Origin of the sequence: Streptomyces sp. NPDC016562, assembly GCF_043076955.1 — a bacterium.
Classification (GTDB): domain Bacteria; phylum Actinomycetota; class Actinomycetes; order Streptomycetales; family Streptomycetaceae; genus Streptomyces.
On record NZ_JBIBRZ010000001.1, the window covers coordinates 114,155 to 171,037 of the forward strand.

Below are 56,883 nucleotides of genomic sequence, written 5' to 3' on the forward strand. Positions count from 1 at the left end.
TTGCCGCCGTCGGGCAGCGGTCGTTTGGTCTTCAGTTCGCCCTGGATGGCGTCGCCCTTGGAGTAGATCTTCGAGACGTTGCCGTCGGCGACCTGCTTGCTGAACTCCGTGTAGGAGACCGTCGGCTCGTCCCCTTCGTTGAAGAAGGACAGCACGAGGTTGGTCACCAGATACACGATCAGGGCGGTGAGGATCAGCCCCCGCCAGCCGCCCGGCATCCGTTTCTTGGGCGGCGGGGCGGGCGGTGCGCCTTCCGAGCGCCAGGGCGTGTCGGCTCGCTCGCGAGGCGGTACGGGGGTGGGGCTGGGCACGGGGCGCCTCCTTCTGCCATCCTCCCGGCCGACCATAAGGGATATACCGGACCATCGCCCCAGCAGAAACCACTGCCCCTGCGCACAGGGGAGGGCCCCGGCCGTGTGATCACGACCGGGGCCCTCCCCTCGCACTGCGCGCGTGCTACTTCATGAACTTCTTGAACTCGTCCGGAAGGTCGAAGTCCTGACCCGCCTGGCCGCCCGCGGGAAGGCCGAAGGGGCTGCCGGCGGCCGCGGGCTCGATCGCCTGCGGGCCCTGCTCCCGGCGGGCCGCTGCTGCGGCCTCCTCTTCCTTGCGCTTCATCGGGTTGCCGCTCTTGCGCTTGCCCTTGGCCTGCTTGACCTGCTTCTTCTGCCGGCCGGGGCCGCCGCCCATCCCCGGGATGCCGGGCATCCCGGGCATGCCGCCGCCCTGGGCCATGCGGGACATCATCTTGCGCGCGTCGAAGAACCGCTCGACGAGCGCCTTGACGGCGCTGACCTCGGTGCCGGAGCCCTTGGCGATGCGGGCACGGCGCGAGCCGTTGATGATCGTCGGGTCCTGGCGCTCGGCCGGGGTCATCGACTTGATGATCGCGGCGGTGCGGTCCACGTCGCGCTCGTCGATGTTGTTGATCTGGTCCTTGATCTGACCCATGCCGGGGAGCATGCCGAGCAGCTTGGAGATGGAGCCCATCTTGCGGACCTGCTCCATCTGGGCCAGGAAGTCGTCGAGCGTGAACTCCTTGGGGCCCTTGGCGAGCTTGGCCGCCATCTTCTCGGCCTCGGCCTGCGAGAAGGTCTTCTCGGCCTGCTCGATGAGGGTGAGCATGTCACCCATGTCGAGGATCCGGCCCGCCATGCGGTCGGGGTGGAACGCGTCGAACTCGTCGAGCTTCTCGCCGTTCGAGGCGAACATGATCTGCTTGCCGGTGACGTGCGCGATGGAGAGCGCGGCACCACCGCGGGCGTCGCCGTCGAGCTTGGAGAGAACGACGCCGTCGAAGCCGACGCCGTCGCGGAAGGCCTCGGCGGTGTTGACCGCGTCCTGGCCGATCATGGCGTCGACGACGAAGAGGATCTCGTCGGGGCTGACGGCGTCGCGGATGTCCGCGGCCTGCTGCATCAGCTCGGCGTCGATGCCGAGGCGGCCGGCGGTGTCGACGATGACGATGTCGTACTGCTTGGTCCGCGCGTACTCGACGGAGTCCTTCGCCACCTGGACCGGGTCGCCGACGCCGTTGCCGGGCTGGGGCGCGTAGACCGCGACGCCGGCGCGCTCGGCGACGACGCTCAGCTGGTTGACGGCGTTGGGGCGCTGGAGGTCGCACGCGACCAGGAGCGGGGCGTGGCCCTGCCCCTTCAGCCACAGGCCGAGCTTGCCGGCGAGGGTGGTCTTACCGGCACCCTGGAGACCGGCCAGCATGATCACGGTGGGCGCGGTCTTGGCGAAGCGCAGCCGCCGGGTCTCGCCGCCCAGGATGGTGACGAGCTCGTCGTTGACGATCTTCAGGACCTGCTGGCCCGGATTCAGGGCCTTGCTGACCTCTTCGCCGCGCGCGCGTTCCTTGACGTTCGCGATGAAGGAGCGCACGACCGGGAGGGCGACGTCGGCCTCGAGGAGGGCGATACGGATTTCCCGGGCCGCTGCGTCGATGTCAGCCTCGGACAGCCGGCCTTTGCCGCGCAGGCCCTTGAAGGTATTCGCCAAGCGGTCGGAGAGCGTATCGAACACGGTGGTCGCGATTCCTCGGGTCGGGGGGCGTGTGGTCGTCCCCCAGGGTATCGGGCCGGGCCGCGTGGTGGACCCTGCGGTCCACCACGGGCTCCTCTGGATCCGCGGGGCGCTCCTTACGTCAGGGCGTCCTGCACCGCGCCGGCCAGGGCCGCGGCCTCCCGGGCGGGCAGGGGTTTGCCGTCGCCGTCGACCACGTACAGCGAGTCCACCGCGTTGGCGCCGAGCGTCGAGACGTGCGCGCTGCGGACGCGGGCGCCCGCGGCCTCCAGGGCGCGGCCGATCCGGTGCAGCAGGCCCACCGCGTCGGGTGCCCGCACCTCCAGGACCGTGGCCAGCGAGGAGACGTCGGGGACCACCGTGACGCGGGGCGGCGGCGGGATCACCCCGCGCCGGCGCGGGTAGGAGGACTCGCGGTCCGCCAGTTTCGCCGGGACGTCCAGCGACCCGTCCAGCGCGCGCACGAGGTCGGTGCGCAGCCGCGCGGCCTCCGGCAGCGCGCCGTACTCCGCCGCCACCCGCCACCGCAGCACCAGGACCTCGCCGAGCCGGTCCGGGAGCTCCATGGTGCGCAGGTCCGCCGCGCGGACGGTGAGCCGGTGCAGGGCCAGCACCCCGGCCACCGCCGGGAGCACCCCGGGCTGGTCGGGGACCGCCACGACCAGTTCCACGCCGACCGCGTCCTCCTCCTGGCGGGCGTGCAGCGCCAGCACCGGCTCCCGGGTGCGCAGGGCCTCCACCGCCAGGCGTTCGTGCTCCGTGGTGGGGATCTCCGGTTCCCGCACCGCAGGGGCCGTGCCGCGCAGGACCGCGGCCACCCGGGCGACGAGGTCCGCGACCAGCGATCCCCGCCAGGCGCTCCAGGCCGCCGGGCCGGTGGCCAGGGCGTCCGCCTCCGTCAGGGCGTGCAGGACCTCCAGCGTGGTCACCGACCCCACGGCCTCGGCGACCGCACGGACGGTGGCCGGGTCGTCCAGGTCGCGCCGCGTCGCGGTGTCGATCAGCAGCAGGTGGTGGCGTACGAGCGTGCCGAGCACGTCGACGTCCTGCGCGTCGAAACCGACGCGGGCGGCGACGTCGCGGGCGATCGTCTCCCCGGCCACCGAGTGGTCGCCGGGCCAGCCCTTGCCGATGTCGTGCAGCAGGGCGGCCATCAGCAGCAGGTCGGGGCGCCCGACCCGGCGGGTGAGGGCCGCGGCGCGGACCGCCGTCTCGATGAGGTGGCGGTCCACCGTCCAGGTGTGCACGGGATTGCGCTGCGGGCGGCACCGCACCCGCTCCCAGTCGGGGAGCAGCCGCGTGATCAGGCCTTCCGCCTCCAGCGCCTCCCACACGGCCACCGTCGGCTCCCCCGCGCCCAGCAGCGTCAGCAGCTGCTCGCGCGCCTCGGCCGGCCAGGGCACCGGCAGCGGTTTCCCCTGGGCCGCGAGCCTGCGTACGGCGTGCAGCGATACGGGAAGACCCGCCTGCGCTGCGGCCGCGGCGAACCGCAGCGGCAGTACGGGATCACGGTCCGGCCGGGCGGCCAGGGCCAGTACGGCCTCGCCGTCGGACTCCACGACGCCCTCGGCCAGGGGGGCCCGCGGGGCGGCCGGGGCGCCCCGGGTCCCCAGCAGCCCGCGCAGCCGGGGCCGGGTGCTGCGCGCCCGCAGCACGCGCCCGACCTCCCGCCAGGTGACGTCACCGGCGTACGCGACCACGCGCGCGGCCTCGTACACCTCGCGCAGCAGCGCGTCGGCGTCGAGCAGCCCGAGCCGGGCGGCGACCTGGTCCTGCTCCTGGAGCGAGAGCCGGTCGGTGGCCCGGCCGGTCACCAGGTGCAGGGCGTCGCGCGCGTCCAGGAGCCGGCGCCGGGCCTCGGCGAGGCCCTCGCGCGGCGCGTCGGCGAGCCAGGACGCGGCGACGGCCCGCAGCGCGGTGGCGTCCCGGAGCCCGCCGCGGGCCTCCTTGAGGTCGGGTTCGAGCAGGAAGCGCAGCTCACCGGCCCGCTCGGCCCGCTCGCGGCACAGGGCGTGCAGCTGCGGGAGCCGCTTGGCGGCCTGGTTGCGCCAGTCGGCCAGCACGGAGGTGCGCAGGCCGGCGAGGAGCCCGGCGTCTCCGGCGACCGTGCGGGCGTCCAGCAGGCCCAGGTGCACCTTCAGGTCCTCGGCGGCGGTCTTGCGGGCCTCGCCGGGGGTCCGCACCGAGTGGTCGAGGGCGAGGCCGAGGTCCCACACCGGGTACCAGAGCCGGTCGGCGAGCGCGCTCAGCTCGCGCGGCTGCGACTTGCCGTCGTGTAGCAGCACCAGGTCGAGGTCGCTGCGCGGGGAGAGTTCGGCCCGCCCGTAGCCGCCGACGGCGACCAGCGTGGCGCCGCGCACGCCCGTCTCCCGTACGGCGGTCGTGAACAGGGTGTTCAGCCATGCGTCGGTCAGCCCGGCCAGGGCGGAACGCCGCGAGGGCCCGGACCGCGACTCCTCCTGGAGGAGTCGCAGCCGGGCCGCGGCGTATCCGCTGGGTCCCGAGTCGGCCGTGTGGTCCGTGGATTCTTCGACGCTCGTCACCCGGGAGCTCCCGTCACCTAGAGCGCGTCAGCGCCGCGCTCGCCGGTGCGGACCCGTACGACCGAGTCCACGGGGACGCTCCACACCTTGCCGTCACCGATCTTGCCGGTGGCCGCCGCGCTCACGATGACGTCGATCAGCTGCTCGGCGTCGTCGTCCGCGACCAGCACCTCGATGCGGATCTTGGGGACGAGGTCGACCTGGTACTCGGCGCCGCGGTAGACCTCGGTGTGACCGCGCTGGCGGCCGTAGCCGCTGGCCTCGGTGACGGTGAGTCCCTGGACCCCGAAGGCCTGGAGGGCTTCCTTGATCTCGTCCAGCTTGTGCGGCTTGACGATCGCGGTGATCAGCTTCATGCGTCAACCTTCTTGCTCGCGGCGGAGGGGACGGGGGCGGCGGTGTTCCGCGAGGCGGCTCCGCCGCCGGCACCGCTGAAGTCGTAGGCGGTCTCGGCGTGCTCGGTCTGGTCGATGCCGGCGACCTCGTCGTCCTCGGAGACCCGCATCCCGATCGTCTTGTCGAGGAGGAAGGCGAGCACCGCGGACGCCACCAGAGAGTAGGCGAGGACGGAGAAGACTCCGACGGCCTGCTTGCCGAGCTGCTCCAGACCGCCGCCGTAGAAGAGGCCGGCCACGTCGGACTGGACGCCGCCGGTGGCGAAGAGGCCGACGAGCAGGGAGCCCGCGACACCGCCGACGAGGTGGACGCCGACCACGTCGAGGGAGTCGTCGTAGCCGAACTTGTACTTCAGGCCCACGGCCATGGCGCACAGCACACCGGCGATGGCGCCGACGGCGATCGCGCCGAGCGGGCTGACGGCGCCGCCCGCGGGGGTGATGGCGACGAGGCCGGCGACGGCGCCGGAGGCGGCGCCGAGGGTGGTGAAGGAGCCGTGGCGCAGCTTCTCGTAGCCGAGCCAGGCGAGCATGGCGGCGGCCGTGGCGACCTGGGTGTTGACGAACATGACCGCGCCGACGCCGTCGTCGTTGCCGAGCCAGGAGCCCGCGTTGAAGCCGAACCAGCCGAACCACAGCAGACCGGCGCCGAGCATCACGAGCGGCAGGCTGTGCGGGCGCATCGGGTCCTTCTTGAAGCCGACGCGCTTGCCGATGACCAGGATCACGCCGAGGGCGGCGGCGCCGGCGTTGATGTGGACGGCGGTGCCGCCCGCGAAGTCGATGACGCCGAGCTCGAAGAGCCAGCCGCCGGCGCCCCAGACCCAGTGGGCGACGGGGAAGTAAACGACGGTGACCCACAGGGCGGTGAACAGAACCCAGGCGCTGAACTTCACGCGGTCGGCGAGGGCGCCGCTGATCAGGGCCGGGGTGATCACGGCGAACATCAGCTGGAAGACGGCGAAGACGTAGACCGGGATGGTGTAGCCGTCCCACAGCTCGGTGATCCCGATGCCGCTGAGTCCGACGTAGTCGGAGTTCCAGCCGATGAGGGAGCCGGAGTCGGTGCCGAAGGCGAGGCTGAAGCCGTAGAGCACCCACAGGATCGTGACGATCCCCAGGCTGACGAAGCTCATCATCAGCATGTTGAGGCTGCTCTTGACCCGGACCATGCCGCCGTAGAAGAAGGCGAGTCCCGGGGTCATCAGCATGACCAGGGCGGAGCAGATGAGCATGAACCCGGTGTTCGCGGCAGACAGCGTCGGGGCGTCTGCCGCGAGGGTCGTGATGGCTGATGCCATCGGCGTCTCCTCGTCGTCGGTACGTTCGCGTGCGGGCGATCGTGAAAACCTGAGCGGCGTTAAGGGGTCCGGCCTCGTGGGGGCTGGCCTGGACTGGCCGGTTAATGACCCTGAGATTCGCGCAGGCCGGTTTCCGGCGGCGCCGCTGGGTGTTTCGCGCCGATGACGAAGGGGTCGTGGGTGTTACGACGTGATGAACGCCGCGACCACGGGTCGAGGGGCCCGGGCGCGGAGCCGCCGCCCCCGTGAGGGAGGCGGCGGCTCCGCCGTGGAGAGCGAAGCCGGCCGCGGCAGTACCCGGAGTGTCCTGGCTGGGGGAGCCTGATCGGGCTTCACGGGGTTGACTGCCGCGGCCGGCGCCTGGGGGCGGCCGCGCGGGCCGTCAGACGGCCTCCGCGGCCTCGGGGAGCCGGGAGGCGAGGTGGTCGGTGAGCCGGACCACGTCGGCGACGTCGCCGTACTCACGGGCCGCGGCGTCGACGGTCTTGCGCAGGCGGGTGTTGACCCGCTCGGACCGCACCTTTCCCGCCACGTCCAGGGCCCGGTCGACGAGGACGGCGGCCTGCTCGGGCTCGCGCTGGAGCAGGTGCACGGTGGCCATGCCGATGAGGTTGAGGGCGTAGGAGCGCTGGTGCTCCTCGTCCTTCTCGAAGAGCTCGACGGCCCGCTGCATGACGGGCTCGGCGAGGGAGGCGTAGGTGGGGCTGCGGCCGGCCACGTAGGCCAGGTCCCGGTAGGAGTGGGAGTTCTCGCCGTTCAGCTCGGCCTCGGAGAAGAAGCGGATCCAGTCGGGCTCGGGCTCGCCGCCGAAGCCGGCGTCGGAGAAGGTGTCCTCGGCCATCCGCACGGCCCGCTTGCAGCGGCTGGGCTGGCCCATGTTGGCGTACGCGCGGGCCTCCATCGCATACAGCATGGCCTGGGTGCGCGGGCCGGCGCAGTCGCGGCTGCCGTACTGCGCGAGGTGGATCAGCTCCAGCGCGTCCTCGGGGCGGCCCAGGTGGATCATCTGGCGGCTCATGCTGGAGAGGATGTACGAGCCGAGCGGCTTGTCCCCGCCCTCCTTGGCGGCGTGCAGCGCGAGGACGAAGTACTTCTGCGCGGTGGGGTGCAGCCCGATGTCGTAGCTCATCCACCCGGCCAGCTCGGCCAGCTCGGCGGCGACCTTGAAGAGCCGCTTCATCACCGGGGCCGGGTGGTCCTCCTGGAGCAGGTCGGTGACCTCGTGGAGCTGGCCCACGACGGCCTTGCGCCGCAGCCCGCCCCCGCACTGGGCGTCCCACTGGCGGAACATGACGGTGGTGTCGTCGAGGAGGTCGAGCTCCGGCGCGGAGAGCCGGGGCGGGCGGTGGCCGCCGAGGGCGCCCCTCGGCTCCGGCTCCCGCGGTCCCGGGTCGGCGGCCGGGACCGGGACGAGCCAGCGCTGCATGGGCTCGATGAGGGCGGGGCCGGCGGACAGGGCGAGCGAGGTCCCGAGGAAGCCGCGGCGGGCCAGCATCAGGTCGCTGCGGGAGAACTCGCCGAGCAGTTCGACGGTCTGCGGGCCGGCCCAGGGCAGGTCGACGCCGGACACGGAGGGCGTCTGGTGGGCGGTGCGCAGGCCGAGCTGCTCGATCGCGACGACGGTGCCGAAGCGCTCGGAGAAGAGCTCGGAGAGGATGCGCGGGACGGGCTCGCGGGGCTGTTCGCCGTCGAGCCAGCGGCGCACCCGGGAGGTGTCCGTGCTGATGTGGTGGGCGCCCATCTGGCGCGCCCGGCGGTTGACCTGGCGGGCGAGTTCGCCCTTGGACCAACCGCTGCGGACGAACCAGGAGGTCAGCTGGTCATTGCGCGCAGCAGCGTCCTCGATCGTTCCGCTTGCGCCGTTGCCGCTCACTGGAACGCCCCCATCCGCTCAGCCTCTTCCTCACGAAACCCTGGCGCGTACGCCGGGCGCCGCCACGGACCTTCACAGGTCCTTCACGCATTGCCTCCGGCATACCCACCGTTGAGTTTGCCTTCGGGCTTCGTGTACCGAAAGTAATCCTACGATCACCCCTGCGGCGAGGTCGATTCCACAAACGCCACCATTCGCCACCCCTTCGAATGAACTCGCCACCGGCCAGGCGCGATTCACTTGACACCGAGGTGAAACGGATCGGATGGACTGGAGTGCGCTCGGGGCGCGCGCGGCGAGGAGTGCGCCGGGCAGCCGTACGGGCGCACACCGCGGCGGACCGCCGCCGGGCCGGGAGCACGCGCGGGCCGGCGGCGGGGAGAGTCCGGCCGATCTCGTAACCACCGGCACGTCCGACCCGTTGGAGGGGGCATGGGCATGGGCTTCACGATCGGCGGCAGCCGCAGCACCAAGGAGTTCCGTTCCGGCGTCCGGCGCCGCGGCCGGAGCTGCGACTGCACGGCGGTGGCGGAGTACACCGGGCTGTGGGGCTGGGACGTGGTGCCCGGCGCCCGCGCCGCGGCGCCCGCCCGCGACTGCTCCTGCGGGGACGCGCGGTGCCCGGCGCCCGGCGCCCATCCGCTGCCCTTCGCCCCCACGGTCAAGGCCGGGGCCACCCTCGACGAGGTCACCGAGGCCTGGAACGAGTACCCGGGCGCGGCCGTGCTGCTGCCCGTGGGCGCCGCCTTCGACGTCATCGAGGTCGCCGAGGAGGCCGGGCGCCGCGCGCTGGTACGGCTGGAGCGGATGGGCCTGCCGCTGGGCCCGGTCATCGGGACCGCGGACGGCCGGGCGCAGTTCTTCGTGGCCCCGGGCGCGGCGGCCGAACTGCCCCAGCTGCTGTACCGGATGGGCTGGGACGACGCGGACCTGGACCTGCGGGCCCTGGGCCCGGGGTCCTACGTCACGGCCCCGCCCTCCGACCGTGCGGGACTCGGCCGGGTGGCCTGGCTGCGGCCGCCCGCGCTCGACGCGGCCGGCGGTCCGCCGCACGCCCGGCTGCTGCTGGGCACCCTCGCCTACCTGTGCCACCGCTTCCGCCGGTAGTCCCCCGCGCATGACGGTGCCCCCGCGTTCCGGCCGGAAGACCGGACGGAAGACGGGGGCACGGGTGTCGGCTGTCGGCTCGGACCGCGCTCAGTCGCCGATCAGGGCGTCGACGAACGCCTCCGGCTCGAACGGGGCCAGGTCGTCCGGGCCCTCGCCCAGGCCGATGAGCTTGACCGGGACGCCCAGCTCGCGCTGGACGGCGACGACGATGCCGCCCTTGGCCGTGCCGTCGAGCTTGGTCAGCACGATGCCGGTGATGTCCACGACCTCGGCGAAGACGCGGGCCTGCGTCAGGCCGTTCTGTCCGGTGGTGGCGTCCAGGACCAGCAGGATCTCGTCCAGCGGGCCGTGCTTCTCCACGACGCGCTTGACCTTGCCGAGCTCGTCCATGAGGCCGGTCTTGGTGTGCAGGCGGCCGGCGGTGTCGATGAGCACCACGTCGGCGCCCTCGGCGATGCCCTCCTTGACCGCGTCGTAGGCGATCGAGGCCGGGTCGCCGCCCTCGGGGCCGCGCACGGTGCGGGCGCCGACGCGCTCGCCCCAGGTCTGGAGCTGGTCGGCGGCGGCGGCGCGGAAGGTGTCGGCCGCGCCGAGGACCACGCTGCGGCCGTCGGCGACGAGCACGCGGGCGAGCTTGCCGGTGGTGGTGGTCTTGCCGGTGCCGTTGACTCCGACGACCATGATCACGCCGGGCGTGTCCTGGCCGCTCTCCGTCTTCACGGCGCGGTCGAAGTCGGTGCCGACCAGCGTAAGCAGTTCCTCCTTGAGCAGGGTGCGCAGCTCCGCCGGGGTGCGGGTGCCGAGCACCTTGACCCGCTCGCGGAGCCGGTCGACGAGCTCCTGGGTCGGCACCACGCCGACGTCGGCGATGAGGAGGGTCTCCTCAATCTCCTCCCAGGTGTCCTCGTCGAGGTGCTCGCGCGACAGCAGCGTGAGCAGCCCCTTGCCGAGGGAGTTCTGCGACCGGGCGAGCCGGGCGCGCAGCCGGACCAGGCGGCCCGCGGTGGGCTCGGGCACCTCGATCGCGGGCGCGGCCGGGGCGGTGTCGGCGGGCGCCGGCGCGACCGGCGCCTCCGCGGGGGCCGCGGCCTCCGGGAGCGCGACCTCCTCGATCGTGCGGCGCGGCTCTTGCGCCGTCTCTACGGCGTCCTCCCCCACCTGCGGTTCGGCAGGCGGGGCAGTGATGGTCGGCGTGCTCGACGGTGCCGGGGGCAGCTGCTTCTTCTTGCGGCTGCTGACCACGAGCCCGCTGATCGCGCCGACCGCGACCAGGGCGATGACTACAGCAAGGATGAGGATGTCCATAACCCCCCCAGTATCGGCCACGGGCGGCCCGTACCCCGGACCTCGGGCGGTGAGATCGGGACGTACGGCTCTGTTTGTGGTTTTAGCGGGACATCTACGATGATGATCAGAATCCCCCGCCCCCTCCCCCACGGAGCCCCCGCATGCCTGCCCAGCCAGCCGGCCAGCTCCCCCGCGATGATGGTCGCGGGCATCGGGACCATCGCGGTACGACGGCCACGGGCGCGCCGGCCGTGGCCGGGGAGCACGCGCCCGCCGGAGCCCTGTCCAACTGACGCCGCGTCAGCTAACGTCCCCCTTCGCCCGCGCATCGCATCCGCATCCGCATCCGCATCCGGCGAAGGGGGACTCCTCCATGCCCATCACCGTGGCCCGGTTCAATCTCGTCGATCCGAACGGCACCCCCGAAACCCTCTCCGCCCGCTACAGGGCGGCCCTGGAGATGGCCCGGTACGCGGACGACCGCGGGATCGACACCGTCCAGACCGAGGAGCACCACGGCGCCGCCAACAACTGGCTGCCGTCCCCCTTCGCCTTCGCGGGCGCCGTCTTCGGGGCCACCCGCCGGATCGCCGTCACCGTCTCGGCGATCATCGGCCCGCTGTACGACCCGCTGAAGGTGGCCGAGGACATCGCCGTCCTCGACCTGCTGAGCGGCGGCCGCCTGGTCACCGTCGCCGGCATCGGCTACCGGCCCGAGGAGTACGAGCAGCACGGCGTGGAGTGGGGGCGGCGCGGGAAACTCCAGGACGAGCTGCTGGAGACCCTGCTGAAGGCGTGGACCGGCGAGCCCTTCACCTTCCGCGGCCGCACGGTACGGGTCACCCCGAGGCCCTTCACCCAGCCGCACCCGCTGCTCCTGGTCGGCGGCAGCTCCGAGGCGGCGGCCCGCCGCGCCGCCCGTCTCGGGCTGCCCTTCTTCCCCAGCGCGCACCTGCCCGAGCTGGAGGCGTACTACCAGGCGAGGCTGGCGGAGTACGGCACGGAGGGCTTCTGCATGATGCCGGCGGCCGAGACCCCGCTGCTGCACATCGCCGAGGACCCGGACCGGGTCTGGGCCGAGCACGGCGAGCACTTCCTGCACGAGGCGGCCACGTACGCCTCCTGGCAGTCCAAGGACATCCGCAGCGCCGTACGGTCGGCCGCGCGCTCGGTGGCGCAGCTGCGCGCGGAGGGCGTGTACAGGGTCCTCACCCCGGACGAGGCGGTCGCCTACGCCCGGGGCGCGGGCGAGGCGGGGAACCTGGTCCTGCACCCGCTGTGCGGCGGGATGCCCCTGGACGAGGGCTGGCGCAGCCTGCACCTGCTGTGCGAACAGGTACTGCCCCGGCTCAAGGACTGAGCCGGGGCAGTATCGAGGAGAAGGGGCGTTGGCGGGGGTGGTTACCCCATCTCCTCCAGCGCCTTGCCCTTGGTCTCCGGCACCCACTTGAGGATGAACGGGATCGAGAGCAGGGCGAAGACCGTGTAGATGACGTACGCGCCGGACAGGTTCCAGTCCGAGAGCGACGGGAACGAGACGGTGATGACCCAGTTGGCGACCCACTGGGCCGCGGCGGCGACGCCGAGCGCGGCGGCCCGGATCCGGTTGGGGAACATCTCGCCGAGCAGCACCCACACCACCACGCCCCAGGACAGGGCGAAGAAGAGCACGAACGAGTGCGCGGCGATCAGCGCGACCGTGCCCTGCGTGTCGGGCATGTGGATGGCGTCGCCCGTGCCCTCCTTGTACGAGAACGCCCACGCGGCGAGGCCGAGCGAGAGGGCCATGCCCGCGGAGCCGATGAGGGCGAGCGGCTTGCGGCCGATCCGGTCGACGAAGATCATCGCGATCACCGTGCCGACGATGTTGATGATCGACGTGGTGAAGGAGTACAGGAACGAGCTGGTCGGGTCGATGCCGACGGACTGCCACAGCGAGGAGCTGTAGTAGAAGATCACGTTGATGCCGACGAGCTGCTGGAAGACCGAGAGGCCGATGCCGATCCAGACGATGGGCAGCAGGCCGAAGCGGCCGCCGAGCAGGTCCTTGAAGGTGGACTTGTGCTCGGAGCGCATGGCCAGCTCGATCTCGGCGACGCGGCCGTCGAGGTCGGTGTGCGCGCCCTCGACCTCGCTGAGCACCTTCTTGGCGTCGTCGGTGCGGCCGACCGAGATCAGGAAGCGGGGGGACTCCGGGATGACGAAGGACATCAGCCCGTAGAGCACGGCCGGGACGACCATGACGCCGAGCATCCACTGCCAGGCCTCCAGGCCGGCGAGGGTGCCGCGCTGGTCGCCGTCGGCGAGGTTCAGGATGCCCCAGTTGACCAGCTGGGAGATGGCGATGCCGATGACGATGGCGGCCTGCTGGAAGGAGGCGAGCCGGCCGCGGTAGGCGGGCGGGGACACCTCGGCGATGTAGGCGGGGCCGATGACGGAGGCCATGCCGATGCCGAAGCCGCCGATCACCCGCCACAGGGCCAGGTCCCACAGGGCGAAGGGGAGGGCCGAGCCGACGGCGCTCGCCGTGAACAGCGCGGCGGCGATCTGCATGCAGCGGATGCGGCCGATCCGGTCGGCGAGGCGGCCCGCGGTCGCCGCGCCGAGGGCGCAGCCGATCAGCGCGGCGGCGATCACCTGGGCGAGTGCCTCGGAGCCCACGTCGAAACGGTCGCGGATCGCGACGACGGCGCCGTTGATGACGGAACTGTCGTAGCCGAAGAGGAAGCCGCCCATGGCCGCGGCCGCGGTGATGAAGATGACGTGCCCGAGGTGGTCGGGCTGCGACGCGGATCGGCCGCCGGGTGCCGGCGCCTGCGCTGTGCTGCTGGTCAAGGTGTGCTCCGTGGGGGTTTCGTCCGTTCTCCCAGTGGCGCACAGTTCAAGATCGGGCACCACTCGAAGACCGGAGACAGCGGAGCGAGCCTATTCGTTCATTTCCTGAAGTCAATACCTGACGTGAACTTCACGTAACGCCTCAGGGACGCCCCATGCCGAACCGCTGAATTCAATTCTTGAAGCTACCTGCGCGTTTACCCCGGGAGGCGCGCGGTATGCGGGGGGCCGTCACCGAAGCCGCTGGCTGATGACCTTCGAGACTCCGTCGCCCTGCATCGAGACGCCGTAGAGCGCGTCGGCGACCTCCATCGTCCGCTTCTGGTGCGTGATGACGATCAGCTGCGAGCTCTCCTGGAGCTCCTCCATGATCCGGATCAGCCGCTGGAGGTTGGTGTCGTCCAGCGCGGCCTCGACCTCGTCCATGACGTAGAACGGGCTCGGGCGCGCCTTGAAGATGGAGACCAGCAGGGCCACCGCGGTCAGCGAGCGCTCACCGCCGGACAGCAGCGACAGCCGCTTGACCTTCTTGCCCGGCGGGCGGGCCTCCACGTCGACGCCGGTGGTCAGCATGTGCTCGGGATCGGTCAGGACCAGCCGGCCCTCACCCCCGGGGAACAACCGCGAGAACACCCCCTCGAACTCGCGGGCCGTGTCCCGGTAGGCCTCGGTGAAGACCTGCTCGACGCGCTCGTCGACCTCCTTCACGACCTGAAGGAGGTCGGCCCGGGTCTTGCGGAGGTCCTCCAGTTGCTCGCTGAGGAACTGGTGGCGCTCCTCCAGCGCGGCGAACTCCTCCAGCGCGAGCGGGTTGACCTTGCCGAGCTGCTGGTAGGCGCGCTCGGCCGCCTTGAGCCGCTTCTCCTGCTGGGCGCGGACGAAGGGGCCGGGCCGGTTGCGGGGGTGCTCCGGGTCCTCGGGCAGCTCCTCGCCGTCGGCGGGCGGGGACGGGGGCACCGGCTGGTCGGGGCCGTATTCGGCGACGAGCCCGGCGGCCTCCATGCCGAACTCCTCCAGCGCCTTGGCCTCCAGCGCCTCGATGCGCAGCCGCTGCTCGGCGCCGAGCACCTCGCCGCGGTGGACGGAGTCGGTGAGCTTGTCGAGCTCCCCCTTCAGCTCGCGCCCGTGGTTGCGCGCCTCACCGAGCTCCCGCTCGCGCAGGCCCTTGGCGTGTTCGGCCCGGGCGCGCTCCTCCTCGGCCCTGCGGAGCGAGACCTCGACGTGAGCGAGGAGCTGCCGGGAGCCGTCGGCCACCGCCCGGGCCACCTCCGCCTCGTGGCGCAGCCGTGCGCGACGCCGCTCGGCGCGAGCCCGGGCCTCGCGCTCGGCCCTGGCCCCGCGGTCCAGGGAATCCGCCCGTCCGGCCAGCGCCTTGACCCGCTCCTCGTGCGTCCTGAGCTGGAGCCGGGCCTCCATCTCGGTCTGCCGGGCGTTGGCCCCGTCCGCCGCGAGCCGGTCCCGCCGGGAGCTGTCCGGCTCCTCCTCGGCCGGCATCTCCTCGGCGGTGGCGAGCCGCGCGGCGCATTCCTCTACGTCGGCCAGCGCCTGCTCCAGCGCGCCCTGCGCCTGGGCCGCGGCGGCGGCACTGCGCTCGGCTTCGCCGGCGGCCCCCTTCGCCTGCCCGGCGAGCCGCCCGAGCTGCTGGGCGACCCCGGCCCGGGCCTGTTCCGCGGCCCGGCGCCGCTCGCCGAGCTCCTCCACCCGGGTGGCCGCGTCCTGACGCCGCGCCTGGGCGGCCGCCTGGGCCTCGCCCAGCTCCTGGCAGCGCACGCCCAGCCGGGCGAGCTCCTGCGCCGCCTCGTCGACGGCGGCCTGCACCTCGATCAGGCTGGGCGCGCCCGCGGAGCCGCCCTGCGCGAGGTGCGCGCCGAGCACGTCCCCCTCCAGGGTCACGGCCACCACGTCGGACCGCCGCGAGACGAGCGCCTCGGCCGCATCCAGCGTGGGCACCACGACGTAGTCCCGCAGCACCCAGCCAACGGCGCGCAACACCTCGCCGTCGCCGCCGATCAGCGAGGCAACGGCCACGCCGGCCTCGTCGGCCGCGCCCACAAGGCTGGGGCTCCGCCCCACACCCCGCTCCTCGACCGCCGAAGCCGGTGCCTCCGCAACCACCACCGGCACGGGGCCCGGGACCTGGCCCGGCAGGGCGACCGGACCGGCGTGGTCCGGAGCCTCGCCCGGCAGGGCAGCCGACGCGCCGTGGTCCGCGGCCTGGCCTGGCAAGGCGGCCGGACGGGCAGGATGACCGGCCCCGCCCGTCACGGCGGCTGACCCGGCGGGGTCCGAAGCCTGGCCCGGCAGGGCAGCCGGACCGGCAGGATCACCGGCCCCGCCCGGCGCGGCAGCCGGCGCGGCGGCGTCCGAGGCCTCGCCCGGACGGGCATCCGGACCGGCGGGGTCCGGAGCCTGGCTCGGCACGGCGGGGGCTGGGGCCTGGGTCGGTAGGGCGGGGGAAGCCGGGCAGGGGGGTGGTGGGGTGATCAGGAGGGTGGCGCGGCCTGCGTCCGTGGTGCGGAGGTGGCGGATCGCCTCGGCCGCAGCGCCCGGGGAGGTCACCGCGAGCGCGTCCGCCGCCGAGCCCAGCGCCGCGGCCACGGCCGCTTCGTAGCCCGGGGTCACCGACAGCCGCTCCGCCGCCGGTCCCAGCAGCCCCGCCAGCCGCTCGCGCGCCGCGAGCAGCGCGCCCGTACCGTCCTTGCGGCGCAGCCCCATCGCCAGCGCGTCCCGCCGCGCCGACACCGCCGCCCGCGAGCGCTCGGCCGCGGACAGGGCGTCCCGCGCGGCCGACAGCCCCGCCTCCGCCGCCGTCAGCTCCGCCCGCGCCGCCTCGTGGTCGGTGTCCGCCGACGGGTCGTCGAGCCCGCCGACCTCCTCCGCCAGCGCCTCGTACTCCGCCTGCGCGGCGGCGGCCCGCACCTGCGCCTCGTCGCGCGCCGCGACCAGGCGGTCGATCTCCGCCTGCGCCGCCCCCGCCCGGGACCGGGCCGCGCCGAGCCGGCCCGTCAGCCGGGCCAGTCCCTCGCGCCGGTCCGCGATGGCCCGCGCGGCGTCCCGTAGCCGCCGCTCCTCCTCCGTGAGCGCCCGCTCCAGCTCGGCCCGGTGCGCGGAGGTGTCCTCCAGGGCGTGCGAGGCCGCCTCCAGGGCCGCGGTCAGCTCCGCCTCCTGCTCGCGGATCCGCTCGGCCTCCCGCTCCATGTCCTCGGGGTCACGGCCGCGCCGCTCCTCCTCCACCGGGGCCGTCGCGCTCTTGACCCGCGCGTCCGCCAGGGACGCGGTCCCCCGTACCCGTTCGGCCAGCTGGGACAGCTCGTACCAGGTCTGCTGCGCCCGCTGCAGCCGCGGCGCGAGCTCCCGTACCGCTTCCTCCAGCTCCGCCTCGCGCCGCAGCGCGCCCGCGAGCTGGGCCTCGGCGGCCTCCTTGCGCTCCTTCAGGGCCGCCTCGTCCGCGATCTCCGCGTCGAGCGCGCGCCGCAGCACGACCAGGTCGTCCGCGAGCAGCCGCAGCCGCGCGTCGCGCAGGTCCGCCTGGATCACCGCGGCGCGCCGGGCGACCGCCGCCTGCCGGCCCAGGGGCTTGAGCTGGCGCCGCAGCTCGTCGCCCAGGTCCTGCACGCGCGCCAGGTTGGCCTGCATCGCGTCCAGCTTCCGCAGCGCCTTCTCCTTGCGCTTGCGGTGCTTCAGGACGCCCGCCGCCTCCTCGATGAAGGCGCGGCGCCCCATCGGGTCGGCGTGCAGTACGGAGTCCAGCTGGCCCTGGCCGACGATGACGTGCATCTCGCGGCCGATGCCGGAGTCGGAGAGCAGGTCCTGGATGTCGAGCAGGCGGCAGGTGTCACCGTTGATCTGGTACTCGCTGCTGCCGCCGCGGAACATGATCCGGGTGATGGTGACTTCGGCGTAGTCGATGGGCAACGCGCCGTCGGAGTTGTCGATCGTCAGGGACACCTCGGCGCGCCCGAGCGGCGGCCGCCCGGTGGTCCCGGCGAAGATGACGTCCTCCATCTTCCCGCCGCGCAGGGATTTGGCGCCCTGCTCGCCCATGACCCAGGACAGCGCGTCCACCACGTTGGACTTGCCGGAGCCGTTCGGACCGACCACGCACGTGATGCCGGGTTCGAAGCGCAGGGTGGTGGCGGAGGCAAAGGATTTGAATCCGCGCAGGGTCAGGGACTTGAGGTGCACGCCGCCGGACTCTACCTTTCGCGTCCGGTTTCACCCATGAAGGTGCAGGGCACAAGTGACGCTGAAGGAGTCAGGCCCCTCACCCGGCCCTCTGGTACCAAGGAGGGCCCGCGGAAAGAAAGAAGGGACGCCGGAGCGTCCCTTGCAGATCAAGCGGGGCTGGATTCGAGCGACGATGAGCGCGGATCAGGTGAGCGCAGGCTCCGCCTGGGGTACGTCGATGTCGATGCTGTCCAGCAGCGAGTCTCCGTCGTGCTGAGCGGCGGCCGCGTTCAGCGCGTCATTTTCGGACTGAATCCGTACGAGCTCGGACTCAAGGTCCTGGACGCGCTGCTGAAGCCGTCGCATCTCGGCGAGGAGTCGCGGATCGGAACCGCCGACGTAACCGAGAAGCGCCTTTGCCATGATGGATGGTCCTCCACACTGAGTGACCGACCGAAGCGGTGTGGGTCGTGAGGGAATCGCACCCGCGGATGTCCGACAGCGACTGACAGTCACTGCGCTTACTACTGCCAACACTGTCAAACAGCTCAGGTGCGCGGGGCTTCCAGCGTCTCACCAAAAAGTTTGACGGTCAACACGATCACGCCCCGTATCGGCGGGCACCCCGACCCTCGCAGCGGGCGTGGAGATCATCCTTATCTCCGAGCCTTCCACGAATCCCCCGCGTCGGCAACGTGTCGGCGACGAATGCCCAGTTCCGACCAGGTGCGGGCGGGCGAGGGGTGTGATGAGTCCATGATCAGTCGATCCGTTACCGCATCCCGAAGCCGTCGTAGCCACCGCGCGGTGTGCCCCAGATCTCTGTCACCCCGTCCACCCGGCCGGGCGTGTCGGCGGACCGCAGCCAGTCGAGCAGCCGGTGGCAATTCTCACGTTGACCTTCGGCCACCACCTGTACTCGCCCGTCGTCGAGGTTGAGCGCGAAGCCCACGACTCCCCCGATCTCCAGAGCGTTCTCCCTGGTGAACCATCGGAAGCCCACTCCTTGTACACGGCCGCGCACCCAGGCGGTCAGGCGTACCTCTTCATTCATGCGTGAACGCTAACCGCGCGAACACTTCCGGCACACATCGCCCTCTGGCCCCATGGCGTACAGTCGCGCACCAACGAACTCACCCATTTGGGCGAGTAAGGGATGATCTTGACCCGGCAAGGAAGGCACGACACCGATGGGACGCCACCGACTCCCCGCCGCGCCGCGCCGCGGCGGCAAGCACGGCACCGCCCTGCGCACCGGCCTGCTGGGCGTCTCGGTGGCCGTGGCCCTCGGCACCGCGGCCGTCACCACCGGCATGGTGCCGGTGGGCGGCTCGTTCCCCTACGTGGGCGTCGACGCCCAGGACGCGGGCCGTGCGAACGAGGCCGCGGCGAAGCCCTCGCCCCGCCCCGACAGCACCCCTGAGCAGCAGGGCGGCCTCGCCAACCTGTCCGGCCGCGCCTCCGCGGGTACCGGCGCGGGCTCCGCCTCCGCGTCCCCTTCGGCCTCCCCGACGCCCTCCGCGTCCGCCTCGCCGAGCCCGAGCGCGAGCCCCTCCGCGTCCGCCTCGCCGAGCGCCCCGCCCTCGGCCAAGCCCGCCCCCACCACCAAGGCCCCGCAGAGGCCGGCCCCGGTCCCGGCCCCCTCGACGGCGGCCCCCGTGGTCCCGCCGGCCGGTGACGGCCACTCCGCGGAGGAAGCCGCCGTCGTCGCCCTGGTGAACCAGGAGCGCACCCAGGCCGGCTGCGGACCGGTCCGGGCCAACCCGCCGCTGGCCGCGCTGGCCGGAGCCTTCAGCAAGGACATGGCCGTCCGCGGCTTCTTCAGCCACACCGACCCCGACGGAAACAGCCCGTGGGACCGCGCCGCCAATGCCGGCCTCTCGGGCCTCGGCGGCGAGAACATAGCCCGCGGCCAGGGCGACGCCGAGGCCGTCATGAAGGCCTGGATGAACAGCCCGGGTCACAAGGCGAACATCCTCAACTGCGAGTTCCGCACCCTGGGCGTCGGCGCTCACTTCGCCGCCGGCGGCCCCTGGTGGACCCAGGACTTCGGCTTCTGAGTCCCCGCGCAGCGCCCGGACGACGGGCCCTGACGGGACCTACGCCGCCAGGGCCGCGCGCCCCGCGATGACGATGCGGGTCTGCTCGGCCACGCGGCGGCCCAGGTGCTCCGCGGTCGCGATGTCGGCCTTGTGGACGGCGTCCGCACCCTGGTCGGCGTTGGACTGCGCGGCCGCGCCGGAGAAGAAGCCGAGGCGGTTCAGGTCGTTCTCGGAGGCCGTGCTGGCGTTCCAGCCCGGCTTCAGACCCAGGTTGACCCAGCTCATGCCGTGCTGCGCGGCCAGCGTCTGGAAGTACTGCAGGGTGTGCAGCTTGTCGCCGCTCTTGGACGAGGAGTTCGTGAAGCCGGCGGCCACCTTGTCCTGCCAGGCGTCGGCGAACCAGCGCTTCGAGGTGGCCTCGGCGAAGACGTGGAAGGCGCCGGACGCGGTGCCCATGTAGGTCGGGGAGCCGAAGACGATCGCGTCGGAGGCGTCGAGGAGCTCCCACTGCGCGTCGTCGATCTCGTCGACCTTGATCAGGTGGACGATCGCTCCGGCGTCCAGGGCGCCGCCCCGCACCGCTTCGGCGATGACCGCGGTGTGGCCGTATCCGGAGTGGTAGGCGATCGAGACGACGGGGGTGTGCGTGATACCGGACAAGGCTGATCTCTCCCTCGGGTGAACTCTCGCCGCAGCCCGGAACGAGGTGCGACGGGAGAAAGAGAAGCACTAACTTTTAGAAAGCGCAAGCTACAGGTTAGCGCTGCCGGGGAGTACGCTTGAGGCATGGAGACCCCTGCCTGTACCGAAGAGGCCGCATCCGACCTGCCCTTCGACGTGTTCGCGCGCAGTTGCCCCTCAAGGGAGACGCTGGAGCACGTCACGGGACGCTGGGGCAGCCTGACCGTGGGCGCGCTGCGCGAGGGCTCGTGCCGCTTCAACGAGCTACGCCGCCGGGTGGAGGGCGTCAGCGAGAAGATGCTCTCCCAGACCCTGCACGCGCTGGAGCGCGACGGCATCGTCCACCGCGAGGCGCAGCCGACGAACCCGCCGCGCGTCGACTACGAACTGACCCCGCTCGGCCTGGAGGTCGCGGACCGGCTGCTCGCGCTCATCCACTGCCTGGAGGGGAACATGCCGGCGGTGCTCAGCGCCCGGGAGACCTACGACGAGGCGCGCGGCGGCCGCTGACAGCGCGGGCAGAAATAGCTCGACCTGTTCATCCACGGCCGGCGCCGCATCGGCGTACCGCAGCGCCGGCAGGGTTCGTCCTCGCGCCCGTAAGCGTCGAGCGAGCGGTCGAAGTAGCCGGACTCCCCGTTGACGTTCACGTACAGGCTGTCGAAGCTGGTGCCGCCGACGGCGAGCGCCGCGTTCATGACGTCCCGGACATGGCCGAGGAGTTCCGCGCTCCGGGGGCGCGTGAGCGTGGCCGTGGGGCGCTCGTAGTGCAGCCGGGCGCGCCACAGCGCCTCGTCCGCGTAGATGTTGCCGACACCGCTGATCAGCGACTGGTCCAGCAGGGCCCGCTTGACGGTGCTCCGCTTGGCGCGCAGTGCGAGGTGGTAGGCCACCTCGTCGAACAACGGGTCCAGGGGGTCGCGCGCGATGTGCGCGATGACGTCGGGCAGGCCCTCGGGGGTGTTGTCGTGCAAGGAGAGGCCGCCGAAGGTCCGCTGGTCCACGAAGCGCAGCTCGGTCCCGGCCGTGTCGTCGAACCGCACCCGGATGCGCAGGTGCTTCTCGTCCGGGGCGTCCTGCGGCTGTACGAGCAGCTGCCCGCTCATCCCCAGGTGGCCGAGCACGGACAGGTCCCGCCCTTCCAGGGGCAGCCACAGGTACTTGCCGCGCCGCTGCGGCACGCCGATGGTCTCCCCGCGCAGCCGCGCAGCGAAGTCGGCCCCGCCGGCCGGGTGACGCCGTACGGCCCGCGGATGCAGGACCTCCACGGTCTCGACGGTCCGTCCGGCCACCCAGCGCTCCAGCCCCCGCCGCACGACTTCGACTTCGGGCAGCTCGGGCACGGGGAACCTCCGGTGGGGGTGCGGATCGGACGGGGACCGGACGCCGGCAGGAAGCCGGCCGGCCACGGCCGGTGGGCGGGCCGGGCGCCTGCCGCGAGCGTACCGGCCGCCCCGGGAACGGGACCGCCCGCCCCTGCGAGGCAGAGGCGGGCGGTGGGATCCCGAAGGAAGGGTCAGGCGTCGGGCGCCGCATCGGCGGGCGTCGGCACCCCGCCGTCCTCGGCCTCGGCCTGGGCCGGAGCCTCGGCCGGAGCCGCCGCGGCAGCGGCAGCCGCCGCGATCCGCTCGTCCGCCGCGGCACGGATTCCGCGCCAGGCGGACTCCGCAGCCTGCTGTTCCGCTTCCTTCTTGCTGCGGCCGGTGCCGGTGCCGTACGAGACACCACCGACGCGAGCGGCAGCAGTGAAGGTCTTCTCGTGGTCCGGACCGGTCTCGGTGACCAGGTATTCCGGCACACCAAGACCTTCGGCCGCCGTGAGCTCCTGGAGACTGGTCTTCCAGTCCAGGCCGGCCCCGAGGTTCGAGGACTTCTCGATGAGCGGGTCGAAGAGCCGGTGGACCAGCTCCGAGGCCGCGTCGAGGCCCTGGTCGAGGTAGACCGCGCCGATCACCGCTTCAAGGGTGTCGGCGAGGATGGAGGCCTTGTCCCGGCCACCCGTGCCCTCTTCACCCCGGCCGAGCCGGATGAAGGAGCCGAGTTCGAGGCCGCGCCCGACCTCCGCCAGTGCACGCGAGTTGACCACCGCGGCCCGAAGCTTGGCCAGCTGGCCTTCGGGGAGATCCGGGTGGGTCGTGTACAGCGTGTCCGTGACCACCAGGCCCAGCACGGAGTCCCCGAGGAACTCCAGCCGTTCGTTGGTGGGCAGACCGCCGTTCTCGTACGCGTACGAGCGGTGGGTCAGTGCACGCACCAGAAGGGCGGACTCGAGTCGATACCCGAGCCGCCCTTCCAGAAGCGTGTGGGACGAGGCCGCGTTGTTACTGTCTGCCTGCTTCTCAGCGTTGGACAGCTCAGACATTGCGCCTCTCACCAGCCGCTCAGACCTCGAGGACCTGGCGCTTGTTGTAGGTGCCGCAGCTCGGGCACGCAATGTGCTGGAGCTTCGGCTCCTGGCAACGCTCGCACGAAACCAGGGTGGGGACCGCAGCCTTCCACTGCGACCGGCGGTGGCGCGTGTTGCTGCGCGACATCTTCCGCTTCGGAACAGCCACGGCTACTTCTCCTGCTTCTCGGCGGCGCCCTGAACTCCGTCAGAGGCAGTGCCGCTCATGTTGTCCTTCTCGTCGTCCTGATCGGTCACGACGAGTCCTTGCAATGCCGCCCAACGGATGTCGACGGCGTCATGGTGGTGGTCCGGGTCGTCGTTCAGGCTGAGCCCGCAATCGGGGCACAGTCCGAGACAGTCCTCCCGGCACACCGGCTGCAGCGGCAGTGCGAGCACCACCACGTCGCGCAGCACGGGTTCGAGGTCGAACAAACCGTCCTCGAGGAAGAGCGTGTCCTCGTCGTCCTCGGCGTCGTCGGCCGGCTCCGCCTTGGAGCGGGTCCGGTCGTCGGCGTCAGGGTACGAGAACATCTCCTGGAAGTCCGCCTTGAGCTCGCGCTCGACGGACTCCAGACACCTTACGCACTCCCCCACGGCCGATGCACGGGCGGTGCCTGTGACAAGCACCCCTTCCATGACCGACTCCATGCGGAGCTTGAGCTTCAGCGGGGTGCCCTCCGGCACTCCGATGACTCCGGCGAGACCGAGGTCCGCCGGTGCCGCGATCTCACGGGACAGCCGCTGCATGGCACCAGGACGCCGACCCAGCTCGTGCGTGTCGAACACGAGGGGGTTGCGGTGGTCGAGGCGGGTATTCAGGGCCGTTCCTGCTTTCACAGATCGCTGAAGATCAAAAATGCTGCATTCGTACCGCCCGCAAGGGCAGCACGGATCGCGGTGCATACGCGCGACCGAACAGCCAGGATACCCTCAGCCGCGCCCAGCACCCAATCCGGTGCTAGCGCCCCTGTTCGTACTGGCGCAGCTGCTCCAGGTTGATCATGCTCGTGTCGAAGAAGCTGGTCTCGTCGAGCGCGGGCTGCTGCGCCTGGGGCTCCTGGTACGCGGCGTACGGATCGGGCTGCTGGTAACCGGCGTAGGGGTCGGGCTGCTGCTGGTAGCCGCCGTAGGGGTCCTGGTAGGCGTAGGCGTCCTGCTGCTGCGCCGCGGGCTGCTGGTAGCCGTACGTGTCGTACACCGGCTCGGGCTGCGCCGGGATCGGCGCCTGCGCCGGAGCCGGCTGGGGGTCGGCCAGTCCCGCCAGGAAGTCCGCGTCGCTCGCCGAGCGGGACGGCTGCCCGGCGGCCGCGTCCTGGGCGGCCATGTGCGCCCCGAGGTCGTCCGTGGGGACCCGGCCCAGCAGCTTCTGGCGGCCCCGGCCGACGGCCTCCAGGGTCTTGGAGAGCACGGCCTCGAAGGTCGCCAGCTTGGTGTCCACGTAGGCGTCCGCCTGCTGGCGCTGCGTCTCGGGGTCGTGGCTGCGCTCGGGCGCCTCGGCGTCCGCGTAGCCGTGCTCGTCGAGCCCCGGGCCGCGGCCCAGCAGCTTCTCCCGGCCCCGGTCCACCGAACCGATGGTCTTGGTCAGCACGACCTCGAAGTTCGCGAGCTTGCTGTCGACGTAGTCGTCGGCCTCGGCCCGGATCTCCGCGGCCTCGCGGCGGGCCTCCTCCAGGATCCGGTCCGCCTCCGCCTGGGAGCGCCGGGCGATCTCGGTGTCGGAGATGAGCGAGCCGCGCTGGTTGTGGGCGGACTCGATGATCCGCTCCGCCTCCCGGCGGGCCTCCTCGACCATCTGCTCCCGGCCGCCGATGAGCTCCTGGGCCTGCGCGAGCGAGCCGGGGAGCGCCTGGCGGACCTCTTCGAGCTGGGCGAGCAGCTCGGCGCGGTTGATCACGCAGGAGGCCGACATGGGCATGGACCGGGCGCCGCCGACGGCCGCGACGATCTCGTCGAGCTTCTTCTGCACGTCCATGGGGGCTCGCACTCTCTCGGCCTCAGGCGGTTCCTGAGACGGACGGGACGACTGTAAGGCCAGCGGCCGTGCGCCCGACACTGACTGACGGGGCGTCAAGATCTCAGCGCTCGGCGAGCCGCTCGACGAGCGCCGCGTGCACGTGCGCCGGCAGCAGGTGGGTGACGTCGCCGCCCCAGGTCGCGACCTCCTTGACCAGCGAGGAGGACAGGAAGCTGTAGGTGGGGATGGTCGGCACGAAGAGGGTCTCGACGCCGGACAGTCCCATGTTCATCTGGGCCATCTGGAGCTCGTAGTCGAAATCGCTGACCGCCCGCAGCCCCTTGACGATGGCCGGGATGTCGCGCTGCTTGCAGTAGTCGACGAGCAGTCCGTGGAAGGACTCCACCTCGACGTTGCCGTAGTCGGCCGTCGCCTCGCGGATCAGCTCGATCCGCTCCTCGACGGTGAACAGGCCCTTCTTGGACGGGTTGATCATCACGGCGACGTGCACCACGTCGTAGAGCCGGGAGGCGCGTCCGATGACGTCGAGGTGTCCGTTGTGGATGGGGTCGAAGGACCCCGGGCAGACGGCGCGGCGCAACTGAACTCCCTCGTTCATGACTCTTCGCTGGTGAAGGCGGCGCGGCCGTACCACAGGGTGCCCTCGCCGTACTTGCGTGACCGGAGCGGCTCGAAGCCCTCGGGCCACGGGAAGGCACCGGTGCGGGTGCTGCGCTCCACGGTGGCGAGCGCATCGTCCGTGAGCCAGCCATTGGCGCGGAGTGTGAGGAGGATCTCCCGCAGGTCGGCGCTGTCCACGGCGTACGGCGGGTCGAGGAAGACGATGTCGTACGGGGCCCCGCCCGCGGCGCCCGCCACGATCTGCTCGGCCTTGCCCGCCCGGAATTCGGCGCCGGGCAGGCCCAGCGCCTTGATGTTGTCGCGGATGGCCTTGGCGGCCTTGGCGTCGGTCTCGACGAGCAGGGTGTGGGCCGCCCCGCGGGAGAGGGCCTCCAGGCCTACGGCGCCCGAGCCCGCGTACAGGTCGAGCACCCGGGACCCCTCGACGCCGTGCAGCGACTCCCAGGTGGAGAACAGGCCTTCGCGCATCCGGTCCGAGGTCGGCCGGGTGCCGGTGCCCGCAGGCACGGCCAGCCGTCGCCCGCCGGCGCTGCCGGCGATCACGCGGGTCATCTGGGGGGTCCTTCAATCTTCGGGGACGTGGGGCACTCCCATTGTCAGCCCTTCTCCAGGTACTGCTCCCGCTCGGTGTCCAGCAGGGCGTCCAGGGCGGTGCGCAGGCCGGGCAGCCGCTCCAGCTCGGGATCGGCGGCGACGACGCGGGCGGCCTCCTCCCGGGCCTGGGCGATGACCTCCTCGTCCTCGATGACGGACAGCACGCGCAGCGAGGAGCGCACCCCGGACTGGGCCTGGCCGAGGACATCGCCCTCGCGGCGCTGTTCCAGGTCGATCCGGGAGAGCTCGAAGCCGTCGAGGGTCTGGGCGACGGCGGTCAGCCGGGCCCGGGCGGGGCTGGCCTCGTGCATCTCGCTGACCAGCAGGCACAGGCCGGGTGCGGAGCCGCGGCCGACACGGCCGCGCAGCTGGTGGAGCTGGGAGACGCCGAAGCGGTCGGCGTCCATGATCACTATGACGGTGGAGTTCGGGACGTTGACGCCGACCTCGATGACGGTGGTGGCGACCAGCACCTTGACGTCGCCGGCCGCGAAGCGGCGCATGACGTCGTCCTTGTCGGCGGGGTCCATCCTGCCGTGCAGCACCTCGACGCTCAGACCGGCCAGGGGGCCGCGCCGGAGCTGCTCGGCGATGTCCAGGACGGCGAGCGGCGGCCGCTTCTCGGCCTCGTCCTCGGCGGAGGCCTTCTTCTTCGGCTCCTCCTCGTCCCCGATGCGCGGGCAGACCACATACGCCTGGTGGCCGTTCTCCACTTCCTCGCGGACCCGCTCCCAGGCCCGGGCGAGGAAGTGCGGCTTGTCCTTGGCGGGCACCACGTGCGTGGCGATCGGCGAGCGCCCGGCGGGCAGCTGGTCCAGGACGGAGGTCTCCAGGTCGCCGAAGACGGTCATCGCGACCGTGCGCGGGATGGGGGTCGCCGTCATCACCAGCAGGTGCGGGGGCTGCTTGCCCTTGGACCGCAGGGCGTCGCGCTGCTCCACCCCGAAGCGGTGCTGTTCGTCGACGACGACCAGCCCGAGGTCGTGGAACTGCACCTTGTCCTCGATCAGCGCGTGCGTGCCGATCACGATCCCGGCCTCACCGGTGACGAGGTCGAGCAGGGCCTGGCGGCGCGCGGGCATCCCCATGGAGCCGGTGAGCAGCACCACCTTGGTGCCCTGGTCGGAGCCGCCGAGCATGCCGCCCTCGGCGAGCTCGCCCATCATCTCGGTGATGGAGCGGTGGTGCTGCTGGGCGAGCACCTCGGTGGGCGCGAGCATGGCCGCCTGTCCGCCGGAGTCCACCACGGCGAGCATGGCCCGCAGCGCGACCATGGTGTTGTGCGTGACGGTGAAGTTGTCAGTCACATAGGCATGGCTCGGGTGCTCGACGCTGATGCACTGGACCGGCTTGGCACCAACGTGCTCGACATTCCGAATACCGCGGCGGAAGGTGTTGTACTTCGGCCTCGGCCGCATTCGTGCCGACTTGCGCGGCAGCCGGAACGGCTCGAACTCCTCAGGCAAGGCAACAGAGACGTTGAAGGCCGCCTTCTTGGGCAGCACACGAGCACGTCCACCTAGAGAGCGCACAAGCCAGGCCACGTCCTCCGCCAACCGGGGCGAGGCAGAGCAGAACGAAATACTCATTCCGTTCGCGTCAAGCGTCCCGTCCGTGTCCATGAGTCCTTGAAGGACCGCCAAACGGTCCTTGACCGATGCGTTCTTGTAGACATCCGGGACGAACTTGTCGTGTGAGGTGGCACCCCACAGCCCCAGGTCACGAACCGCCTGGATGACGGGATTCCGTCGAGTGCCGCCCCTCGGCCCGCTCATCCGGATCGTGTAGTCGCAGCTGGATCCGGGAACCTCGGCCATCTCACAGCCCGGGGCCACCGCAGCCTCGACCGCGGCCAGGATCTCCCCGTCCGCGGTGGACAGTCTCAGGTTGTGTCGGAACGAGCCGTCGCCGATGAGAACGCCCATCAGGTAAGGATCAAGCGGTTGGTGGTCACCGTTCCCGAGGTCTACGGGGACGGCTACCGGCAGGTACCACTTGGAAGATCCATTGGCCTTGCGCAGGTCCGATCGGATCTCCCTTGTGGTCATCACCTTGGGCTCCTGGCCGCGGTGCCATCCACAACTGGTGCCGACGATCCACAGGTGTTCGTCGTCGCACTCGACCGAGCTCCCGTCCGAGAGCACCACCCTCCACACGTCGCGTTCCCCCTGAGGGAAGACGCCCCCGACGAGTGCGATCTCGCCGCTCGGCACCACCACCTCGTCCCCGACCTCGATATCGCCCATGGGCCGGAAGCCCGCAGGCGTCAGCACCAGCGAGTCGAGGGGCTGGGCCTTGCCGGAGCCGACCTCGCCCTGGAGGAGGCGGTGCATGGGGTGGCTGGTGGCCAGGTCGTCGAAGATCTCCTTGGAGACGCTCTGCTGGCCCTCGGTGAGGGTGAAGGGCAGCTTGGCGTCGAAGGAGTCGAGCAGGCCGCCGGGTGCGGGGCGGCGGGGGACGGCCGGGAGCTGGGCGTCGGCGTGGCGGCGGCGGGCCAGGGCGACCTGGAGGACGAAGGCCTCGTCCCACTTCAGGCGCTGCCGGGCGTCCTCGACGTCGGCCTTGGTGGCCGGCCGGTGGATCTTCAGCAGGGCTTCGGGGAGCGGGACCAGTCCGCGGCCCTCGCGCAGGGCGGCCGGCAGCGGGTCGAGGACCTCCTGCGTGCGGGGCAGCACCGCGTCCACGCACTTGGCGATCTTCCAGGACTCCAGCTTCGCGCAGGCCGGGTAGATCGGGATGAGCCGGCCGGCGAAGGCGGCGGCCGCGTCGGACTCGCCGGCCTCCTTGCCGAGCGGCTCGTACGCGGGATGGGCCAGCTGGAGCTTGCGGTTGAACAGGGAGACCTTGCCCGCGAACATCGCGCGGCTGCCCGGCAGCAGCTCCTTGTGCGGCTTGTGGACGCCGGCGCCGAAGAAGACCAGCTGGAGGCGCCCGCTGCCGTCGGTGATGGTGACTTCGAGGCGCTTGCCGCCGCCGCGGCTGCCCTGGTAGGTCAGCAGCCGGGCGTCGGCGACCTGCGCGACGACGGTCACGTGCTCGTCGATCTGGTCGGCCAGGTCGGCGAGCGAGGTCAGCTCACCGCGCTCGGCGTACCGCCGCGGGTAGTGGTGGAGCAGGTCCAGGGCCGTGTGCAGGCCGAGCTGCTCGGCCAGCACCTTGGCGGTGGCGGGTCCGAGCGTCTTCTTGAGGTCTTCGTCGAGCGCGGGCACGTGTTCCATTGCACACCATGGCGCTGACAAGCCCGCTATTCCACCCCGATGAGGAGCGGCGCCGAGTACCGGCCGCCCCGGTAGGTGACGGTGTCCACGGCCAGGTGGCCGTGGAGCACGTACGCCTCCAGGCGCTCGGCGACGGCGTCCGGCACCTCGGGCCCCAGGACCAGGGTGACGAGTTCGCCGCCGGAGCCGAGCATCCGCTCCAGGACCGCCTCGGCGGTCTCGGTGAGGTCCGAGCCGATCACGGCGACGTCGCCGTCGATGAGACCGAGCACGTCACCGGCCTGGCAGATGCCGGCCGAGGTGAAGGACTGCCGTTCGGCGACGGCGAGTTCCCCGTACCGGGTGGCGCCGGCCGCCGCCGTCATGGCGACCACGTCCTCGTCGAAGGTGCCGTCCGGGTCGTGCACGGCGAGGGCGGCCAGGCCCTGGACCGCGGAGCGGGTGGGGATCACGGCGACCCGTACGCCGTCGACGCGGGCCTGTTCGGCCGCCGCGGCCGCGGCGGGCCGCAGCTCGGCGCCGCCCGGCAGGAGCACGACCTCGCGGGCGTGCGCCCGGCGGATGGCGTCGGCCAGTTCGGCGACGGCCAGGGGTTCCCCGGGGCGCACGAGCACGGTGGTGGCGCCCGCCTCCCCGCACAGGGCGGCCAGGCCCTCGCCGGGGACCACGGCGACCACGGCCCGCTGGGCGCGGGCTCCGCGGGCCCGGCGCCGTTCGTCCCCGAAGTGCGTGATCCGTATCCGGTACGGCCGTCCGGCGACGACCCCGGCCTCCACGGCCGCCCCGGGGTCGTCGACGTGGACGTGGACGTTCCACAGCCCGTCGCCGCCGACCACGACCAGGCTGTTGCCCAGCCCGTCGAGGCGTTCGCGGAGGTGGCCGACCGCCTCCTCGGAGGCCTCCAGCAGGTAGACCACCTCGTACGCGGGCCCGTCCGCCTCCTGCTCGCAGGGGTCCGGCGGCTGCGGTACGGGCACGGCCCGCCCGGGCACCGGCTCGACGGCCGGCGCCTGGCCGGACAGGGCCTGCCACAGGGCCCCGAGTACGGCGACCAGTCCGCAGCCCCCGGCGTCGACCACCCCGGCCCGTCCCAGCGCGGCCAGCTGCCCGGGGGTTTCGGCCAGGGCGGCGCGGGCCGCGTCGTAGGCGGCCCGGGCCACGGCGGCCGGGCTCCCGGCGGCGGCCGCGGCCGCTTCGCCGGCCCGCGCGGCGGCGCCGGCGACGGTGAGCATGGTCCCCTCGACGGGGTGCGCGACGGCCGCGTAGGCCTCCTGCGCGGCCCGGGTCAGCGCCCGGGCGAGCAGCCGGCCGGGCACCGGCTCCCCGGGCTGCCCGTGCTCATCGGACCGCTGGGGCTGCCGGGGCTCCTCGGGCTGCTCGCCGAGCACCTCGGCCACCCCGCGCAGCAGCTGCGCCAGGATCGTCCCCGAGTTCCCGCGGGCGCCGAGGAGCGCTCCGTGCGCCCAGGCCCGTACGGCCTGGTCCAGGGAGGTCGGCGCTGTGCCCTCGGTCACCTTCGCGAAGGCCTCGGTGAGCGCGAGGTCGGCCGATTCGGCGGTGAGGTAGAGATTGGTCCCGGTGTCCGCGTCGGCGACCGGATAGACGTTGATCGCGTCGATGTCCTCGCGGGCCCGCCCCAGCGCGGCCAGGGCCAGCGAACTCCAGGTGCGCACCGCTTCGGCGTCGAGCTCGTCAGTGGCCTGCGGCTGCAGCTCGTGCGGCACTGGGCGTTCCTCCTCGTGCGGGCCGGGGTTCACCGCAGGGTAACCAAGGACCGCCCGCTCGTCCGGACCACGGGGCAGCACCTGCGGCGGCCGTGGTAGTTTTCTTGGACGGACGCAGTCGTTGTATGCTGCTCCGGTTGCCCGGCGAGAGTCGGGCCATTCCCCGGCAAACCACTTCAGACCTCTGAATCCGGTGCGCCGGTTTCACTGTTAATTGCACCTGAAGTCTTGGAGTGACCTGTGGCTGCCAACTGCGACGTTTGCGCCAAGGGGCCGAGCTTCGGCAACAACATCTCCCACTCGCACCGCCGCACCTCGCGTCGCTGGAACCCGAACATCCAGCGCGTCCGTGCCGTGGTCAATGGGACGCCGAAGCGCCTCAACGCCTGCACCTCGTGCATCAAGGCCGGCAAGGTCTCGCGCTGACGCCTCCCGTCGTAGCGCAGCCCTTTCCGGTTGCCCTAAAGGCCGGTTCACCTCTGGTGAACCGGCCTTTTGCCTTGTCCGGCGGGGCTCAGCCCTGCTCCCGCGGTGCTCGGCGCCACTGCCAGGCGTGATCCACCGGGCCGATGCCCGCGCCGAGCGCGAAGCCGGCGGCGATGGCGCCCGTGACGTAGTCCTTGGCGGCCGTGACGGCCTGCGGGACGCTCAGGCCCTTGGCCAGCCCCGCCGCGATGGCGCTGGCCAGCGTGCAGCCGGTGCCGTGGGTGTGCCGGTTGTCGTGGCGGGGGGCGCGCAGCCACCGCTCCTCGGTCCCGTCGGTGAGCAGGTCCACGGCCTCGCCGCCGTGCGCCGCGAGGTGCCCGCCCTTGATCAGCGCCCAGCGCGGGCCGTGGCGAAGGATCGCGTCGGCGGCCCGCCGCATGCCGTCCTCGTCCTCCACCAGCACGCCGGTGAGCTGCGCCACCTCGTCCAGGTTGGGCGTGGCCACGGTGGCCCGGGGCAGCAGTTCCCGGCGTACGGCGTCCAGGGCCGACGCGGCGAGCAGCGCGTCCCCGTGCTTGGAGACCCCGACGGGGTCCACGACGGCCGGGGCCGAGGTGGTGGCGAGCAGCTCGGCCACCGTCTCCACCAGGGTGGCCGAGGAGAGCATCCCGGTCTTCACGGCCTGGACCCCGATGTCGTCCACGACGGCCCGGTACTGGGCCGTGACGGCCTCGGCGGGCAGCTCCCACACTCCGCGTACCCCGAGCGAGTTCTGCGCGGTCACGGCGGTCACCACGCTCATGCCGTGCACGCCGAGGGCGAGCATGGTCTTGAGGTCGGCCTGGACGCCCGCGCCGCCGCCGGAGTCGGATCCGGCGACGGTCAGGCACAGCGGCGGCGCAGGGCTCACGCCGGACCGTCCTGGGCGGCCGGGTCGGCCCCGAAGTGGTCCCAGCCGCCGGTGCTGGTCCAGGGCGCGCCGTCCACGGTCACCTGGGGCAGCGCGGAGCGGTTCAGCACCTCGCCGATGACCTTCCAGCGGGCGGGGAGCTTCACGTCCGGCGGGAAGGTGGCCACGATCGCGTGGTCCTCTCCCCCGGTGAGCACCCACTGCAGCGGGTCAACGCCGACGGCCTGCCCGATGTCGTGCATCTGCGTGGGGATGTCGACGGCCGCCGAGCGCAGGTCGATCCGTACCTTGCTGGCCTCGGCGATGTGCCCGAGGTCGGCGATCAGGCCGTCGCTGACGTCGGTCATGGCGGTGGCGCCGAGCCCGGCGGCCGCGGGGCCCGCGTGGTACGGCGGCTCGGGCCGCCGGTGCGCCTCCACGAACGCCCGCGGGGAGCGGAAGCCGCGCGAGAGCACGGCGAAGCCGGCCGCGGACCAGCCCAGCCAGCCGGTCACGGCGACGACGTCGCCGGGCTGGGCGCCGGAGCGCAGGACCGGCTCGTGGTTGCGCAGGTCGCCGAGCGCGGTGATGGCGACGGTGATGACGTCCCCGCGGACGACGTCCCCGCCGACCACGGCCGCGCCGGCGACCTGGCACTCGTCGCGGATGCCGTCCATCAGCTCGGTGGGCCAGGTGACCGGCAGTTCGGCCGGGACGACGAGGCCGAGGAGCAGCGCGGTCGGCACCGCGCCCATGGCGGCGATGTCGGCGAGGTTCTGCGCGGCGGCCTTGCGGCCGACGTCGTAGGCCGTGGACCAGTCGCGGCGGAAGTGCCGGCCCTCCAGCAGGATGTCGGTGCTCGCCACGACCCGCCGGTCGGGGGCCGACACGACCGCGGCGTCGTCGCCCGGTCCGAGCCGGACCGCCGGGGTGGTGGTGAGCCGTGAGGTGAGCTCCCTGATCAGCCCGAACTCCCCCAGCTCGCCCACAGTGCCCTTCATCGCTGTGCCCCTTCTTGCCCAGTCCGCTTGCGGTCGCGAGCCGTCACAGCTCTGGGTACCGTCAACAGATACGTCAACTTCTGCTCTCCGTACGCCCCGCTGTGCGTGGCGCCGGGCCCGCAGGTCTCCCCGCGGCGCACGGCGACGCGGTACCGTGGCGTCCCTTCTTCCCCCGGCCCCTCGCATCGTGTGGGGCCCACCCGAAGGTTAGGGGAAATGATCCTCGTGGCCGCCCTGGAGGTTCCGTGGTACAGGCGTACATCCTTATCCAGACCGAGGTGGGCAAGGCGTCTTTCGTCGCCGAGTCCATCGGCCAGATCCCGGGGGTGATCCAGGCCGAGGACGTGACCGGCCCGTACGACGTGATCGTGCGCGCCCAGGCCGACACCGTGGACGAGCTCGGCCGCATGGTCGTGGCCAAGGTCCAGCAGGTGGAGGGGATCACCCGCACCTTGACCTGCCCGGTGGTCCATCTGTAGCCCCCGTCTACTCTTGGCCGGTGATGTCCCTCCACCGCCGGCCCCTCCGTGTCCTGGCCGTGCCGGCCGTACTGGCCCTCGCGGCGTGCTCCCCGGGTGGTTCCCAGGCCCGGGTCGGCCCTCCGCCCATGCCGCCCGCCGACATCGCGGGGCTCTGTGCAGCGCTGCACGAGAAGCTCCCGGAGACGGTGGCCGGCCTGGCGCGGACCCCGACCGAACCGGAGTCCGACCTGACCGCCGCGTGGGGCGGCTCGGCGATCGTACTGCGGTGCGGTATCCCCAAGCCCCCCAAGATGGCCGATCCGGAGCAGGACGGGGTCGAGGTGAACGGGGTGTCCTGGCTGCTGGAGAAGCTCGACGCCGGTGCGGGCGGCGGTTTCCGGTTCACCACCGGTCTGCGGCTGGCGTACACGGAGGTCCGGGTCGACCAGGAGCATGCCACGGATGCGGGGATGCTGGTCGGTCTGTCCGCGGCGATCGCCGCGACCGTTCCCGAGGGCATCTCCTCCTACTGAGACCTACCGCACCGGACCACCGGACGCACCGCCGCCCGCCGGCCATGCCTTTCAGGGCGGGCCGGCGGGCGGTCGGCTGTACGGGTGCGCGGCGCCGGGCTCAGCGCAGGCCGGTGGAGCGGCGCAGGGCGGCCTGGATCAGGCAGTCCACCAGCTCCGGGTACTCCACGCCCGTCTTCTGCCACATCAGCGGGTACATGGAGATGGGGGTGAAGCCGGGCATCGTGTTGATCTCGTTGATGACGAACTCGCCGTCCTCGGTGAGGAAGAAGTCGGCGCGCACCAGGCCCTCGCAGGACGCGGCGTCGAAGGCCTCGACCGCGAGCCTCCGCACCTCCTCGGTCTGCTCCGGGGTGAGCGGTGCGGGCACGATCCCGGACGCCGAGTCGATGTACTTCGCCTCGAAGTCGTAGAAGTCGTGGCTGGAGACCGGCGGGATCTCGGCGGGCACGCTGGCGCGCGGCCCGTCCTCGAACTCCAGGACACCGCACTCGATCTCGCGGCCGCGCAGCAGCGCCTCCACGATGAACTTGGGGTCGTGGCGCCGGGCCTCGCGGATCGCCGCCTCCAGGCCGGAGACGTCGTCGACCTTGGTGATGCCGATGGAGGAGCCGGCCCGGGCGGGCTTGACGAACAGCGGCCAGCCGTTTTCGGCGGCGAAGTCCAGGATCCTGTTCTTGGCGGCGTCCGGGTCGTTGTCCCACTCGCGGGCGCGGATGGTCACGTACGGGCCGACGCGCAGCCCGAAGGACGTGAACACCCGCTTCATGTAGTCCTTGTCCTGGCCGACGGCCGAGGCGAGGACGCCGGAGCCGACGTACGGGATCCCGGAGAGCTCCAGGAGCCCCTGCAGGGTGCCGTCCTCGCCGTAGGGGCCGTGCAGCACGGGGAAGACGACGTCGACCTCGCCCAGCGCCTTGGGAACGGCGCCCGGCTCGGTGTAGACGACCTGGCGGTTGGCGGGGTCGACCGAGAGCACGACGGAGCCGTCCTCGCCGTCGGCGAGCTCCTCGACGCTCGGGAGCCGCCGGTCGGCGATGGCCATCCGGTCGGGCTCGTCGGCGGTCAGCGCCCACCGGCCGTCCGTGGTGATGCCGATGGGCAGCACCTCGTACTTGGAGCGGTCGATGGCGCGCAGCACGGCGCCCGCCGTGACGACCGAGATGGCGTGTTCCGAGCTGCGGCCGCCGAACACGACGGCCACGCGGGGCTTGCGGCCCTGCTGCTCAGGGGTCTGGGGGAGGTTCTCGCTGCTCATATCGCCACGAGAGTACCCGCTCAGACGTGCGGAATGGAGTCAGCGACGTTCCGGTTTGGCGCTGCGTCCCATCAGTTCCTTGAGCGCGACCAGGGTGGGCTTGCCGTGGTGGACGATGTCGACGACCGTGTCGGTGATCGGCATGTCCACCCCGTGGCGGCGGGCCAGATCGGCCACCGACTGGCAGGACTTGACTCCCTCGGCGGTCTGCTTGGTGACCGCGATGGTCTCCTCCAGGGTCATCCCGCGGCCGAGGTTGGTGCCGAAGGTGTGGTTCCGGGAGAGCGGCGAGGAGCAGGTGGCGACCAGGTCGCCGAGGCCCGCGAGGCCGGAGAAGGTGAGCGGGTCGGCGCCCATCGCCACGCCCAGGCGGGTCGCTTCGGCCAGTCCGCGGGTGATGAGCGAGCCCTTGGTGTTGTCGCCCAGGCCCATGCCGTCCGCGATGCCGACGGCGAGGCCGATGACGTTCTTGACCGCGCCGCCGAGCTCGCAGCCGATGACGTCGGTGCTGGTGTACGGGCGGAAGTACGGGGTGTGACAGGCGGCCTGGAGGCGCTGCGCCACGGCCTCGTCCACGCAGGCGACGACGGAGGCGGCGGGCTGCCGGGCGGCGATCTCGCGGGCCAGGTTGGGGCCGGTGACCACGGCGATGCGCTCGGCAGGGACCTTGGCGACCTCCTCGATCACCTCGCTCATCCGCTTGGCGGTGCCGAGTTCGATGCCCTTCATGAGGGAGACGAGCACGGTGTCGGGGGCCAGCAGGGGCGCCCAGGCGGCGAGGTTGCCGCGCAGGGTCTGGGAGGGGACGGCGAGGACGGTGAAGTCGGCGCCCGCCGCGGCCTCGGCGGGGTCGGTGGTGGCCCGGATGCCCTCGGGGAGTTCGACGTCGGGGAAGTAGTCCGGGTTGGTCCGGCCGGTGTTGATGGCGTCGACCAGCTCCTGGCGGCGCCCCCACAGGGTCACCTCGCAGCCGGCGTCGGCCAGCACGATGGCGAAGGCCGTGCCCCAGGAGCCCGTTCCGAATACGGCTGCCTTCATGGGACGTGTCACTTGTCGCCCTCCCCCGCGGCCTTGCGCCGCTGTTGCGCCCTGGCGTCTTGATGGTTGTACGGCTGGTCGGGCGCGGTCTGTCCGCGCAGCTCCTCCAGCAGCTTGGTGATGGCCCCCATGATCACCTCGGTGGCCTCCTTGAGGACCTCCGGGGTGGGCTCCAGGTCGTAGAAGGCGGACAGGTCCACCGGCGGCCCCGCGAGGACCTGGAGGGTCTTGCGCGGGAAGAGCCGCACCCTGTTCTTCTTCGCGTAGGGCGGCATCGCGAGGTTCGCACCCCACTGGGCCACCGGGATGACGGGCGCCCTGGTGATCAGCGCGACCCGGGCGGCGCCGGTCTTGCCGGCCATCGGCCACATGTCGGGGTCGCGGGTGAGCGTGCCCTCCGGGTAAAAGGCCACGCATTCCCCGCGCTCGATCGCCTCCACCGCGGCCCGGAATGCGACCAGGGCGTTGGTGCTCTCCCGGTAGACGGGGATCTGCCCGCTGCCGCGGAGGATCGACCCGACAATAGGGACCTTGAAGAGGGCGGCCTTCGCGAGCAAACGGGGCACGCGGCCGGTGTTGTACTGGAAGTGCGCGTACGAGAGCGGGTCCAGATACGAGTTGTGATTGATGGCGGTGATAAATCCGCCCTCGGCCGGAATGTGCTCCATTCCCCGCCAGTCCCGCTTGAAGAGCACTACCAGCGGCGGTTTTGCGATGACCGCCGCCAGGCGGTACCAGAAGCCGAATCTGCGGCGGGACACTCGAACACCTTTCCTCTAGGACCGGTGCGCGGCTGGTGCCACCTCGTCGGCCGGACAAGTGTGGTCCCGGGCCCGGTCTCTGTCGAGTCTCTGTCGGGAACACCGTACGCCCCGCCCGCACCACCGGAGTCCCGGGTTCAGGGGGCGAGGGCGACAATGGACCGGCACATGACCAGGCCATGACCCGACCATGGTCTGCGGGGGTGCGGCAGCGCACGGGAGGGAGGGGGGTCGGTGACGAACGCCGTCTGGAGTCTGGTGGTCCCGCTCAAGCCCCTGGCGGTGGCCAAGAGCCGTCTCGCGGCGGCCGTGGGCGCCTCCCGGCCGGGGCTCGCCCTGGCCTTCGCGCAGGACACCGTGGCCGGGGCGCTGGCCTGCGCGGCCGTCGCGGATGTGGTGGTCGTCACGGACGACGCGGCGGCGGGGGCGGAACTGGCCCGGCTCGGCGCGCGGATCGTCCCGGACGCCCCGGCGGCCGGGCTCAACGCGGCGCTGGCCCACGGGGCGCGGGCGGTGCGGTCGGGGCGGCCGGGCGCCGCGGTGGCCGCGATGAACGCCGATCTGCCGGCGCTGCGGGCCCCCGAATTGCTACGCGTGCTCGAAAACGCCTCGGTATTTCCCCGGGCATTTCTGGCGGACGCGGCAGGAATCGGGACGACCCTGCTTTCCGCCGCTCCGGGCGTGGAATTGGCCCCCTCCTTCGGCGGCCCGTCGCGGGCCAGGCATTCGGCCTCGGGGGCGGTGGAAATCGGCCTGGCGGGCGTCGACAGCGTGCGCCGGGACGTGGACACGGCGGCGGATCTGCGGACGGCCCTCGTCCTCGGCGTGGGGCCGCACACGGCCCGATACAGTGCGGGTATGCAGGCGACCGCGTACACGTACGACTCCCAGACCCGCAGCGGCAGTGTGCTGCTGGACGACGGCACCCCGGTGCCCTTCGAGGCCCCGGCCTTCGACGCGGGCGGCCTGCGGCTGCTGCGGCCCGGGCAGCGGGTGCGGATCGAGACGGACGGCGAGGGCGCGGGCCTGCGGATCACCCTGGTCACGCTGCAGACCTTCTGACGAACGCACCGCGGGCCGGCTTCCCCACAGGGGGAAGCCGGCCCGGCGTGTGTGACCGTGCCCTTACTTGGTGCGGGCGGTGGTCTTCTTCGCGGTGGCCTTGCGCGTCGCGGTCTTCTTCGCGGGCGCCTTCGTCGCCGCGGTCACCTTCTTGGCGGCCGGGGCGGTCTTCTTCGCGGTGGGGGTGGTCTTCTTCGCGGTGGCCGTGGCCTTCTTCGCGGTGCTGGCCTTCTTGGCCGTGGCCGTCGCCTTCTTGGCGGTGGGCGTGCTCTTCACCGCCGCCTTCTTGGCGGTCGCGGTGGTCTTCTTCGCCGTCGTCTTCTTCGCGGCCGTGGTCTTCGCCGCGGCCTTCTTGGCGGTGGTGGCCTTCTTCGCGGCGGCCTTCTTGACCGTCGCGGAGGCGCCACCGGTGAGGCTGCCCTTGGGCGCCTTCTTCACGGAGACCTCGCCGCCCTTGGGCAGCTTCTTGGTGCCGCTGACCAGGTCCTTGAAGCCCTGGCCCGCACGGAAACGGGGCACGGAGGTCTTCTTGACCCGGACGCGCTCTCCCGTCTGCGGGTTGCGCGCGTAGCGGGCCGGGCGGTCGACCTTCTCGAACGAGCCGAAGCCCGTGACCGAGACCCGGTCGCCCGCGACGGTAGCGCGGACGATCGCGTCCAGTACCGCGTCGACAGCATCCGCGGCCTGCTGGCGGCCGCCCAGCTTGTCGGCAATCGCTTCTACGAGCTGCGCCTTGTTCACGTCTTCCCCTTCGGAGACTTCGCCAGAACGAATGTGTTCAAGCTTATTTCGCACGTTAGGCGGATATATACCGCAAATCAAACACGAAACGGGCTAATCACCCTAGTGCCGCAACGCTGGAGACCGTTACGGAGTTCCTTCGCATCAGTCGCCTTCAGGGAATCGACCCTCGTCGAGGTCCTTCATCAACCTGTCCAGGCGCCTTGCCGCATCGGCGAGATCATGCTTCGCCGCGGCCGTGACGACCAACAGCTTCCGGGACAGCGCCATCCTTACGCCCTCCGGGACTTGCAGTGAGCGCACCCGTATGTGTGCTTCCTTCAGTCGGTCCGCGACCAGTTCGTAGAGCTCAAGTTGACTGTCGCGTTCCATGCACAGATTGTGCCATCTGGGGCGAGTTGTCGCCTCACGGGGCCTCAACACACAGCTGTGCCCCCCACCGTTCGGTGGAGGGCACAGTGTTGTCGATGTGATCGCCCGAAGGCGAATAAGCGCTGATCAGGCAGGAATCAGGCCTTAATCGTGCGCGGCTTGAAGGCCGGGCGGCTGCTTTCGTACGTGGCGATGTCCGCTTCGTTCTGAAGGGTGAGCGAGATGTCGTCCAGGCCTTCCAGCAGTCGCCAGCGGGCGTTGTCGTCGAGTTCGAACTCCGCGACGACGCCTTCGGCTCGCACCTGGCGGGCGACCAGGTCGACCGTGACCTCGGCGGTGGGGTCGGCCTCGGTCAGCTCCCACAGCCGGTCGACGGTCTCCTGCGGGAGCACGACGGTCAGCAGGCCGTTCTTCAGCGAGTTCCCGCGGAAGATGTCGGCGAAGCGGGAGGAGATGACGGTCTTGAAGCCGAAGTTCTGCAGGGCCCAGACGGCGTGCTCGCGCGAGGAGCCCGTACCGAAGTCGGGACCGGCGATCAGCACGGTGGCGCCGGCGCGCTCCGGACGGTTCGTGACGAACTGCGGGTCCTTGCGCCAGGCCTCGAAGAGCCCGTCCTCGAAGCCGTCGCGGGTGATCTTCTTCAGCCAGTGGGCGGGGATGATCTGGTCGGTGTCGACGTTGCTGCGGCGCAGCGGCACGGCCCGGCCGGTGTGGGTGGTGAAGGCTTCCATGGTTCAGACTCCGGCGGTCGCGGGGGCGTCGGACAGGTCGGCGGGCGAGGCCAGATGGCCCAGCACCGCGGTGGCGGCGGCCACCTGCGGGGAGACCAGGTGGGTGCGCCCGCCCTTGCCCTGCCGGCCCTCGAAGTTGCGGTTGGAGGTGGACGCGGAGCGCTCACCGGGCGCCAGTTGGTCGGGGTTCATGCCCAGACACATCGAGCAGCCCGCGTGCCGCCATTCGGCGCCGGCCTCCTTGAAGACCTTGTCCAGGCCCTCCTCCACGGCCTGCAGGGCGACCCGCACGGAGCCCGGGACGACCAGCATCCGCACGCCGTCGGCGACTTTGCGGCCCTCGATGATCCCGGCGACGGCGCGCAGGTCCTCGATGCGGCCATTGGTGCAGGAACCTACGAAGACGGTGTCGACCTTGATGTCGCGCAGCGGCTGCCCGGCGGTCAACCCCATGTACTCCAGGGCCTTTTCGGCGGCGTTGCGCTCCGAAGCGTCCTCGTACGAAGCCGGGTCGGGGACGTTGGCCGACAGCGGCGCGCCCTGGCCCGGGTTGGTGCCCCAGGTGACGAAGGGGGCCAGCGTCGTGCCGTCGATGACGACCTCGGCGTCGAAGACCGCGTCGTCGTCGGTGCGCAGCGTCTTCCAGTAGGCGACGGCCGCGTCCCACTCCTCGCCCTTCGGGGCGTGGTCGCGCCCCTGGAGGTAGTCGAAGGTGGTCTGGTCGGGGGCGATCATGCCGGCGCGGGCGCCCGCCTCGATCGACATGTTGCAGATGGTCATGCGGGCTTCCATCGAGAGCTGCTCGATGGCCTCGCCGCGGTACTCCAGGATGTAGCCCTGGCCGCCGCCGGTGCCGATCTTGGCGATGATCGCCAGGATCAGGTCCTTCGCGGTGACGCCCTCGGCCAGCGCGCCGGTGACGGTGATCGCCATCGTCTTCGGCCGGGCGAGCGGCAGCGTCTGGGTGGCCAGCACGTGCTCGACCTGGCTGGTGCCGATGCCGAAGGCCAGCGCGCCGAAGGCGCCGTGCGTGGAGGTGTGCGAGTCGCCGCAGACGACCGTGGTGCCGGGCTGGGTCAGGCCCAGCTGCGGTCCCACGACGTGGACGACGCCCTGCTCGACGTCGCCCAGCGAGTGCAGGCGCACGCCGAACTCGGCGCAGTTCTTGCGCAGCGTCTCCAGCTGAGCCCGGGAGACCGGGTCGGCGATCGGCTTGTCGATGTCGAGGGTGGGGGTGTTGTGGTCCTCGGTCGCGATGGTGAGGTCGAGGCGTCGGACCTTGCGGCCGGCCTGGCGCAGACCCTCGAAGGCCTGCGGGCTGGTCACCTCGTGCAGCAGGTGCAGATCGATGAAGAGGAGGTCGGGCTCGCCTTCGGCGCGCCGGACGACATGGTCGTCCCAGACCTTCTCCGCGAGTGTCCTACCCATCGCTTTCCCTCCGGCCGGCCGGTTGTGCCGGCGCTTCATAGAGATCTCGTGCGCCTGATCGCCCGTACCCCACGTCCCGGACGACGGCTCGGACCCAGTGGTTCGTGGACCCGCACATACAGACTCGCTGGTTCTTGGAAAAATTGAACTTGCGTTTCACAGTGTGAGACGCGAATATCGTTTCATGGACAACTCTAGCGGCGTCGGCGTTCTCGACAAGGCAGCTCTGGTATTGAGCGCACTGGAGTCCGGTCCGGCCACCCTCGCCGGGCTGGTCGCGGCGACAGGGCTCGCACGACCCACGGCACATCGCCTGGCCGTGGCACTGGAACACCACCGGATGGTGGCGAGGGACATGCAGGGCCGGTTCATCCTCGGTCCGCGGCTGGCGGAGCTCGCCGCCGCGGCCGGCGAGGACCGTCTGCTGGCTACGGCGGGACCGGTACTCACCCACCTGCGCGACGTGACGGGCGAGAGCGCGCAGCTCTACCGCCGTCAGGGAGACATGCGCATCTGCGTGGCGGCCGCCGAGCGGCTGTCGGGTCTGCGGGACACCGTCCCGGTGGGCTCCACGCTCCCCATGAAGGCCGGCTCGGCCGCGCAGATCCTGATGGCGTGGGAGGAGCCCGAGCGGCTCCACCGCGGCCTTCAGGGCGCGCGCTTCACGGCGACGGCGCTCTCGGGCGTGCGGCGTCGCGGCTGGGCGCAGTCGATCGGCGAGCGGGAGCCCGGCGTGGCCTCCGTCTCGGCGCCGGTGCGCGGTCCGTCGAACCGCGTGGTGGCCTCCGTGTCGGTCTCCGGACCGATCGAGCGCCTGACCCGCCACCCGGGCCGGATGCACGCCCAGGCCGTCATCGACGCGGCCGCACGCCTCACGGAGGCGCTGCGCCGCACCGGCTGACCCGCCCCTCCCGCCCTGACGGGCACTCCCCCACCCATCTCCGGGCCCGGGGGCGCGTACGACGCCGCACACGTCCGAACACGCGCCGCCGGGCCCTTCCTTGCGCAGGTGCGTCGGCGCATCGGTACACGGGCATAGCGAAGAGGCCCTCCGCGATGAACGCGGAGGGCCTCTTCGATGCGTACCCCCGACCGGATTCGAACCGGCGCTACCGCCTTGAGAGGGCGGCGTGCTAGGCCGCTACACAACGGGGGCTAGCTGGTGCTGCTGTTACTGCGCTGGGCTACCAGGACTCGAACCTAGAATAAGGGAACCAGAAACCCTCGTGTTGCCAATTACACTATAGCCCAAAGTGGTCTAGACCAGACCAGTACCCCCGACCGGATTCGAACCGGCGCTACCGCCTTGAGAGGGCGGCGTGCTAGGCCGCTACACAACGGGGGCCCTAGCGATCCTGCATCAAAATGTCCGGGTGCGACCCTGGAGATCTCGCGGGAAGGATCTGTACCCCCGACCGGATTCGAACCGGCGCTACCGCCTTGAGAGGGCGGCGTGCTAGGCCGCTACACAACGGGGGCAAAGCACTGCGTTACTGCTGCACTGCGCTGGGGTACCAGGACTCGAACCTAGAATAAGGGAACCAGAAACCCTCGTGTTGCCAATTACACTATACCCCACCAAAAGTCAACCCCTTGCGGGGCTTTTTCTTTGGGTGGCGCCTCCGTCCGGCCTTTCGGCCCGCTCCGGCGGCGCAGAAAGAACATTACCGGATGCCTGTCCGTGCTCCAAAACGGGTATCGCGTGCCAGCAGCTCCGGGAGCCGGGCGAGGTCCTCGATGCGGTGCGCGCCGTCCGGCCCGGGCCCGCGGCCGCCGTCGCGGTCCAGCCAGATCGCCAGCAGCCCGGCGTCGCGCGCCCCGCGCGCGTCGATCTCCGGCTGGTCCCCCACGTACGCCACCTCGCCCGGCGGCAGCCCGAGCGCCTCGCAGGCGGCCAGGAAGGCCGCAGCCTCCGGCTTGCTGACCCCGAGTTCGACGGCGCAGACCAGCACCTCGAAGCGGTCGCGCAGCCCGAGGTCGCGCAGCTTGGGGTCCTGGTTGGCCGTGGAGGAGTTGGAGAGCACCCCGTGCCGGTAGTCCACGGCCAGTGCGTCCAGCGCGGGCAGCACGTCGGGGAAGACCGTCCAGGCGGTCTTGTAGTGCGCGACGTACTGGTCGAACCAGGTGTCCGCCTCGTCGTCGGTCATGGCGGGGCGCTCCAGGAACTCGCGCACCCGGTCGCGCCGCTGCCCCTGGAAGGTGCCCTCGCCCGCGGCGAAGCGCGCCCAGTGCCGGTCGGTGATCTCCCGCCACAGCGCGAGCGCCTGCGCGGGGGTCCCGTAGCGGTCGGCGAGCCGCTCGGCGTCCAGTTGCCGCGCGAGGCCGGCGGCGTCGGCCCCCGTGTAGTCGAAGAGCGTGTCGTCGATGTCCCACAGCACGGCGCGGATCGGCATGGGGCCGAGCCTACGCCGGGCCCCGGCCCCCCGTGGGGGATGTGAAAGAAAGATCGCCCCGCGACCGCCCCGAACGCCGCAGGGGGCGGCGGCCGGGTGTCCGGCCACCGCCCCCTGCGGGACGTACGGGTGGGGCTACGCGGCCAGCTTGGCCAGGGCCGCGTCGATGCGGGCCAGCGAGCGCTCCTTGCCCAGGATCTCCAGGGACTCGAAGAGCGGCAGGCCGACCGTGCGGCCGGTGACCGCCACGCGGACCGGGGCCTGGGCCTTGCCGAGCTTGAGGCCGTGGGCCTCGCCGGCGGTCAGGACGGCCTGCTTGAGGGACTCCGGGTCCGACCAGTCGGCGGTGGCGAGGTTCTCGCGCGCCGTGGTCAGCAGGGCCGCCGGCTCGCCCTTCATCGCCTTGTCCCAGGACGCCTGGTCCTCGACCGGCTCCTTGCGGAACAGGAAGTCGACGTTGGCGGTGATGTCCGAGAGGACGGTCACACGGGTCTGGGCGTACGGCGCGATGCGCGCCCAGGCCTCGGCGTCGAAGTCCTCGGGCTCCCAGTTGGCGTGCGGGGCCTGCAGCCACGGGGCGCAGGCGTCCGCGAAGGCCTTCGGGTCGAGCATGCGGATGTGGTCGGCGTTGATCGCCTCGGCCTTCTTGAGGTCGAAGCGCGCCGGGTTGGCGTTGACGCCGTCGATGTCGAACTTCGACACCATCTCCTCGATCGAGAAGACGTCCTGGTCCTTGGAGAAGGACCAGCCGAGCAGCGACAGGTAGTTCAGCAGGCCCTCGGGGAGGAAGCCGCGCTCGCGGTACAGGTTGAGCGAGGACTCGGGGTCGCGCTTGGAGAGCTTCTTGTTGCCCTCGCCCATCACGTACGGCAGGTGGCCGAAGCGGGGGATGCCCGTGGCGACGCCGATCTCCATCAGCGCCTTGTACAGCGCGATCTGGCGGGGGGTGGAGGACAGCAGGTCCTCGCCGCGCAGCACGTGCGTGATCTGCATCAGCGCGTCGTCGACCGGGTTGACCAGCGTGTAGAGCGGCGCGCCGTTGGCCCGCAGGATGCCGAAGTCCGGCACGTTCTCCGGGGTGAAGGTCAGCTCGCCGCGGACCAGGTCGGTGAAGGTGATCGGCTCGTCGGGCATCCGGAAGCGCACGATCGAGGGGCGGTGCTCGCCCTGGAACGCCTCCAGCTGGACCTGGGTCAGCTCGCGGCAGTGGCCGTCGTAGCCGGAGGGCTTGCCGGCGGCGCGGGCGGCGGCGCGGCGCGCGTCCAGCTCCTCGGTCGAGCAGTAGCAGTCGTAGGCGTAGCCGCCGTCGCGCAGCCGCTGCGCCACGTCCGCGTAGATGTCCATGCGCTCGGACTGGCGGTACGGGGCGTGCGGGCCGCCGACCTCGGGGCCCTCGTCCCAGGTGAAGCCGAGCCAGCGCAGCGAGTCGAGCAGCTGCTCGTAGGACTCCTCGGAGTCACGGGCCGCGTCGGTGTCCTCGATGCGGAAGACGAACGTACCGCCGTGGTGGCGGGCGAACGCCCAGTTGAAGAGCGCGGTGCGGACCAGGCCCACGTGGGGGTTGCCGGTCGGGGAGGGACAGAACCGTACGCGCGGGGGTACCCCCTGGTCGAGCGAAGTCGAGTGCTTGGGGGAGTTCGCGTTAGCCACGCTTGATCACCTTGTTGGTGAGAGTGCCGATGCCTTCGATGGTGACGGCGACCTCGTCGCCGACGTTGAGGGGGCCGACTCCGGCCGGGGTCCCCGTGAGGATGACGTCGCCCGGGAGCAGGGTCATGGCCTCGGTGATGTGGACGATCAGGTCCTCGATGGAGCGGACCATGTCACTGGTGCGGCCGAGCTGGCGCTGTTCGCCGTTGACCGTGCACTGGATGGTCAGGTCGCTCGGGTCCAGATCGGTCTCGATCCAGGGGCCGAGGGGGCAGGAGCTGTCGAAGCCCTTGGCCCGGGCCCACTGCTTCTCGCGTTGCTGGACGTCGCGCGCGGTGACGTCGTTGGCGCAGGTGTAGCCGAGGATCACGTCCTTGACGCGCTCCTTGGGGACCTCGCGGCACATGCGGCCGATGACCACGGCGAGCTCCGCCTCGTGGTGGAGGTCCTGGGAGAAGGAGGGGTACGCGATCGGGTCGCCCGGGCCGACCACCGAGGTGGAGGGCTTGAAGAAGGTGATGGGGGCGTCCGGGACCTCGTGGCCGAGCTCCGCCGCGTGCTCCGCGTAGTTGCGGCCGATGGCCACGACCTTGTTCGGGAGCACGGGCGGCAGCAGCCGGACCTTGCTCAGCGGGACCTTCGTGCCCGAGAGCTCGAAGTCCGCGAACGGGATGCCCTTGATGATGTCGAGCACGAGCGTCGATTCGCCGCCGGGGGCGGCGTCGCCCTCGACCGCGCCGAACGCGACGTTGCCGTCGATCGAGAACCTGGCGATGCGCACGTGTTGCGTCTGCCCCTCTGTCCGTATCCGCTGGCTGGAGTCTGCGTTCCCAGGCTAACGCGGCGGACGGGGAGGCTTCGCGACGTGTGGCGCCGCGGCTACTGCGCGGCGGCGGCGACCGGCGCGTCCATCAGGACGGTGCGGCGCGGGTTGGCGGTCTGCGCGGGCAGCTCGACGGAGTGTTCCGGGGTGGCCGGGGCCGCCTGCAGCTCGTCGGCGTCCTTGAGGTGCGCCAGGGTGGTGCGGCGGGGGTTGGCTATGTTGCGGAACATCATCGTCGTCTTCATCGGAGTTCGGGGTCCTCGGTTCGGTCTGTGAGTGTCGGCTGTCGCATGCACCAGCCCTGGCGCCAACCCTTTAAGAGGCAAGGCTAAACATCTGAATCCCCCGTCGAACCAGGAAGTAATGGCCACGGCTATGTGAGTTTGCTCACCCGTGACCAGGCATTTCTGACATAACGGACAGTCAACTGAGGTGACCGAAACGGACATTGCGCCACTGAATGCGCCATTCCGCTCCTGATCATCTCGACTGGGACACCTTGACAGGCATGCGGTTTGGATGGCGTAAGTCCGGTTTCGACCGAATGCGGTCACACGTCGCGTAGCCCCGCCGTCACGAGCGGTCACCGACTCTCCGGGCCGACACGCGCACCTTGTTGGAGATCCTCCACTGTGCTGGAATTCGCGGGACCGCCGCGGGAACAGCCGGCGCGCAGGTGGCGCGACAAAGCGCCGAGCGCGGCGGCACAGAGAGGGAGACGCGCCGGTCACCGACGACCACCATGGGGCCGCACGTGCCCCACGACTCGACACCGTCCCACCGGTCGCCCGGAGGGACGCCTGGTCCAGAGGTTGCGACGCTAGTGCAGGGACGATTCAAGAGGGATGGCAAGGGGTCTCCCCAGGCCCGCCAGGGCCGTGGGGAAGCCGCGGCGGAGCAGGACCCGCGCGGCGGGACCGACCGAGGCTCCTCGCCCCAGCACGCCCAGAACCGCGGGCCGGCTGTCGAAGGCGCGGGCCACGGCGCCGGTGCCCCGGTGAAGGCGAAGGGCCGCGGGAAGTCCGCCAAGGCCGGGCCGGCCGAGCAGGACGCGGCGATACCGAAGGCCCCCAGTGGGCCCGGGTCCCGCTTCGCCATGCAGAACTGGCGCATCAGCACGCGACTGGTGTCGCTGCTGACCCTTCCGGTCGTCGCCGCCACCACGCTCGGTGGTTTCCGCATCAACGACTCGCTCAACGACATCGCGCAGCTGGAGCACATGCAGCTGCTGACGACCATGACCCGGCAGGCCACCAACCTGGCCGCCATGCTCCAGGAGGAGCGGGACATGTCGGCGGGTCCGCTCTCGCTCTCCAAGGGCAAGAGCACCAGCAGCGTCGACGGCATCCGCCAGCAGACCGACACCGCGGCCAAGGCCTTCGCCGCCGCGACCGACAAGGTCGACAGCACCGGCGACAAGGACGACACCCTCAAGTCGATCCGCAACAACGTCCTGCAGATCGGCCGCCAGCTCACCAACATCGAGACGATCCGCAGCAAGGCGTACGCCAACGGCGCCCAGCAGACCGTCAGTGAGTACAACTCGCTGATCGTCTCGCTGCTCTCGCTCTCCCAGGACATGGCGCAGGCCACCTCCAACCCGGAGATGATCAAGCGTACGCGTGCCCTGGCCGCGTTCTCCGCCGCCAAGGAGTACGCCTCCATCCAGCGCGCGATCATCGCCGCCTCGCTCCCCGACACCTCGGAGCGCCAGGGCGAGCTGAAGGAGAACGACCGCCTCTACGCCCTCTCCGCGCAGAAGGGCGAGCAGCAGGCGAAGACGACCTTCGAGCTCGTCTACCAGGGCCGCACCGAGGAGCTCCTCGCGGGTCTGGGTGACAGCAACTCCGAGATCTCCAGCGCCGACCACTACGCCCGCCGCGTCCTGGCCAGCCCGGACGCCTTCCTCCGCGAGAAGAACCGGTCCTGGCTGGACTGGTACGACGCGGACGGCACCAAGCTCCAGGCGATGAAGGTCATCGAGCTGACCCTGCTGGAGGAGATGGAGCAGAAGGCCCGCGAGCTCAAGAACGAGGCCCAGCAGGACGCCATCATCAACGGTGCCCTGATCCTCCTCGTCCTCGGTGTCTCCCTCGTCGGCGCCTTCGTCATGGCGCGCTCGATGATCCGCTCGCTGCGCCGCCTGCAGGACACCGCGACGCGGGTGGCCCAGGACCGTCTGCCCGAGCTCGTCAAGCAGCTCTCCGAGTCCGACCCGCAGGACGTGGACACGTCCGTGGAGTCGGTCGGCGTGCACACCCGCGACGAGATCGGCCAGGTGGCCGCGGCCTTCGACGACGTGCACCGCGAGGCCGTCCGCCTCGCCGCCGAGCAGGCCCTCCTGCGAGGCAACGTCAACGCGATGTTCACCAACCTCTCGCGCCGTTCGCAGGGCCTCATCCAGCGTCAGCTCTCGCTCATCTCCGAGCTGGAGTCGCGCGAGGCCGACCCGGACCAGCTGTCCTCGCTCTTCAAGCTCGACCACCTCGCGACCCGCATGCGCCGTAACGGCGAGAACCTCCTCGTCCTCGCGGGCGAGGAGCCGGGCCGCCGGTGGACCCGCCCCGTCCCGCTCGTCGACGTGCTCCGCGCCGCCGCCTCCGAGGTGGAGCAGTACGAGCGCGTCGAGCTGGCCTCGGTGCCCGGCACCGACGTCGCCGGCCGCGTCGTCAACGACCTCGTGCACGTCCTCGCCGAGCTGCTGGAGAACGCCACCTCGTTCTCCTCCCCGCAGACCAAGGTCAAGGTCACCGGTCACGCGCTGCCCGACGGCCGCGTGCTCGTCGAGATCCACGACACCGGTATCGGCCTCTCCCCCGAGGACCTCGCCGCGATCAACGAGCGGCTCGCGTCGCCGCCGACCGTGGACGTCTCCGTCTCCCGCCGCATGGGCCTGTTCGTGGTCGGCCGCCTGTCCCTGCGACACGGCATCCGCATCCAGCTGCGCCCCTCCGACTCGGGCGGTACGACGGCCCTCGTCATGCTTCCGGTGGACGTCGCCCAGGGCGGCAAGAAGCCGGGCCCGATGCCGGGTCAGGGTGGCCAGGGCGGCCCCGGCGGCCCCGGCGCCCAGGGCTCCGCACCCGGTGCGGGCGCGCGTCCCACCGTGGGCGCGGCCCCGCAGCGCGGTCAGGTCCCGGCAGGCGGCCAGCGCGCCGCGCTTCCGGGCCGCGACGGCGGCGCCCCGCAGCGCCCGCAGGGCGGCCCCGGCGCTCCCGGCGGGCGCCCGCAGCAGGGTCAGACCACCGCGGGACAGGGCCAGGGTGCCTTCGGCGGCGGTGCGCCGCTGCCGGCCCGCGGTCCGGTCGCCGGTGGTCCGGTCGCCGGTGGTGCGTTCGGCGGGGGCGGACTCGGCGGTGGGCCGCAGGCCCGTCCCGCGGCGGCTCCCCCGGCCGGCCCGGCCGGTTACCCGCAGGGCAACGGATTCGAGCGGCCTCAGCCGCAGCAGCCGCAGCAGCAGCCCGTTCAGCAGCAGTCGGCCGCTCCCGGCGCTCCGGCCGCGGCTCCGGCTCCGGGCGGCGCCCGGCCGCAGCTGCCGCCGCGCGGCGGCGCCCCGCGTGCCGAGCTCCCCGGCCCGCAGGCCACCAGCTGGGGTGCGGACCAGGCCCGCGGCCACGACGAGCTGTCGGGCCCCGGCTCGACGGCCGAGTTCGCCCGCCCGGACTTCAACGCCCCCATGCCCCAGGGCGACGGCGGCGCGAGCACGACCGGACAGTTCGAGCGTCCCGACGTACGCGGCGCCGTGAACCCGTCCGCCACCGGCCAGTTCGAGCGCCCCGGCGGCTACCAGCCCACGGGTCAGCCCCAGCGCCCCGGCGGCCCCGGTGTCGGCGGTTTCGCCCGGCCCCAGCAGGCCCCGCAGCAGCCGCAGGCCCCGCAGCCCGGCGGCGAGTACGCACCCGTACCGCCTGCGCGCCCGGAGACCCCGCGCCTGCCGCAGGGCCACCGGCCGGAGGCGCTGCCCGCGGCGCAGAGCTCCGGCGACGGCCGCAGCCCGATCTTCGACACGCTGGAGTCGAACTGGTTCCGCGAGGAGGGGCAGCAGCCCCCCGCGCAGGGACCGGCGGTGCCCCAGCAGCCGCAGCAGTCCGCGGGCCTCGCGCCGCAGCAGCACCAGTCGCTGCCGCAGCGCGGCCAGGGGCCCGCGGCCGAACCCGCCGCGGCGGCGACCGGCACCACGCCGACCGTCAGCTGGCGTTCCTCGCCGAACGACGAGCTGATGCGGCAGGCCGAGCGCGTTCGCCAGCCCGCCGCCGGCGGCATCACGACCTCGGGGCTGCCCCGCCGGGTCCCGCGGGCGAACCTCGTGGCCGGCACCGCGCAGCAGCAGGCCGAGGCGCAGGCGGGTCCGCAGGTCTCGCGGGCGCCGGACGACGTCCGCGGCCGTCTGACCAACCTCCGACGCGGTATCCAGCAGGGCCGTCAGGCCGGCAACAACGGTCCGGCGACCGGCAGTTACCACATCGACCCCACTTACCAGCAGGAGCGATAGTTGAGTTCGATGAGCCAGGCGGCACAGAACCTGAACTGGTTGATCACCAACTTCGTGGACAACACCCCAGGGGTGTCCCACACGGTGGTGGTCTCCGCCGACGGACTCCTTCTGGCCATGTCCGAAGGTTTCCCCCGCGACCGGGCCGATCAGCTGGCGGCCGTCGCCTCCGGGCTGACCTCGCTGACCGCCGGCGCCTCCCGCATCTTCGAGGGCGGCGCCGTCAACCAGACGGTCGTCGAGATGGACCGGGGATTCCTCTTCCTCATGTCCGTCTCGGACGGCTCCTCGCTGGCCGTACTGGCGCACCCCGAGTGCGACATCGGCCTCGTGGGCTACGAGATGGCTCTTCTGGTGGATCGCGCGGGCAGTGTCCTCACCCCGGACCTGCGCGCCGAACTGCAGGGCAGCCTGCTCGGCTGACTTCCCCCCTCCCGGCCGGACGGTACTGCCGGCCGGGAGACCGGGGCCCCGCCCCCGGAATCCAGTACCCCCGCCAGGCCGTCATACAGTCCCCCCCACCGGCCGCCCCGTCAGACGGCACGCTGACCACTGCTGTCCAGCCCGGAGGATCAATGACCCCGCCCCCCGCCTATCCCGACTCGTACGGAGACTCGTACTCGGAAGGCGACCAGCCGCTGGTGCGTCCGTACGCGATGACCGGCGGCCGGACCCGGCCCCGCTACCAGCTCGCCATCGAGGCGCTGGTCAGCACCACCGCGGATCCGATGCACCTGTCCAACCTGCTCCCCGAGCACCAGCGCATCTGCACTCTGTGCCGCGAGGTCAAGTCGGTCGCCGAAGTCTCCGCACTGCTGTCGATGCCGCTCGGTGTCGCCCGGATCCTCGTCGCCGACCTGGCGGAGGCCGGAATGGTGGCCATCCACCAGCCGGGCAATGGAGAGGCCGGCGGCACGCCGGATGTAACGCTGCTCGAAAGGGTGCTCAGTGGCCTTCGGAACATCTAGCGGAGCGGCTCCCGCCCGCTCCACCACCTCCGCGAAGATCGTGGTGGCGGGCGGCTTCGGCGTGGGCAAGACCACGTTCGTCGGAGCCGTCTCGGAGATCAACCCGCTGCGCACCGAAGCCGTCATGACGTCCGCGAGCGCGGGCATCGACGACCTCACGCACACCGGTGACAAGACGACCACCACGGTCGCCATGGACTTCGGCCGCATCACCCTGGACCAGGACCTGATCCTGTACCTCTTCGGTACTCCGGGCCAGGACCGCTTCTGGTTCATGTGGGACGACCTGGTCCGCGGCGCGATCGGTGCGATCGTGCTCGTCGACACCCGCCGTCTCGCCGACTGCTTCCCCGCGGTCGACTACTTCGAGAACAGCGGGCTGCCGTTCGTCGTCGCCCTCAACGGCTTCGAGGGGCACCAGCCGTACACCCCCGAGGAAGTCCGCGAGGCCCTGCAGATCGGCCCCGGAGCTCCCATCATCACCACCGACGCCCGCCACCGCGCGGACGCCAAGAGCGCGCTCATCACGCTCGTCGAGCACGCCCTCATGGCGCGGCTCAAGTAACACGGTTTCAACTGCCGCGCGGGAGGGGCGGGCTGTGTCCTACGACACGGCCCGCCCCTGTCGTTCATAACGTTTCGACAGAGAATTGGCGCCACGTGGCAACGGGGCGCGTTCGGTTGGTACCGCTGCGCTCACAACTGCCCCCATTTTTGCCGTAGGACGCTCTTTATGTCCGAATTATGTGGGGCATAAGCATCTGCCGGTGGCCGATTTCAACTGTTTGGAACACGGCCGTTAACCGTGCTGGAATTCAACGAACTAGCTAGTAGCACCGCCGAGAGGTTGTTGGTCGAGTGAGGCGAAGCAACTCAAGCCCCGCGGATGAACCCGCGCGCGGCAACTTCACCCCGCCGCCGCGAGCGGCCGCGTCGCCCGTCGACGTGCCCGTGGACCCACCCGCGAAGGGCGGGAGCTCCAGCCGGTTCGCCCCCCGCAACTGGCGCGTGCCCACCAAGCTGAACGCCATCCTGCTCGTGCCCGCCCTCGTCGGGCTGGTCATGGGCGGTTTCCAGGTCAAGGGCTCGATCGACACCTGGAACGAGGCCAAGGACGCCGAGCGGATAGCCAGGGTCGTCCAGGCCGCCTCCGAGTACGGCCAGGCCCTGCTCAACGAGCGCGACCTCACCGCCGAGCCGCTGCTGAGCGGCGACACCAAGAGCGAGACCGTCACCAAGGCGCGCGGCGTCACCGACGCGGCCAAGGTGAAGTTCGACCGGGCCGTCCAGGACATGCCGAAGAACCAGGGCCTGGAACGGCGCCTGGACCTCTTCCGCGACGAGGAGCCCAAGCTCAAGCTGGTCCGTGACTCCGCGTACCTCGCGGCGGCCGAGACCCCCAAGAAGAACCTCCCCTCCGCGCCGGGCCCCATCCCGACCGAAGAGGGCTACGTGCTGGTCCAGCACTACCTCATGCAGTTCGCCAACGAGCTCGGCCTCGGCACCGGCAACGTGACCTCCTACGGCCGCATGGTCTACGCGATCCAGCTGGCCAAGGCGGCGAACTCGCTGCAGCGCTCCGTCGGCACCCACCTGCTGGTGCGCCCGAGCACGAACGAGGAGATCCGCAAGAGCCAGCTCGTCGCCTTCTCCTCGTACGCCTACCTCGAGGAAATCGCCATCGGCGAGTACGTCGCGGCGGGCACCGAGGAGGACGTCAACCGCCTCAAGCAGGTCATGGGCGAGAAGTCCAAGGAAGGCGCCGTCAAGCTCGCCGAGGCCAAGCGCCAGGCCGAGCAGAGCGGCACCCCCTTCAAGGCTCCGCCCACCGGCGGCCCCAACAACTCGGTGCTCACCGGCATGACCGAGGCGATAGCCAGCGGCGAGTCGAAGAAGAAGCTCGCCGAGAACGGCACCACGGCGCTGGCCTGGCAGGCCGCCGCCACCGCCAAGTTCGACGGCTACGACCAGATCGAGAAGGAACTCCTCGACAAGGCCGTCAAGGACGCCGTCGCGGTCTCCGACGACGCCCGCACCGACGCCATCACCAACGGCGCCATCGTGGTCGTGGCCCTGCTCGCCGCCTTCATCCTGGCCGGTCTCATGGCCCGCCAGATGGGCCGCGCGATGCGCCGCCTGCGTTCGGCCGCCTTCGACATCGCCGAGCAGCGCCTGCCGATGCTCGTCGACCAGCTCTCGCGCACCGATCCCGGCAAGGTGGACACCCGTGTCCACCCGATCCCGATCGACTCCCAGGACGAGATCGGCGAGGTCGCCCGCGCCTTCGACCAGGTCCACCGGGAAGCGGTACGTCTCGCGGCCGAGCAGGCGCTCCTGCGAGGGAACGTCAACGCGATCTTCACGAACCTCTCCATGCGCAACCAGTCGCTGATCGAGGGCCAGCTGACCCTCATCACCGACCTGGAGAACAACGAGGCGGACCCGGACCAGCTGGAGAACCTCTTCCGCCTGGACCACCTGGCCACCCGTATGCGCCGCAACGGCGAGAACCTCCTCATCCTCGCGGGTGAGGAGCCGGGCCGCCGCTGGGACCAGCCGGTCCCCCTCGTCGACGTCCTGCGCGCCGCCTCCTCCGAGGTGGAGCAGTACGAGCGCATCGAGCTCTCGGGCGTCTCCGACGCCGAGATCCACGGCCAGGCCGTGACCGACCTCGTGCACCTGCTCGCCGAGCTGCTGGAGAACGCCACCACGTTCTCCTCCCCCCAGACCAAGGTCCGCGTCAACGCGACCCGTCTGCCGGACGGCCGCGTGATGGTCGAGATCCACGACAAGGGCATCGGCCTCACCGCCGAGGACTTCGCGGACATCAACCACAAGCTCGCCAACCCGCCGACCGTGGACGCCGCGATCTCGCAGCGCATGGGTCTGTTCGTGGTCGGCCGGCTGGCGGACCGCCACAGCATCCGCGTCCAGCTGCGCCCCTCGGGCGAGGCCGCCGGTACGACGTCGCTGATCATGCTTCCCGACGCCATCACCCACGGTGGCGGTGGCGAGGGCATCCCGGAGGACGACTTCACGGTCTCCCAGATCATCCCGGAGCAGAAGGCCCAGCTGGCGCCCCCGCTGCGCACGGCCGCCGAGCTCGGCTTCGACGACTCCCGCTACGACGAGCAGGGCGCCGACGGCCGGGGTCTCGACCCGGTCGGACGCTCCCTGGTCCGCGAGGAGCGGCGGGCCGCGCTGGAGGCCCAGGCGGGCTATCCGCAGGGCCGGCAGGAGTTCCAGGGCCAGGACTATCCGGAACCCCAGCCTGAACACGGGTACCAGCAGTACCAGGACTACGACCAGCAGCCCGGGCAGGGCTACGACGCCCCGTACGAGGCCCAGCAGGCGCAGCAGGGGTACGAGGAGTACCCGCAGCAGGACTACGCCTATACGGAAGACGGCTACCCGGATCAGCAGCCGGGCCAGCAGGGCTACGACAATGGCTACGAAGCCCCGTCGCAGCAGGCCGAGTGGCCCGGTCAGAACGCCTATCCCGCTGGCTACCAGCAGGATTACGGGACCGAATCGGAATCCCAGGCCGTCCCCGAACCGGCTCCGGACCGCGTAGGCTTCGACCGTCCGGGCGCCGCCGCCGACACCGGTCATGTGATGACCGGAGCGGGCCTGCCGCGCCGCGGCAGCCAGCAGCAGTGGCAGCCGGCACAGCAGGAAACGGAGTCCACCGGATCCCTCTTCGAGCAGCGGTCGCCGCGTCAGCAGCAGCCGCAGGCCCCGGAGCAGGAGAAGGAAGGCAGCACCGCCTGGCGCTCGGGCAACGACGAGCGCTGGCAGCAGGCCGCCAAACTCCGTGAGCCGAAGGCGGGCGGGGTCACCCCCTCCGGTCTTCCCCGGCGCGTGCCCAAGGCCAACCTGGTCGAGGGCGCGGCGGAGACGACCCCGCAGGGCGGCCCCCAGGTCTCCCGCGCTCCGGAGGACGTCCGCGGCAGGTTGAGCAACCTGCGGCGCGGTGTCCAGCAGGGACGCAGCGCGGGATCTGAGCAGTCAAGTAACAGCTATGACCAGGAGCGTTAGTGTGAGCCCGATGAGCCAGGCGGCACAGAACCTGAACTGGTTGATCACCAACTTCGTGGACAACACCCCAGGGGTGTCCCACACGGTGGTGGTCTCCGCCGACGGCCTTCTTCTGGCGATGTCCGACGGATTCCCCCGCGACCGCGCCGACCAGCTGGCGGCCGTGGCCTCCGGACTGACCTCGCTGACCGCCGGGGCCTCCCGCATCTTCGAGGGCGGCGCCGTCAACCAGACGGTCGTCGAGATGGACCGGGGATTCCTTTTCCTCATGTCCGTCTCGGACGGCTCGTCCCTCGCGGTGCTCGCGCACCCCGAGTGCGACATCGGCCTCGTCGGTTACGAGATGGCCCTTTTGGTGGATCGTGCGGGCAGTGTCCTCACCCCGGACCTGCGCGCCGAGCTGCAAGGAAGTCTTCTCAACTAGCAGACAGGCAGTGCGTTTCGCGCCATCGCACCATAGGGTGCGGTGGCGCGGTTCCACAGGGAGTACTGCGTACTTGGAGTCGGAGGAGGAAACGTGACAACACCCGGAGGACATCCTTATGGCGGCGCGCAGCAGCCGCAGGGTGGGCACGACCAGAACCGATTCAACTTCCCCTCCGCTCCCAGCCGGCCGGTGCCGGAGCAGAATCCCTACCAGCAGCAGCCGTACGGCCAGCCCCAGCAGCCTCAGCAGCCGCACATGCCTCCGCAGCAGCCTCCGCGCGCTGCCCGGCAGCCGGCTCCGAAGGCCCACAACCCGCTGGTGCGTCCGTACGCGATGACCGGTGGCCGTACTCGGCCGCGCTACCAGCTCGCCATCGAGGCGCTGGTCAGTACCACGGCCGATCCCGCGCGTCTGCAAGGGCAGTTGCCCGAGCACCAGCGCATCTGCCGCCTGTGCCAGGAGATCAAATCCGTCGCGGAGATCTCGGCACTGCTCTCCATTCCTCTTGGTGTCGCCCGCATCCTCGTCGCCGACCTGGCGGAGGCGGGCCTTGTCGCCATTCATCAGCCCGGCGGCGACGAGTCTGCCGGTGGCCAGCCAGACGTGAC

General features: G+C 71.5%; 49 protein-coding genes, 5 tRNA genes and 1 pseudogene (2 of these 55 only partly in view). 16 read left to right on the plus strand and 39 right to left on the minus strand.

Going from position 1 to position 56,883, the window contains the following annotated elements:
* The 6 genes from ftsH to ACF059_RS00545 form a co-directional block, all read right to left on the minus strand.
* Positions 1 to 311 carry the 5' portion of an ATP-dependent zinc metalloprotease FtsH gene (ftsH, locus tag ACF059_RS00520; protein ID WP_392049641.1) on the minus strand. 1,630 nt of this gene lie to the left of the window's left edge, so the window shows 311 of its 1,941 coding nt (coding positions 1-311); its start codon is at positions 309 to 311; the stop codon falls past the left edge of the window.
* A gap of 145 nt (positions 312 to 456) precedes the next feature.
* Positions 457 to 2,028: a signal recognition particle protein gene (gene ffh, locus ACF059_RS00525; RefSeq protein ID WP_366864888.1), complete on the minus strand. Its 1,572-nt coding sequence runs from the start codon at positions 2,026 to 2,028 to the stop codon at positions 457 to 459.
* A 116-nt stretch (positions 2,029 to 2,144) separates the two neighbouring features.
* The gene (locus ACF059_RS00530; RefSeq protein WP_392049645.1) at positions 2,145 to 4,571 is read right to left on the minus strand and encodes a [protein-PII] uridylyltransferase; all 2,427 of its coding nucleotides are present in this window, start codon (positions 4,569 to 4,571) and stop codon (positions 2,145 to 2,147) included.
* A 17-nt stretch (positions 4,572 to 4,588) separates the two neighbouring features.
* On the minus strand, positions 4,589 to 4,927 hold the full coding sequence (locus tag ACF059_RS00535) for a P-II family nitrogen regulator (protein WP_361941971.1): 339 nt from the start codon (positions 4,925 to 4,927) through the stop codon (positions 4,589 to 4,591).
* Positions 4,924 to 6,267 (minus strand): ammonium transporter, encoded by a 1,344-nt coding sequence (locus ACF059_RS00540; RefSeq protein ID WP_392049647.1) that lies wholly within the window; start codon positions 6,265 to 6,267, stop codon positions 4,924 to 4,926. Before ACF059_RS00540 ends, ACF059_RS00535 begins: the two co-directional genes overlap by 4 nt.
* A 382-nt stretch (positions 6,268 to 6,649) precedes the next feature.
* On the minus strand, positions 6,650 to 8,140 hold the full coding sequence (locus ACF059_RS00545) for a hypothetical protein (protein WP_392049649.1): 1,491 nt from the start codon (positions 8,138 to 8,140) through the stop codon (positions 6,650 to 6,652).
* 438 nt (positions 8,141 to 8,578) lie between these two features.
* Between ACF059_RS00545 and ACF059_RS00550 the strand changes: the two genes are divergently transcribed.
* Positions 8,579 to 9,247, plus strand: coding sequence for a bifunctional DNA primase/polymerase (locus ACF059_RS00550; protein ID WP_392049651.1), 669 nt, complete (start codon positions 8,579 to 8,581; stop codon positions 9,245 to 9,247).
* Positions 9,248 to 9,337: 90 nt separating this feature from the next.
* On the opposite strand, the gene ftsY is transcribed toward ACF059_RS00550, so the two are convergent.
* The gene (gene ftsY / locus ACF059_RS00555; protein ID WP_392049654.1) at positions 9,338 to 10,555 is read right to left on the minus strand and encodes a signal recognition particle-docking protein FtsY; all 1,218 of its coding nucleotides are present in this window, start codon (positions 10,553 to 10,555) and stop codon (positions 9,338 to 9,340) included.
* Between the two features lie 355 nt (positions 10,556 to 10,910).
* Between ftsY and ACF059_RS00560 the strand changes: the two genes are divergently transcribed.
* On the plus strand, positions 10,911 to 11,897 hold the full coding sequence (locus tag ACF059_RS00560; RefSeq protein WP_392049656.1) for an LLM class flavin-dependent oxidoreductase: 987 nt from the start codon (positions 10,911 to 10,913) through the stop codon (positions 11,895 to 11,897).
* Positions 11,898 to 11,938: 41 nt separating this feature from the next.
* Here the strand turns inward: ACF059_RS00560 and ACF059_RS00565 are convergent, their stop codons facing one another.
* From ACF059_RS00565 to ACF059_RS00580, 4 genes are all read right to left on the minus strand, one after another.
* Entirely contained in the window at positions 11,939 to 13,372 is a 1,434-nt protein-coding gene (locus ACF059_RS00565) for a sugar porter family MFS transporter (protein ID WP_366864896.1), read from the minus strand.
* A 231-nt stretch (positions 13,373 to 13,603) separates the two neighbouring features.
* The gene (locus ACF059_RS00570) at positions 13,604 to 17,557 is read right to left on the minus strand and encodes an AAA family ATPase (protein ID WP_392049659.1); all 3,954 of its coding nucleotides are present in this window, start codon (positions 17,555 to 17,557) and stop codon (positions 13,604 to 13,606) included.
* Positions 17,558 to 17,743: 186 nt separating this feature from the next.
* Positions 17,744 to 17,962, minus strand: a complete 219-nt coding sequence (locus ACF059_RS00575; protein ID WP_030032603.1) for a hypothetical protein — start codon at positions 17,960 to 17,962, stop codon at positions 17,744 to 17,746.
* A 349-nt stretch (positions 17,963 to 18,311) separates the two neighbouring features.
* Complete coding sequence (locus ACF059_RS00580; protein ID WP_361951456.1) at positions 18,312 to 18,593, minus strand: acylphosphatase; 282 nt, start codon at positions 18,591 to 18,593, stop codon at positions 18,312 to 18,314.
* 136 nt (positions 18,594 to 18,729) lie between these two features.
* On the opposite strand from ACF059_RS00580, the gene ACF059_RS00585 reads away from it, so the two are divergent.
* Entirely contained in the window at positions 18,730 to 19,599 is an 870-nt protein-coding gene (locus tag ACF059_RS00585) for a CAP domain-containing protein (RefSeq protein WP_392049664.1), read from the plus strand.
* A gap of 39 nt (positions 19,600 to 19,638) precedes the next feature.
* On the opposite strand, the gene ACF059_RS00590 is transcribed toward ACF059_RS00585, so the two are convergent.
* Positions 19,639 to 20,241 (minus strand): flavodoxin family protein, encoded by a 603-nt coding sequence (locus tag ACF059_RS00590; protein ID WP_366864899.1) that lies wholly within the window; start codon positions 20,239 to 20,241, stop codon positions 19,639 to 19,641.
* Between the two features lie 126 nt (positions 20,242 to 20,367).
* Between ACF059_RS00590 and ACF059_RS00595 the strand changes: the two genes are divergently transcribed.
* Positions 20,368 to 20,772: a winged helix-turn-helix transcriptional regulator gene (locus tag ACF059_RS00595; RefSeq protein WP_392049667.1), complete on the plus strand. Its 405-nt coding sequence runs from the start codon at positions 20,368 to 20,370 to the stop codon at positions 20,770 to 20,772.
* Here ACF059_RS00595 and mutM read toward each other — a convergent pair.
* The 9 genes from mutM to ACF059_RS00640 form a co-directional block, all read right to left on the minus strand.
* Entirely contained in the window at positions 20,745 to 21,605 is an 861-nt protein-coding gene (gene mutM, locus ACF059_RS00600) for a bifunctional DNA-formamidopyrimidine glycosylase/DNA-(apurinic or apyrimidinic site) lyase (RefSeq protein ID WP_366864900.1), read from the minus strand. The genes ACF059_RS00595 and mutM overlap by 28 nt on opposite strands.
* Before the next feature lie 173 nt (positions 21,606 to 21,778).
* Positions 21,779 to 22,624, minus strand: coding sequence for a ribonuclease III (gene rnc, locus ACF059_RS00605; protein ID WP_366864901.1), 846 nt, complete (start codon positions 22,622 to 22,624; stop codon positions 21,779 to 21,781).
* A 19-nt stretch (positions 22,625 to 22,643) separates the two neighbouring features.
* A complete protein-coding gene (gene rpmF / locus ACF059_RS00610; protein ID WP_003965982.1) occupies positions 22,644 to 22,817 on the minus strand; it encodes a 50S ribosomal protein L32 in 174 nt (57 codons plus the stop codon).
* Between the two features lie 2 nt (positions 22,818 to 22,819).
* Entirely contained in the window at positions 22,820 to 23,470 is a 651-nt protein-coding gene (locus ACF059_RS00615; RefSeq protein ID WP_360894773.1) for a DUF177 domain-containing protein, read from the minus strand.
* A 139-nt stretch (positions 23,471 to 23,609) separates the two neighbouring features.
* Complete coding sequence (locus tag ACF059_RS00620) at positions 23,610 to 24,623, minus strand: DivIVA domain-containing protein (RefSeq protein ID WP_392049670.1); 1,014 nt, start codon at positions 24,621 to 24,623, stop codon at positions 23,610 to 23,612.
* Positions 24,624 to 24,726: 103 nt separating this feature from the next.
* Positions 24,727 to 25,206: a pantetheine-phosphate adenylyltransferase gene (coaD, locus tag ACF059_RS00625; protein WP_392052954.1), complete on the minus strand. Its 480-nt coding sequence runs from the start codon at positions 25,204 to 25,206 to the stop codon at positions 24,727 to 24,729.
* A gap of 14 nt (positions 25,207 to 25,220) precedes the next feature.
* On the minus strand, positions 25,221 to 25,799 hold the full coding sequence (gene rsmD, locus ACF059_RS00630) for a 16S rRNA (guanine(966)-N(2))-methyltransferase RsmD (protein ID WP_360894581.1): 579 nt from the start codon (positions 25,797 to 25,799) through the stop codon (positions 25,221 to 25,223).
* Between the two features lie 44 nt (positions 25,800 to 25,843).
* Positions 25,844 to 29,059 (minus strand): helicase-related protein, encoded by a 3,216-nt coding sequence (locus ACF059_RS00635; protein WP_392049673.1) that lies wholly within the window; start codon positions 29,057 to 29,059, stop codon positions 25,844 to 25,846.
* 26 nt (positions 29,060 to 29,085) lie between these two features.
* Positions 29,086 to 30,783 carry a DAK2 domain-containing protein gene (locus tag ACF059_RS00640; protein WP_392049676.1) on the minus strand — a complete coding sequence of 566 codons (1,698 nt, stop codon included), beginning with the start codon at positions 30,781 to 30,783 and terminating at the stop codon, positions 29,086 to 29,088.
* Positions 30,784 to 31,023: 240 nt separating this feature from the next.
* Here ACF059_RS00640 and rpmB point away from each other — a divergent pair, with 240 nt between their 5' ends.
* Positions 31,024 to 31,209, plus strand: coding sequence for a 50S ribosomal protein L28 (gene rpmB, locus ACF059_RS00645; protein WP_007266795.1), 186 nt, complete (start codon positions 31,024 to 31,026; stop codon positions 31,207 to 31,209).
* An 88-nt stretch (positions 31,210 to 31,297) separates the two neighbouring features.
* Here rpmB and thiD read toward each other — a convergent pair whose 3' ends face one another.
* Both thiD and ACF059_RS00655 read right to left on the minus strand, forming a co-directional pair.
* A complete protein-coding gene (gene thiD, locus ACF059_RS00650) occupies positions 31,298 to 32,119 on the minus strand; it encodes a bifunctional hydroxymethylpyrimidine kinase/phosphomethylpyrimidine kinase (RefSeq protein WP_392049678.1) in 822 nt (273 codons plus the stop codon).
* The gene (locus tag ACF059_RS00655; protein WP_360894593.1) at positions 32,116 to 33,099 is read right to left on the minus strand and encodes a thiamine-phosphate kinase; all 984 of its coding nucleotides are present in this window, start codon (positions 33,097 to 33,099) and stop codon (positions 32,116 to 32,118) included. Before ACF059_RS00655 ends, thiD begins: the two co-directional genes overlap by 4 nt.
* A 245-nt stretch (positions 33,100 to 33,344) precedes the next feature.
* On the opposite strand from ACF059_RS00655, the gene ACF059_RS00660 reads away from it, so the two are divergent.
* The gene (locus tag ACF059_RS00660) at positions 33,345 to 33,578 is read left to right on the plus strand and encodes an Lrp/AsnC family transcriptional regulator (protein ID WP_030028650.1); all 234 of its coding nucleotides are present in this window, start codon (positions 33,345 to 33,347) and stop codon (positions 33,576 to 33,578) included.
* A 23-nt stretch (positions 33,579 to 33,601) separates the two neighbouring features.
* Positions 33,602 to 34,093, plus strand: coding sequence for a DUF3515 domain-containing protein (locus tag ACF059_RS00665; RefSeq protein WP_366864907.1), 492 nt, complete (start codon positions 33,602 to 33,604; stop codon positions 34,091 to 34,093).
* 100 nt (positions 34,094 to 34,193) lie between these two features.
* On the opposite strand, the gene ACF059_RS00670 is transcribed toward ACF059_RS00665, so the two are convergent.
* From ACF059_RS00670 to ACF059_RS00680, 3 genes are read right to left on the minus strand one after another with little or no spacing between them, the layout of a single operon-like run.
* The gene (locus ACF059_RS00670) at positions 34,194 to 35,351 is read right to left on the minus strand and encodes a D-alanine--D-alanine ligase family protein (RefSeq protein WP_392049681.1); all 1,158 of its coding nucleotides are present in this window, start codon (positions 35,349 to 35,351) and stop codon (positions 34,194 to 34,196) included.
* A gap of 39 nt (positions 35,352 to 35,390) precedes the next feature.
* Positions 35,391 to 36,401, minus strand: coding sequence for an NAD(P)H-dependent glycerol-3-phosphate dehydrogenase (locus ACF059_RS00675; RefSeq protein WP_392049684.1), 1,011 nt, complete (start codon positions 36,399 to 36,401; stop codon positions 35,391 to 35,393).
* On the minus strand, positions 36,398 to 37,150 hold the full coding sequence (locus tag ACF059_RS00680; RefSeq protein ID WP_392049687.1) for a lysophospholipid acyltransferase family protein: 753 nt from the start codon (positions 37,148 to 37,150) through the stop codon (positions 36,398 to 36,400). Before ACF059_RS00680 ends, ACF059_RS00675 begins: the two co-directional genes overlap by 4 nt.
* A 234-nt stretch (positions 37,151 to 37,384) precedes the next feature.
* Between ACF059_RS00680 and cofC the strand changes: the two are divergent.
* Positions 37,385 to 38,008 (plus strand): annotated as a pseudogene (cofC, locus tag ACF059_RS00685) (2-phospho-L-lactate guanylyltransferase); the annotation flags it as partial.
* Positions 38,009 to 38,275: 267 nt separating this feature from the next.
* On the opposite strand, the gene ACF059_RS00690 reads toward cofC, so the two are convergent.
* The 4 genes from ACF059_RS00690 to leuC form a co-directional block, all read right to left on the minus strand.
* Positions 38,276 to 38,953, minus strand: coding sequence for an HU family DNA-binding protein (locus ACF059_RS00690; RefSeq protein ID WP_361951410.1), 678 nt, complete (start codon positions 38,951 to 38,953; stop codon positions 38,276 to 38,278).
* 144 nt (positions 38,954 to 39,097) lie between these two features.
* Positions 39,098 to 39,325: a hypothetical protein gene (locus ACF059_RS00695; RefSeq protein ID WP_360894610.1), complete on the minus strand. Its 228-nt coding sequence runs from the start codon at positions 39,323 to 39,325 to the stop codon at positions 39,098 to 39,100.
* A gap of 137 nt (positions 39,326 to 39,462) precedes the next feature.
* The gene (gene leuD / locus ACF059_RS00700; protein WP_366864912.1) at positions 39,463 to 40,056 is read right to left on the minus strand and encodes a 3-isopropylmalate dehydratase small subunit; all 594 of its coding nucleotides are present in this window, start codon (positions 40,054 to 40,056) and stop codon (positions 39,463 to 39,465) included.
* A 3-nt stretch (positions 40,057 to 40,059) separates the two neighbouring features.
* Entirely contained in the window at positions 40,060 to 41,484 is a 1,425-nt protein-coding gene (gene leuC, locus ACF059_RS00705; RefSeq protein ID WP_392049690.1) for a 3-isopropylmalate dehydratase large subunit, read from the minus strand.
* Positions 41,485 to 41,668: 184 nt separating this feature from the next.
* On the opposite strand from leuC, the gene ndgR reads away from it, so the two are divergent.
* Complete coding sequence (ndgR, locus tag ACF059_RS00710; RefSeq protein WP_150517662.1) at positions 41,669 to 42,385, plus strand: IclR family transcriptional regulator NdgR; 717 nt, start codon at positions 41,669 to 41,671, stop codon at positions 42,383 to 42,385.
* Positions 42,386 to 42,567: 182 nt separating this feature from the next.
* On the opposite strand, the gene ACF059_RS00715 is transcribed toward ndgR, so the two are convergent.
* The 9 genes from ACF059_RS00715 to ACF059_RS00755 all read right to left on the minus strand — a co-directional run bounded on the left by ACF059_RS00715 (position 42,568) and on the right by ACF059_RS00755 (position 46,595).
* Positions 42,568 to 42,640, minus strand: a tRNA-Glu gene (locus tag ACF059_RS00715).
* A 23-nt stretch (positions 42,641 to 42,663) separates the two neighbouring features.
* Positions 42,664 to 42,735, minus strand: a tRNA-Gln gene (locus tag ACF059_RS00720).
* Positions 42,736 to 42,756: 21 nt separating this feature from the next.
* Positions 42,757 to 42,829: transfer RNA gene (locus tag ACF059_RS00725), tRNA-Glu, on the minus strand.
* A gap of 61 nt (positions 42,830 to 42,890) precedes the next feature.
* Positions 42,891 to 42,963, minus strand: a tRNA-Glu gene (locus tag ACF059_RS00730).
* 27 nt (positions 42,964 to 42,990) lie between these two features.
* Positions 42,991 to 43,062: transfer RNA gene (locus ACF059_RS00735), tRNA-Gln, on the minus strand.
* 86 nt (positions 43,063 to 43,148) lie between these two features.
* A complete protein-coding gene (locus tag ACF059_RS00740; protein WP_392049693.1) occupies positions 43,149 to 43,877 on the minus strand; it encodes an HAD family hydrolase in 729 nt (242 codons plus the stop codon).
* A gap of 135 nt (positions 43,878 to 44,012) precedes the next feature.
* Complete coding sequence (gene gltX / locus ACF059_RS00745; protein ID WP_392049696.1) at positions 44,013 to 45,527, minus strand: glutamate--tRNA ligase; 1,515 nt, start codon at positions 45,525 to 45,527, stop codon at positions 44,013 to 44,015.
* Positions 45,520 to 46,308, minus strand: a complete 789-nt coding sequence (locus ACF059_RS00750; RefSeq protein WP_366864915.1) for a fumarylacetoacetate hydrolase family protein — start codon at positions 46,306 to 46,308, stop codon at positions 45,520 to 45,522. The genes gltX and ACF059_RS00750 overlap by 8 nt, the downstream gene beginning before the upstream one ends.
* 98 nt (positions 46,309 to 46,406) lie before the next feature.
* Positions 46,407 to 46,595 (minus strand): hypothetical protein, encoded by a 189-nt coding sequence (locus ACF059_RS00755; protein ID WP_392049699.1) that lies wholly within the window; start codon positions 46,593 to 46,595, stop codon positions 46,407 to 46,409.
* A gap of 578 nt (positions 46,596 to 47,173) precedes the next feature.
* Between ACF059_RS00755 and ACF059_RS00760 the strand changes: the two genes are divergently transcribed.
* From ACF059_RS00760 to ACF059_RS00790, 7 genes are all read left to right on the plus strand, one after another.
* The gene (locus tag ACF059_RS00760) at positions 47,174 to 50,842 is read left to right on the plus strand and encodes a nitrate- and nitrite sensing domain-containing protein (protein ID WP_392049702.1); all 3,669 of its coding nucleotides are present in this window, start codon (positions 47,174 to 47,176) and stop codon (positions 50,840 to 50,842) included.
* A 9-nt stretch (positions 50,843 to 50,851) separates the two neighbouring features.
* Positions 50,852 to 51,265 (plus strand): roadblock/LC7 domain-containing protein, encoded by a 414-nt coding sequence (locus ACF059_RS00765; protein ID WP_030708442.1) that lies wholly within the window; start codon positions 50,852 to 50,854, stop codon positions 51,263 to 51,265.
* 152 nt (positions 51,266 to 51,417) lie between these two features.
* A complete protein-coding gene (locus tag ACF059_RS00770) occupies positions 51,418 to 51,810 on the plus strand; it encodes a DUF742 domain-containing protein (RefSeq protein ID WP_360894633.1) in 393 nt (130 codons plus the stop codon).
* On the plus strand, positions 51,791 to 52,375 hold the full coding sequence (locus ACF059_RS00775) for an ATP/GTP-binding protein (RefSeq protein ID WP_266605322.1): 585 nt from the start codon (positions 51,791 to 51,793) through the stop codon (positions 52,373 to 52,375). The genes ACF059_RS00770 and ACF059_RS00775 overlap by 20 nt, the downstream gene beginning before the upstream one ends.
* Before the next feature lie 293 nt (positions 52,376 to 52,668).
* Positions 52,669 to 55,848 (plus strand): nitrate- and nitrite sensing domain-containing protein, encoded by a 3,180-nt coding sequence (locus ACF059_RS00780; protein WP_392049706.1) that lies wholly within the window; start codon positions 52,669 to 52,671, stop codon positions 55,846 to 55,848.
* Between the two features lie 10 nt (positions 55,849 to 55,858).
* A complete protein-coding gene (locus tag ACF059_RS00785) occupies positions 55,859 to 56,272 on the plus strand; it encodes a roadblock/LC7 domain-containing protein (protein ID WP_030037347.1) in 414 nt (137 codons plus the stop codon).
* Positions 56,273 to 56,365: 93 nt separating this feature from the next.
* Positions 56,366 to 56,883 carry the 5' portion of a DUF742 domain-containing protein gene (locus ACF059_RS00790; RefSeq protein WP_360894639.1) on the plus strand. The gene runs 40 nt beyond the window's last position, so only the first 518 of its 558 coding nucleotides appear in the window; its start codon is at positions 56,366 to 56,368; its stop codon lies beyond the right edge, outside the window.

What these genes read in the sequence shown, in the direction of transcription:
- ACF059_RS00695 (WP_360894610.1), bottom strand. Translation starts at nt 39,325, where the DNA reads ATGGAACGCGACAGTCAACTTGAGCTCTACGAACTGGTCGCGGACCGA.
- ACF059_RS00585 (WP_392049664.1), top strand. Translation starts at nt 18,730, where the DNA reads ATGGGACGCCACCGACTCCCCGCCGCGCCGCGCCGCGGCGGCAAGCAC.
- leuD (WP_366864912.1), bottom strand. Translation starts at nt 40,056, where the DNA reads ATGGAAGCCTTCACCACCCACACCGGCCGGGCCGTGCCGCTGCGCCGC.
- ndgR (WP_150517662.1), top strand. Translation starts at nt 41,669, where the DNA reads ATGGACAACTCTAGCGGCGTCGGCGTTCTCGACAAGGCAGCTCTGGTA.
- leuC (WP_392049690.1), bottom strand. Translation starts at nt 41,484, where the DNA reads ATGGGTAGGACACTCGCGGAGAAGGTCTGGGACGACCATGTCGTCCGG.
- ACF059_RS00575 (WP_030032603.1), bottom strand. Translation starts at nt 17,962, where the DNA reads ATGGCAAAGGCGCTTCTCGGTTACGTCGGCGGTTCCGATCCGCGACTC.
- ACF059_RS00540 (WP_392049647.1), bottom strand. Translation starts at nt 6,267, where the DNA reads ATGGCATCAGCCATCACGACCCTCGCGGCAGACGCCCCGACGCTGTCT.
- ACF059_RS00655 (WP_360894593.1), bottom strand. Translation starts at nt 33,099, where the DNA reads ATGAAGGGCACTGTGGGCGAGCTGGGGGAGTTCGGGCTGATCAGGGAG.
- ACF059_RS00670 (WP_392049681.1), bottom strand. Translation starts at nt 35,351, where the DNA reads ATGAGCAGCGAGAACCTCCCCCAGACCCCTGAGCAGCAGGGCCGCAAG.
- ACF059_RS00635 (WP_392049673.1), bottom strand. Translation starts at nt 29,059, where the DNA reads ATGGAACACGTGCCCGCGCTCGACGAAGACCTCAAGAAGACGCTCGGA.
- ACF059_RS00580 (WP_361951456.1), bottom strand. Translation starts at nt 18,593, where the DNA reads ATGAATGAAGAGGTACGCCTGACCGCCTGGGTGCGCGGCCGTGTACAA.
- ACF059_RS00550 (WP_392049651.1), top strand. Translation starts at nt 8,579, where the DNA reads ATGGGCTTCACGATCGGCGGCAGCCGCAGCACCAAGGAGTTCCGTTCC.
- rsmD (WP_360894581.1), bottom strand. Translation starts at nt 25,799, where the DNA reads ATGACCCGCGTGATCGCCGGCAGCGCCGGCGGGCGACGGCTGGCCGTG.
- ACF059_RS00765 (WP_030708442.1), top strand. Translation starts at nt 50,852, where the DNA reads ATGAGCCAGGCGGCACAGAACCTGAACTGGTTGATCACCAACTTCGTG.
- ACF059_RS00665 (WP_366864907.1), top strand. Translation starts at nt 33,602, where the DNA reads ATGTCCCTCCACCGCCGGCCCCTCCGTGTCCTGGCCGTGCCGGCCGTA.
- rnc (WP_366864901.1), bottom strand. Translation starts at nt 22,624, where the DNA reads ATGTCTGAGCTGTCCAACGCTGAGAAGCAGGCAGACAGTAACAACGCG.
- ACF059_RS00755 (WP_392049699.1), bottom strand. Translation starts at nt 46,595, where the DNA reads ATGAAGACGACGATGATGTTCCGCAACATAGCCAACCCCCGCCGCACC.
- ACF059_RS00785 (WP_030037347.1), top strand. Translation starts at nt 55,859, where the DNA reads ATGAGCCAGGCGGCACAGAACCTGAACTGGTTGATCACCAACTTCGTG.
- ACF059_RS00595 (WP_392049667.1), top strand. Translation starts at nt 20,368, where the DNA reads ATGGAGACCCCTGCCTGTACCGAAGAGGCCGCATCCGACCTGCCCTTC.
- ACF059_RS00560 (WP_392049656.1), top strand. Translation starts at nt 10,911, where the DNA reads ATGCCCATCACCGTGGCCCGGTTCAATCTCGTCGATCCGAACGGCACC.
- ACF059_RS00740 (WP_392049693.1), bottom strand. Translation starts at nt 43,877, where the DNA reads ATGCCGATCCGCGCCGTGCTGTGGGACATCGACGACACGCTCTTCGAC.
- ACF059_RS00535 (WP_361941971.1), bottom strand. Translation starts at nt 4,927, where the DNA reads ATGAAGCTGATCACCGCGATCGTCAAGCCGCACAAGCTGGACGAGATC.
- ACF059_RS00770 (WP_360894633.1), top strand. Translation starts at nt 51,418, where the DNA reads ATGACCCCGCCCCCCGCCTATCCCGACTCGTACGGAGACTCGTACTCG.
- ACF059_RS00620 (WP_392049670.1), bottom strand. Translation starts at nt 24,623, where the DNA reads ATGGACGTGCAGAAGAAGCTCGACGAGATCGTCGCGGCCGTCGGCGGC.
- ftsY (WP_392049654.1), bottom strand. Translation starts at nt 10,555, where the DNA reads ATGGACATCCTCATCCTTGCTGTAGTCATCGCCCTGGTCGCGGTCGGC.